At 70.5% G+C, this 55,073-nt stretch carries 58 protein-coding genes (1 of these 58 cut by a window edge); 33 read left to right on the top strand and 25 right to left on the bottom strand.

Annotated elements, in window-relative coordinates:
* Positions 1-21: 21 nt before the first annotated feature.
* From LWP59_RS39075 to LWP59_RS39095, 5 genes are all read left to right on the top strand, one after another.
* Positions 22-684, top strand: coding sequence for a DUF4097 family beta strand repeat-containing protein (locus LWP59_RS39075; protein WP_144636782.1), 663 nt, complete (start codon positions 22-24; stop codon positions 682-684).
* A 169-nt stretch (positions 685-853) separates the two neighbouring features.
* The gene (dnaK, locus tag LWP59_RS39080; protein ID WP_144636784.1) at positions 854-2,710 is read left to right on the top strand and encodes a molecular chaperone DnaK; all 1,857 of its coding nucleotides are present in this window, start codon (positions 854-856) and stop codon (positions 2,708-2,710) included.
* The gene (gene grpE / locus LWP59_RS39085) at positions 2,707-3,411 is read left to right on the top strand and encodes a nucleotide exchange factor GrpE (RefSeq protein WP_144636786.1); all 705 of its coding nucleotides are present in this window, start codon (positions 2,707-2,709) and stop codon (positions 3,409-3,411) included. Before dnaK ends, grpE begins: the two co-directional genes overlap by 4 nt.
* 30 nt (positions 3,412-3,441) lie before the next feature.
* The gene (gene dnaJ, locus LWP59_RS39090) at positions 3,442-4,623 is read left to right on the top strand and encodes a molecular chaperone DnaJ (RefSeq protein WP_144636787.1); all 1,182 of its coding nucleotides are present in this window, start codon (positions 3,442-3,444) and stop codon (positions 4,621-4,623) included.
* Entirely contained in the window at positions 4,623-5,051 is a 429-nt protein-coding gene (locus LWP59_RS39095) for a heat shock protein transcriptional repressor HspR (RefSeq protein WP_191334794.1), read from the top strand. The genes dnaJ and LWP59_RS39095 overlap by 1 nt, the downstream gene beginning before the upstream one ends.
* Before the next feature lie 32 nt (positions 5,052-5,083).
* On the opposite strand, the gene LWP59_RS39100 is transcribed toward LWP59_RS39095, so the two are convergent.
* Both LWP59_RS39100 and LWP59_RS39105 read right to left on the bottom strand, forming a co-directional pair.
* Positions 5,084-5,782 carry a dienelactone hydrolase family protein gene (locus tag LWP59_RS39100; protein ID WP_191334793.1) on the bottom strand — a complete coding sequence of 233 codons (699 nt, stop codon included), beginning with the start codon at positions 5,780-5,782 and terminating at the stop codon, positions 5,084-5,086.
* 17 nt (positions 5,783-5,799) lie between these two features.
* Positions 5,800-6,972 (bottom strand): globin domain-containing protein, encoded by a 1,173-nt coding sequence (locus tag LWP59_RS39105; RefSeq protein ID WP_186383169.1) that lies wholly within the window; start codon positions 6,970-6,972, stop codon positions 5,800-5,802.
* Positions 6,973-7,306: 334 nt separating this feature from the next.
* On the opposite strand from LWP59_RS39105, the gene LWP59_RS39110 reads away from it, so the two are divergent.
* The 10 genes from LWP59_RS39110 (at position 7,307) to LWP59_RS39155 (ending at position 18,131) form a co-directional block, all read left to right on the top strand.
* Complete coding sequence (locus LWP59_RS39110) at positions 7,307-7,762, top strand: MarR family winged helix-turn-helix transcriptional regulator (RefSeq protein ID WP_144636791.1); 456 nt, start codon at positions 7,307-7,309, stop codon at positions 7,760-7,762.
* 127 nt (positions 7,763-7,889) lie between these two features.
* Entirely contained in the window at positions 7,890-9,878 is a 1,989-nt protein-coding gene (gene efeU / locus LWP59_RS39115) for an iron uptake transporter permease EfeU (protein WP_144636793.1), read from the top strand.
* Positions 9,878-11,068 (top strand): iron uptake transporter deferrochelatase/peroxidase subunit, encoded by a 1,191-nt coding sequence (efeB, locus tag LWP59_RS39120; RefSeq protein ID WP_144636795.1) that lies wholly within the window; start codon positions 9,878-9,880, stop codon positions 11,066-11,068. Before efeU ends, efeB begins: the two co-directional genes overlap by 1 nt.
* A gap of 101 nt (positions 11,069-11,169) precedes the next feature.
* Positions 11,170-13,761: an ATP-dependent chaperone ClpB gene (gene clpB / locus LWP59_RS39125; RefSeq protein WP_144636796.1), complete on the top strand. Its 2,592-nt coding sequence runs from the start codon at positions 11,170-11,172 to the stop codon at positions 13,759-13,761.
* Between the two features lie 127 nt (positions 13,762-13,888).
* Positions 13,889-14,593 carry a type III secretion system chaperone family protein gene (locus tag LWP59_RS39130; protein ID WP_144636798.1) on the top strand — a complete coding sequence of 235 codons (705 nt, stop codon included), beginning with the start codon at positions 13,889-13,891 and terminating at the stop codon, positions 14,591-14,593.
* Positions 14,590-15,354 (top strand): SDR family NAD(P)-dependent oxidoreductase, encoded by a 765-nt coding sequence (locus tag LWP59_RS39135; protein ID WP_144636800.1) that lies wholly within the window; start codon positions 14,590-14,592, stop codon positions 15,352-15,354. Before LWP59_RS39130 ends, LWP59_RS39135 begins: the two co-directional genes overlap by 4 nt.
* 35 nt (positions 15,355-15,389) lie before the next feature.
* The gene (gene pyrE, locus LWP59_RS39140) at positions 15,390-15,953 is read left to right on the top strand and encodes an orotate phosphoribosyltransferase (protein WP_144636802.1); all 564 of its coding nucleotides are present in this window, start codon (positions 15,390-15,392) and stop codon (positions 15,951-15,953) included.
* Positions 15,954-16,080: 127 nt separating this feature from the next.
* Positions 16,081-16,470: a DUF2784 domain-containing protein gene (locus LWP59_RS39145; protein ID WP_186383170.1), complete on the top strand. Its 390-nt coding sequence runs from the start codon at positions 16,081-16,083 to the stop codon at positions 16,468-16,470.
* A 14-nt stretch (positions 16,471-16,484) separates the two neighbouring features.
* Entirely contained in the window at positions 16,485-17,138 is a 654-nt protein-coding gene (locus tag LWP59_RS39150) for a TrmH family RNA methyltransferase (protein ID WP_144636804.1), read from the top strand.
* Positions 17,139-17,147: 9 nt separating this feature from the next.
* The gene (locus tag LWP59_RS39155) at positions 17,148-18,131 is read left to right on the top strand and encodes a glycoside hydrolase family 76 protein (RefSeq protein WP_144636806.1); all 984 of its coding nucleotides are present in this window, start codon (positions 17,148-17,150) and stop codon (positions 18,129-18,131) included.
* Here the strand turns inward: LWP59_RS39155 and LWP59_RS39160 are convergent.
* Positions 18,113-19,129, bottom strand: a complete 1,017-nt coding sequence (locus LWP59_RS39160) for a LacI family DNA-binding transcriptional regulator (RefSeq protein ID WP_144636808.1) — start codon at positions 19,127-19,129, stop codon at positions 18,113-18,115. The two genes, LWP59_RS39155 and LWP59_RS39160, sit on opposite strands and share 19 nt — an antisense overlap.
* A gap of 112 nt (positions 19,130-19,241) precedes the next feature.
* On the opposite strand from LWP59_RS39160, the gene LWP59_RS39165 reads away from it, so the two are divergent.
* From LWP59_RS39165 to LWP59_RS39195, 7 genes are all read left to right on the top strand, one after another.
* Complete coding sequence (locus LWP59_RS39165) at positions 19,242-20,249, top strand: substrate-binding domain-containing protein (RefSeq protein ID WP_144636810.1); 1,008 nt, start codon at positions 19,242-19,244, stop codon at positions 20,247-20,249.
* On the top strand, positions 20,246-21,235 hold the full coding sequence (locus tag LWP59_RS39170) for an ABC transporter permease (protein ID WP_144636812.1): 990 nt from the start codon (positions 20,246-20,248) through the stop codon (positions 21,233-21,235). Before LWP59_RS39165 ends, LWP59_RS39170 begins: the two co-directional genes overlap by 4 nt.
* Before the next feature lie 71 nt (positions 21,236-21,306).
* Positions 21,307-22,116, top strand: a complete 810-nt coding sequence (locus LWP59_RS39175) for an ATP-binding cassette domain-containing protein (protein ID WP_144636814.1) — start codon at positions 21,307-21,309, stop codon at positions 22,114-22,116.
* Positions 22,113-22,946 (top strand): PfkB family carbohydrate kinase, encoded by an 834-nt coding sequence (locus LWP59_RS39180; protein WP_144636816.1) that lies wholly within the window; start codon positions 22,113-22,115, stop codon positions 22,944-22,946. The genes LWP59_RS39175 and LWP59_RS39180 overlap by 4 nt, the downstream gene beginning before the upstream one ends.
* Positions 22,943-23,578, top strand: a complete 636-nt coding sequence (locus LWP59_RS39185) for a nucleoside/nucleotide kinase family protein (protein WP_144636818.1) — start codon at positions 22,943-22,945, stop codon at positions 23,576-23,578. The genes LWP59_RS39180 and LWP59_RS39185 overlap by 4 nt, the downstream gene beginning before the upstream one ends.
* Positions 23,575-24,315, top strand: a complete 741-nt coding sequence (locus LWP59_RS39190; protein WP_144636820.1) for an SDR family oxidoreductase — start codon at positions 23,575-23,577, stop codon at positions 24,313-24,315. The genes LWP59_RS39185 and LWP59_RS39190 overlap by 4 nt, the downstream gene beginning before the upstream one ends.
* A gap of 116 nt (positions 24,316-24,431) precedes the next feature.
* Positions 24,432-24,845: a VOC family protein gene (locus tag LWP59_RS39195; protein ID WP_144636822.1), complete on the top strand. Its 414-nt coding sequence runs from the start codon at positions 24,432-24,434 to the stop codon at positions 24,843-24,845.
* 398 nt (positions 24,846-25,243) lie between these two features.
* Here LWP59_RS39195 and LWP59_RS39200 read toward each other — a convergent pair whose 3' ends face one another.
* From LWP59_RS39200 to LWP59_RS39220, 5 genes are all read right to left on the bottom strand, one after another.
* Positions 25,244-25,453, bottom strand: coding sequence for a hypothetical protein (locus tag LWP59_RS39200; RefSeq protein ID WP_144636824.1), 210 nt, complete (start codon positions 25,451-25,453; stop codon positions 25,244-25,246).
* Positions 25,453-26,145: a DedA family protein gene (locus tag LWP59_RS39205; protein ID WP_144636826.1), complete on the bottom strand. Its 693-nt coding sequence runs from the start codon at positions 26,143-26,145 to the stop codon at positions 25,453-25,455. Before LWP59_RS39205 ends, LWP59_RS39200 begins: the two co-directional genes overlap by 1 nt.
* Positions 26,146-26,260: 115 nt before the next feature.
* A complete protein-coding gene (locus LWP59_RS39210; RefSeq protein ID WP_144636828.1) occupies positions 26,261-27,082 on the bottom strand; it encodes a YceI family protein in 822 nt (273 codons plus the stop codon).
* On the bottom strand, positions 27,079-29,712 hold the full coding sequence (locus LWP59_RS39215; RefSeq protein ID WP_144636830.1) for an MFS transporter: 2,634 nt from the start codon (positions 29,710-29,712) through the stop codon (positions 27,079-27,081). The genes LWP59_RS39210 and LWP59_RS39215 overlap by 4 nt, the downstream gene beginning before the upstream one ends.
* Positions 29,709-30,233, bottom strand: coding sequence for a MarR family winged helix-turn-helix transcriptional regulator (locus LWP59_RS39220; RefSeq protein ID WP_144636832.1), 525 nt, complete (start codon positions 30,231-30,233; stop codon positions 29,709-29,711). Before LWP59_RS39220 ends, LWP59_RS39215 begins: the two co-directional genes overlap by 4 nt.
* Positions 30,234-30,457: 224 nt before the next feature.
* Here LWP59_RS39220 and LWP59_RS39225 point away from each other — a divergent pair, with 224 nt between their 5' ends.
* Both LWP59_RS39225 and LWP59_RS39230 read left to right on the top strand, forming a co-directional pair.
* The gene (locus tag LWP59_RS39225; RefSeq protein WP_144636834.1) at positions 30,458-30,883 is read left to right on the top strand and encodes a PPOX class F420-dependent oxidoreductase; all 426 of its coding nucleotides are present in this window, start codon (positions 30,458-30,460) and stop codon (positions 30,881-30,883) included.
* A gap of 61 nt (positions 30,884-30,944) precedes the next feature.
* Positions 30,945-32,336, top strand: coding sequence for an FAD-binding oxidoreductase (locus LWP59_RS39230; protein ID WP_144636836.1), 1,392 nt, complete (start codon positions 30,945-30,947; stop codon positions 32,334-32,336).
* 21 nt (positions 32,337-32,357) lie between these two features.
* Here the strand turns inward: LWP59_RS39230 and LWP59_RS39235 are convergent, their stop codons facing one another.
* The 4 genes from LWP59_RS39235 to LWP59_RS39250 are packed head-to-tail and all read right to left on the bottom strand — an operon-like array spanning position 32,358 to position 35,217.
* A complete protein-coding gene (locus LWP59_RS39235; RefSeq protein ID WP_144636838.1) occupies positions 32,358-33,056 on the bottom strand; it encodes a DedA family protein in 699 nt (232 codons plus the stop codon).
* Between the two features lie 43 nt (positions 33,057-33,099).
* Entirely contained in the window at positions 33,100-33,414 is a 315-nt protein-coding gene (locus LWP59_RS39240; RefSeq protein WP_144636840.1) for a hypothetical protein, read from the bottom strand.
* A 53-nt stretch (positions 33,415-33,467) separates the two neighbouring features.
* The gene (nagA, locus tag LWP59_RS39245; protein WP_144636936.1) at positions 33,468-34,592 is read right to left on the bottom strand and encodes an N-acetylglucosamine-6-phosphate deacetylase; all 1,125 of its coding nucleotides are present in this window, start codon (positions 34,590-34,592) and stop codon (positions 33,468-33,470) included.
* A gap of 52 nt (positions 34,593-34,644) precedes the next feature.
* The gene (locus LWP59_RS39250) at positions 34,645-35,217 is read right to left on the bottom strand and encodes a SigE family RNA polymerase sigma factor (RefSeq protein ID WP_144636938.1); all 573 of its coding nucleotides are present in this window, start codon (positions 35,215-35,217) and stop codon (positions 34,645-34,647) included.
* 139 nt (positions 35,218-35,356) lie between these two features.
* Between LWP59_RS39250 and LWP59_RS39255 the strand changes: the two genes are divergently transcribed.
* On the top strand, positions 35,357-35,632 hold the full coding sequence (locus LWP59_RS39255) for a YciI family protein (RefSeq protein WP_144636842.1): 276 nt from the start codon (positions 35,357-35,359) through the stop codon (positions 35,630-35,632).
* A gap of 18 nt (positions 35,633-35,650) precedes the next feature.
* On the opposite strand, the gene LWP59_RS39260 is transcribed toward LWP59_RS39255, so the two are convergent.
* Entirely contained in the window at positions 35,651-36,529 is an 879-nt protein-coding gene (locus LWP59_RS39260; protein WP_144636856.1) for an SDR family oxidoreductase, read from the bottom strand.
* Positions 36,530-36,581: 52 nt separating this feature from the next.
* Positions 36,582-37,511 carry an aldo/keto reductase gene (locus tag LWP59_RS39265; RefSeq protein WP_144636858.1) on the bottom strand — a complete coding sequence of 310 codons (930 nt, stop codon included), beginning with the start codon at positions 37,509-37,511 and terminating at the stop codon, positions 36,582-36,584.
* Between the two features lie 53 nt (positions 37,512-37,564).
* Between LWP59_RS39265 and LWP59_RS39270 the strand changes: the two genes are divergently transcribed.
* Positions 37,565-38,392 (top strand): LLM class F420-dependent oxidoreductase, encoded by an 828-nt coding sequence (locus LWP59_RS39270; RefSeq protein ID WP_144636940.1) that lies wholly within the window; start codon positions 37,565-37,567, stop codon positions 38,390-38,392.
* A gap of 65 nt (positions 38,393-38,457) precedes the next feature.
* Complete coding sequence (gene fbaA / locus LWP59_RS39275; RefSeq protein ID WP_144636860.1) at positions 38,458-39,486, top strand: class II fructose-bisphosphate aldolase; 1,029 nt, start codon at positions 38,458-38,460, stop codon at positions 39,484-39,486.
* Here fbaA and LWP59_RS39280 read toward each other — a convergent pair.
* A complete protein-coding gene (locus tag LWP59_RS39280) occupies positions 39,461-40,579 on the bottom strand; it encodes a hypothetical protein (protein ID WP_144636862.1) in 1,119 nt (372 codons plus the stop codon). The two genes, fbaA and LWP59_RS39280, sit on opposite strands and share 26 nt — an antisense overlap.
* A gap of 309 nt (positions 40,580-40,888) precedes the next feature.
* Here LWP59_RS39280 and LWP59_RS39285 point away from each other — a divergent pair, with 309 nt between their 5' ends.
* The gene (locus LWP59_RS39285; RefSeq protein WP_144636864.1) at positions 40,889-41,302 is read left to right on the top strand and encodes a DUF3151 domain-containing protein; all 414 of its coding nucleotides are present in this window, start codon (positions 40,889-40,891) and stop codon (positions 41,300-41,302) included.
* Positions 41,303-41,321: 19 nt separating this feature from the next.
* Here LWP59_RS39285 and LWP59_RS39290 read toward each other — a convergent pair whose 3' ends face one another.
* Entirely contained in the window at positions 41,322-42,545 is a 1,224-nt protein-coding gene (locus tag LWP59_RS39290; RefSeq protein ID WP_144636866.1) for a lipase family protein, read from the bottom strand.
* A 67-nt stretch (positions 42,546-42,612) separates the two neighbouring features.
* Between LWP59_RS39290 and LWP59_RS39295 the strand changes: the two genes are divergently transcribed.
* Positions 42,613-43,263: a TetR/AcrR family transcriptional regulator gene (locus LWP59_RS39295; RefSeq protein ID WP_186383171.1), complete on the top strand. Its 651-nt coding sequence runs from the start codon at positions 42,613-42,615 to the stop codon at positions 43,261-43,263.
* 59 nt (positions 43,264-43,322) lie between these two features.
* Positions 43,323-45,173 (top strand): FAD/NAD(P)-binding protein, encoded by a 1,851-nt coding sequence (locus LWP59_RS39300; RefSeq protein ID WP_144636868.1) that lies wholly within the window; start codon positions 43,323-43,325, stop codon positions 45,171-45,173.
* Here the strand turns inward: LWP59_RS39300 and LWP59_RS39305 are convergent.
* On the bottom strand, positions 45,148-45,786 hold the full coding sequence (locus tag LWP59_RS39305) for an HNH endonuclease family protein (RefSeq protein ID WP_144636870.1): 639 nt from the start codon (positions 45,784-45,786) through the stop codon (positions 45,148-45,150). The two genes, LWP59_RS39300 and LWP59_RS39305, sit on opposite strands and share 26 nt — an antisense overlap.
* A 231-nt stretch (positions 45,787-46,017) precedes the next feature.
* On the opposite strand from LWP59_RS39305, the gene LWP59_RS39310 reads away from it, so the two are divergent.
* Positions 46,018-47,247, top strand: coding sequence for a cytochrome P450 (locus LWP59_RS39310; RefSeq protein ID WP_144636872.1), 1,230 nt, complete (start codon positions 46,018-46,020; stop codon positions 47,245-47,247).
* On the opposite strand, the gene LWP59_RS39315 is transcribed toward LWP59_RS39310, so the two are convergent.
* From LWP59_RS39315 to LWP59_RS39340, 6 genes are all read right to left on the bottom strand, one after another.
* Entirely contained in the window at positions 47,248-48,501 is a 1,254-nt protein-coding gene (locus LWP59_RS39315) for a cytochrome P450 (RefSeq protein WP_144636873.1), read from the bottom strand.
* The gene (locus LWP59_RS39320; protein WP_144636875.1) at positions 48,498-49,106 is read right to left on the bottom strand and encodes a GTP-binding protein; all 609 of its coding nucleotides are present in this window, start codon (positions 49,104-49,106) and stop codon (positions 48,498-48,500) included. Before LWP59_RS39320 ends, LWP59_RS39315 begins: the two co-directional genes overlap by 4 nt.
* A complete protein-coding gene (locus LWP59_RS39325) occupies positions 49,087-49,449 on the bottom strand; it encodes a DUF742 domain-containing protein (RefSeq protein WP_144636877.1) in 363 nt (120 codons plus the stop codon). The genes LWP59_RS39320 and LWP59_RS39325 overlap by 20 nt, the downstream gene beginning before the upstream one ends.
* On the bottom strand, positions 49,446-49,862 hold the full coding sequence (locus LWP59_RS39330) for a roadblock/LC7 domain-containing protein (protein WP_144636879.1): 417 nt from the start codon (positions 49,860-49,862) through the stop codon (positions 49,446-49,448). Before LWP59_RS39330 ends, LWP59_RS39325 begins: the two co-directional genes overlap by 4 nt.
* A 40-nt stretch (positions 49,863-49,902) precedes the next feature.
* Positions 49,903-51,243 (bottom strand): sensor histidine kinase, encoded by a 1,341-nt coding sequence (locus tag LWP59_RS39335; protein WP_144636881.1) that lies wholly within the window; start codon positions 51,241-51,243, stop codon positions 49,903-49,905.
* Positions 51,244-51,399: 156 nt separating this feature from the next.
* Positions 51,400-52,086 (bottom strand): hypothetical protein, encoded by a 687-nt coding sequence (locus tag LWP59_RS39340; protein ID WP_229857372.1) that lies wholly within the window; start codon positions 52,084-52,086, stop codon positions 51,400-51,402.
* 41 nt (positions 52,087-52,127) lie between these two features.
* On the opposite strand from LWP59_RS39340, the gene LWP59_RS39345 reads away from it, so the two are divergent.
* Positions 52,128-53,414 carry an adenylosuccinate synthase gene (locus LWP59_RS39345; RefSeq protein ID WP_144636883.1) on the top strand — a complete coding sequence of 429 codons (1,287 nt, stop codon included), beginning with the start codon at positions 52,128-52,130 and terminating at the stop codon, positions 53,412-53,414.
* Here LWP59_RS39345 and LWP59_RS39350 read toward each other — a convergent pair.
* Positions 53,407-53,901: an OsmC family protein gene (locus LWP59_RS39350; protein WP_144636885.1), complete on the bottom strand. Its 495-nt coding sequence runs from the start codon at positions 53,899-53,901 to the stop codon at positions 53,407-53,409. The two genes, LWP59_RS39345 and LWP59_RS39350, sit on opposite strands and share 8 nt — an antisense overlap.
* Before the next feature lie 125 nt (positions 53,902-54,026).
* Here LWP59_RS39350 and LWP59_RS39355 point away from each other — a divergent pair, with 125 nt between their 5' ends.
* On the top strand, positions 54,027-54,959 hold the full coding sequence (locus LWP59_RS39355) for an LLM class F420-dependent oxidoreductase (RefSeq protein ID WP_144636887.1): 933 nt from the start codon (positions 54,027-54,029) through the stop codon (positions 54,957-54,959).
* Here LWP59_RS39355 and LWP59_RS39360 read toward each other — a convergent pair.
* Positions 54,940-55,073: the final stretch of a Na+/H+ antiporter gene (locus LWP59_RS39360; RefSeq protein WP_144636889.1), read on the bottom strand. Its footprint extends 1,519 nt past the window's final position; the window shows 134 of its 1,653 coding nt (coding positions 1,520-1,653); the start codon falls outside the window, past its right edge — the gene reads right to left on this strand; it ends in the stop codon at positions 54,940-54,942. The two genes, LWP59_RS39355 and LWP59_RS39360, sit on opposite strands and share 20 nt — an antisense overlap.

Here is a 55,073-nt window from a genome sequence, read left to right on the forward strand (position 1 = left end):
AAGCTGACTGGGGAGGACGCAATGGGCAGGACGGCACTCGCGATCGGCGGACTGGTCCTGATCAGCGCGGGGATCGCGATCGGGGTCGGCTGGTGGTGGCCGAGCACGGCCGAGGCGGACCACCAGGTCGCCGGCCCCGTCGCCGGCGTCCGGCTCGACACCGCCTCCGGCGACGTCCGGATCACCGCGCGGGACGTGGGCACGACCTCGATCCACGAGCGCTTCCACTACAACGGCTCCCGGCCCGACGCGGCGTACCGGCTCGACGGCACCCAGCTGGTGCTCGCCGGCTGCGGGCACGACTGCATCGTGGACTACGAGGTCGTCGTCCCGCGCGGCGCGACGGTCAGCGGCAGCTCGAAGTCCGGCGACCTGCTGCTCGAAGGCGTGCTCGGCACGGATGTGACGAGCAACTCGGGCAACGTCCGGGTCGAGGACGCGGCAGGGCCGGTCAGGGCGCACGCGAACTCCGGTGACATCGAGATCGGCCTCGCCAGCCCGCAGGACGTGCACGCCGACGCCAACAGCGGCGACGTCACGCTGACCGTGCCGAGCGACCGCTACCGGGTCCAGGCGCGGACCAACTCGGGCGACCAGGAGATCGACGTCGCGACCGATCCGGCGGGCCCGCACCTGCTCGACCTGGAGGCCAACAGCGGCGATGTGAAGGTCCGCCACGCCTGAGGGAACAATCCCCCGGGACCGCTCGTTGGACTGGCAGAAAGGTTGAGCGCGCCCGGCTCAAGTCTGGTTTGACGAGAGTGGGAAGCACGAGATAGAACTTGAGTGACTCCCGCTCAAGGCGGGCGCGAACACCGCAGCTCAAGCAGCGTATACCAGGAGGAGAACCACCATGGCGCGAGCGGTCGGCATCGACCTCGGCACGACCAACTCGGTCGTCGCCGTCCTTGAGGGCGGCGAGCCGACGGTCATCGCCAACTCCGAAGGCTCCCGGACCACCCCGTCGATCGTCGCCTTCGCCAAGAACGGCGAAGTGCTGACCGGGCAGCCCGCGAAGAACCAGTCCGTGACCAACGTCGACCGCACCATCCGGTCGGTCAAGCGGCACATCGGCACGGACTGGAAGACCGAGATCGACGGCAAGACCTACACGTCGCAGGAGATCAGCGCGCGCGTGCTGATGAAGCTCAAGCGCGACGCGGAGTCCTACCTCGGCGAGGAGATCACGGACGCGGTCATCACCGTTCCGGCGTACTTCGAGGACGCCCAGCGCCAGGCCACCAAGGAGGCCGGCCAGATCGCGGGCCTGAACGTCCTGCGCATCGTCAACGAGCCCACCGCCGCCGCCCTGGCCTACGGCCTGGACAAGGGCGAGAAGGAGCAGACCATCCTGGTCTTCGACCTCGGTGGTGGCACCTTCGACGTCTCGCTGCTGGAGATCGGCGAGGGCGTCGTCGAGGTCCGCGCCACCAGCGGTGACAACCACCTCGGTGGTGACGACTGGGACGAGCGGATCGTCAAGTGGCTCGTCGACAAGTTCAAGGCCTCGCACGGCATCGACCTGACCAAGGACCGGATGGCGTTGCAGCGCATCCGCGAGGCGGCGGAGAAGGCCAAGATCGAGCTGTCCAGCTCGAACAGCGCCAGCATCAACCTGCCGTACATCACCGTGGACGCGGACAAGAACCCGCTGTTCCTGGACGAGACCCTGTCGCGGGCGGAGTTCCAGCGGATCACCGCGGACCTGCTCGACCGCACCAAGGCGCCGTTCAACAACGTCATCCGCGACGCGGGCATCTCGGTCGGCCAGATCGACCACGTGGTGCTCGTCGGCGGTTCCACCCGGATGCCGGCCGTTTCCGACCTGGTCAAGGAGCTGACCGGCGGCAAGGAGCCGAACAAGGGCGTGAACCCGGACGAGGTCGTCGCGGTCGGCGCGGCGCTGCAGGCCGGTGTGCTCAAGGGTGAGGTCAAGGACGTCCTGCTGCTCGACGTGACCCCGCTGTCGCTGGGCATCGAGACCAAGGGCGGGGTGTTCACCAAGCTCATCGAGCGCAACACGACCATCCCGACCAAGCGCTCCGAGATCTTCTCCACGGCGGACGACAACCAGCCGTCGGTGCAGATCCAGGTGTTCCAGGGCGAGCGTGAGATCGCGGCGCACAACAAGAAGCTCGGCATGTTCGAGCTGACCGGGCTGCCCCCGGCCCCGCGTGGCGTGCCGCAGATCGAGGTCACCTTCGACATCGACGCCAACGGCATCGTGCACGTGACCGCGAAGGACCTCGGCACCAACAAGGAGCAGTCGATGACGATCACCGGCGGCTCCGCGCTGCCGAAGGACGACATCGACCGCATGGTCAAGGACGCCGAGGCGCACGCCGAGGAGGACAAGAAGCGCCGCGAGGAGGCGGAGACCCGCAACCAGGCGGAGACGCTGGTCTACCAGACCGAGAAGTTCGTCAAGGACAACGACGACAAGCTGCCCGAGGACATCAAGGGCAAGGTCAAGACCGCGATCGACGAGGCCAACGAGGCGCTCAAGGGCACCGACACCGCGGCGATCTCCGCGGCGATCGAAAAGCTGAACACGGCTTCGCAGGAGCTGGGCACCGCGCTGTACGCGAACGCGCAGCAGGCCGGCGGCGACGCCGGTGCCGCGGGCGCCGAGGGTGCCGAGGGCGGTTCCGCCAAGCCCGAGGACGACGTGGTCGACGCCGAGATCGTGGACGAGGACGAGAAGAAGTGACCGGGAAGCACTCGTACGAGGCCAAGGAACAGGAGCGGGAGGCCGCCGAGCCTGTGGTGGTGAGGGATCGTCGCAAGATCGACCCGGAGACCGGCCAGGTGCGCGAGCAGCCGGCGCCGGCCGCCGAGGAGGCCCCCGAGGGCCCCCCGGGGCCGAGCCTCGGGGAGTCCATTGTGGACGACTCGGTCGGCGTCCAGTCGGACGTCGAGAAGCAGCTCGCCGAGCGCACGGCCGACCTGCAGCGGCTCCAGGCGGAGTACGCCAACTACCGCAAGCGGGTGGACCGCGACCGCGAGGCCGTCGTCGTCGGGGCGAAGGCCTCGGTGGTGAACGACCTGCTGCCGCTGCTCGACGACCTCGAGCGCGCCGAGCAGCACGGCGATCTCACCGGCGCGTTCAAGGCGGTGGCGGACAAGCTCGTCGCGAGCCTGCAGCGGTCCGGTCTCGAGTCGTTCGGCGCGGAGGGCGAGCCCTTCGACCCGAGCGTGCACGAGGCGGTGCAGCACAGCACCTCGCCCGAGGTCGCGGGCCCGACGGTGACCACGGTCCTGCGCCGTGGCTACCGCTTCGGCGACCGCACGCTGCGGGCGGCGCTGGTCGGGGTGACCGACCACGAGCCGGGCGGTGCGCCGCCGGCGGTCGACGCGCCGATCGAGGGCGAACTGCCGGTGGAGCAGCTGTCGGATGAGAACCAGCAGTAACAGGTCCTACGCGAAGGGAGGGGACGTCCGGTGAGTGCACGGGAGTGGATCGGCAAGGACTTCTACCGCGAACTGGGCGTCTCCTCCGAGGCGTCGCAGGACGAGATCAAGAAGGCCTACCGCAAGCTCGCGCGGGAGAACCACCCGGACGCGAACCCTGGCAACGCGGCGGCCGAGCAGAAGTTCAAGGCCGTCTCCGAGGCCTACGGCGTGCTGTCGGACCCGGCCAAGCGCAAGGAGTACGACGAGGCACGACGGCTGTTCGGCGCCGGTGCCGGCCCGGGAACCTTCAACTTCCCCGGTGGCGGCGGTTCGGGTTCGTTCGACATGGGCGACCTGTTCGGCCAGACCGCCGGTGCGGGCAACGCGGGTGGTTTCGGGGGGCTCGGCGACATCCTGGGCGGCCTGTTCGGCCGCCGTGGTGGTGCCGCCGGCGCGACGAGCACCCGCGCGCAGCGGGGCGCGGACGTCGAGACCGACGTCCGGATCGACTTCGCCGAGGCGGTCAAGGGCGCGACCCTGCCGCTGCGGCTGTCGAGCCCGGCCACCTGCAAGACCTGTGGCGGCAACGGCGCCAAGCCCGGCACCAGCCCGCGGACCTGCCCGGTCTGCGCGGGGTCGGGCCTGGTCAGCCGGAGCCAGGGGGCGTTCGCGTTCTCCGAGCCGTGCCGGGAGTGCCGGGGCCGCGGCAAGATCATCGACGACCCGTGCCCCGAATGCGGTGGCGAGGGCATCAGCACCCAGACCAGGACGCTGACCGTGCGGGTGCCCGCGGGGGTCGACGACAACCAGCGGATCCGGCTGGCAGGCCAGGGCGAGCCGGGCCGGGGCACCGCCTCGGCAGGTGACCTCTACGTCCGGGTGCACGTCACGCCGCACCCGGTGTTCGGCCGGTCCGGCAACGACCTGACGATCACGGTCCCGGTCAGCTTCCCGGAGCTGACGCTGGGTGCGACGATCACGGTGCCGACGCTGGAGAGCAAGGTCTCGCTGAAGGTGCCGCCCGGCACGAACAACGGCCGGGTGCTGCGCGTGCGCGGCAAGGGCATCGTCAAACGCGACGGCACCAAGGGTGACCTGCTGGTGACCCTGCAGGTGGCCGTGCCGTCCCGGGTGGACGGGCCGGAGAAGCAGGCGCTCGAAGCGCTCGCGGAGGCGTCGGCGAAGCACGATCCCAGGCCGGAGATCACGGAGATGCTCAAGGAGCGGTGATGGCTTTCGGTGGGTTGCCCCACGGGGCGGACGAGGACACCCCGGTCTTCGTGATCTCGGTGGCCGCGCAGCTGTCCGGACTGCACGCGCAGACCCTGCGCGCCTACGACCGGCAGGGGCTCGTCTCGCCCGGCCGCACCGCGGGCGGCGGGCGGCGGTACTCGATGCGGGACATCGCGTTGCTGCGCGAGGTGCAGCGGCTGTCCCAGGAGTCCGGCGTCAACCTGGCCGGGATCAAGCGGATCATCGAGCTGGAGAACCAGGTCGACGCGCTGCGTTCCCGGATCGGTGAGCTCACCGAGGAGCTGGCCGCCGCGTACGCCGCCGCCGAGCAGGCGGCGGCCGCGGTGCACGCCTCCTACCGGAAGGACCTGGTGCCGATCCGGCACGAGACGTCGCTGGTGGTCTGGAAGCCCAAGCGCAGGTAGCGCGCTGAAGAAGGGGCGGTACCGCCCCTTCTTCAGCGCAGGTGCTGGGCGAAGAACGCGAGCACGCGGCGCCAGGCGTCCTCACTGGACTCGCGGTGGTAGCCCACCCCGGCGTACCGGGCCAGCACGTTCAGCGGCCCGAGGTGGAACTGGTTCGCGAAGCTGTGCCCGGCTTCGGGGTACTCCTTGACGTCGTGCGGGATGCCGCGCTCGGCGAGCTCCTTCTCGAGCTGCGCCGCCGTGCCCTTGAGCGACGGGTCCCGCTTGCCGAAGCTCGCCACCACCGGGCATGCACCGTCCAGAATGGACAGATCCTTCGGCAGCTGCCCGTAGTAGGGCGCGGAAACGTCGAAGCCCTGCGTCGCCGCGACGAGCGCGAAGCCGCCGCCCATGCAGAACCCGACGACGCCGACCTTCCCCGAGCAGTCCGCTCGCTGCGCGAGCAGGCCGCGCGCGGCGGAGATGTCGTCGAAGGCGCGGCCCTGCGCCGTCGCCAGCTCCTTGAACACGGTCTTCACGCAGCGCACGAAACCGCCGCGTGAGTACAGGTCCGGGCACAGCGCGAGGTATCCCGCGGTCGCGAACCGGTCGGTGATGTTGCGTGCGTCCTCGGTCAGGCCCACCGCGTCGTGGACGACCACGACGCCCGGCCACGGCGGCTCGCCGGAGACCTCTTTCTGGGGCTCGGCCAGGTAACCGCGAATCGTTCCGTCCGGCACAGAGATGTCCATGCGGCCAGAGGCTACCGTCAGTCGATGGTGAACGGGTCGTAGCGGATCTGGTCCAGCGCCGTGCCCGCGACGAGCATGCGCGACACCGTCGCCCGGATCATCGCCGGGGAGCCCGACACCAGGACGTCGTGGCCCGGCCAGGCGCCGTGGCGGGTGACGACGTCCGCGAGCGTGCCCTGTTCGCAACCGGCCAGGCCCGGCCCGCCCTCGATCACCGGCGTCACCGTCAGCCAGGGGTTGCAGCTGGCCATCATCCGCAGGCCTTCGAGCGCGTAGAGGTCTTCGCGGGTGCGGCCGCCGTAGAACAGCCGGACCTTCGGGTTCTCGCCCCACTGCGCCAGGTCGTCGAGCATCGCCTGCAGCGGCGCGACACCGGTGCCGCCTGCCACCATCAGCACGTCCCGCCCGGACTCACGGTCGACGTGCAGCCGGCCGAGCGGCGGCCCGAACCGCCACACGTCGCCCTTCTGCGTGTGGCTGACGATCGCGCGCGAGACCCAGCCGCCGTCGACCGCGCGGACGTGGAACTCCAGCGAGCCGTCCTCACGCGGCGCCGTGGCCGGGGACAGGTACCGCCACAGCCGCGGCCGCTGCGGCACCTCGACGCTCAGGTACTGGCCGGCGCGGAACGGGATCGGGGACTCGGGCTCGACCCGCACCATCGCCAGGTCCCAGCTCAGCCGCCGGTGGTCGGCGACGATCGCGGACCAGCTGGCCGGGTTGGTGTCGGAGGCGGCCGCCTCCTGCATCTGCCGGGCGATGATCGTGAACGCCTCGGCCCAGGCGCGCTCGACCTCCGGCGTCCAGTCGGGGCCGAGCTGGGTGCGCATCGCGAACAGCAGCGCGGTGCCGATCGCCTCGTAGTGCTTGGGGATCACGCCGAACTTGCGGTGGTCACGACCGAGCTGGCGCAGGAACGGGACGAGGTCGTCGGGCTGGTCCACCATCTGCACGACGTGCACCAGCGCCCGCACCATCCGGTTGCGCTGCACCTCCATGTTGATCGGGAAGAAGTCGCGCGTGGCCGGGGCGAGGGTGAAGAGCATGCCGTAGAAGAACTGTGTCACTTCCGGTAGATACGGCTCCGCCTTGGTCCAGGAGTCCTGGATGAGCCGCACCATGGCGGTGACGGCTGGCGGCGCCTCCCGGTGGACGGACCGGGGGACGGGACTGACGGGTTCGGCGGTCATCTGTTTCGGGGTGCTCCGGGGTGCGCGTTGATGCTCGGACTCGATTATTCACGAACGCGCAATAGCAGGGCCCCTACGCGCAGAACCAGGCCACAGGGGTCGTCACTGCGTGAAATGATCACGAATATTCCACCCCATTCAGTCAAGCGTAATCCGGAAAGGAGGACGCCATTGGATCGCAGAGTAACGGCTTCTCGGCCTATTGCCTCTATAGTTGCTCCGTCCGGGTGGTTAGTCGGACGACGACCGAGTGGTCCGGCTCACGCGACTGATAGTTGTTTCATGCAACTACTATACGTATAGTTGTATGTGACAACCAATCAGGAGGCGTCCCATGAGTCTGAGCGAGCACGCCGGGATCGAGCTCCTGCGGCAGCTGCGGGTCGCGGGCCAGCTGCAGCATGCCTGGGTCACCTACTCGTGGCAGCGCGGCGAGCCCGGGCTGCACCCCGCCGCCGCGATGCTGCTGAGCGACCTCGCCCTCAACGGCGAGTCCCGCCCGTCCGAGCTGGCCAAGCGCAAGATGGTCGACGTGTCGGTGATCAGCAGGCAGATCGCGCAGCTGGTCGCCTCCGGGCTCGTCGAGCGCAGGCCGGCCCCCGAGGACGGCCGCGCGGCGCTGGTGCGCGTCTCCGAGCAGGGCGAGACCGAGCTCAAGCGCTGGCGCGAGAGCTACCTGGAGCTGGTCCGGACCGCGCTGAGCGACTGGACCGAGGAAGAGGTCGCGGCACTGACGACCCGGCTGGCGTCGATGAACGACGCGATGCGCCGGACCGTCGGGGAGAAGTGAGTGTTTCGTCCATAACACCCGAAATGTGGTGTGATCCGCATGAACAAGGGATGCCTACCCTATTTTTCTGGGCTCCGGCGCGCCTAAAGTAAGGCTAACCAGAGTCCGGAACCTGAGGGAGTAGCACGTGTGGGCCGACGGCGTCCCGAACCTGCTGATCGGGCTGCGTGAAGGGCTCGAAGCAGGGTTGGTGGTGAGCATCCTGCTCGCCGCACTCCGCCGCAGCGACGGCAAGGCTTCCACCTCGCCCATCTGGCTCGGCGTGCTCGCGGCGGTCATGCTCGCCGCCGGGTTCGGCGCCGTGCTCACCTTTTCGCGGTCCGAGCTGTCGACCACCGCGCAGGAGTCGTTCGGCGGGGTGCTCAGCCTCGTCGCCGTCTGCCTCGTCACCGCGATGGTGTTCTGGATGCGCCGGACCGCCCGCAGCCTGTCGGGCGAGCTCTCGGCGAAGGTCAGCGGCGCCGCGGCGATCGGCGCCGGCGCGCTCGCGATGACAGCCTTCCTCGCCGTCGGCCGCGAAGGCCTCGAGACCGCGTTGTTCCTGTGGACGACCGTTCAGGCCGCCGGCGAGTCGACGGCCCCACTGGTCGGCGCGGCACTGGGCATCGCGATCGCCGCGCTGCTGTGCTGGCTGCTCTACCGCAGCGCGATCCGGATCAACCTCGGCAAGTTCTTCTCCCGCACCGCCGTGCTGCTGGTCGTGATCGCCGCCGGGGTGCTCGCCTACGGCCTCGGCGACCTGCAGGACGCCGGTCTGCTGCCGGGCCGCGGCTGGCTCGCCTTCGACCTGTCGGGGTCGATCTCCGTGGACACCTGGTGGGTCACCCTCATCCGCGGCGTCACGAACCTCACGCCCACGATGACCTGGCTGCAGGTCGTCGCCTACCTGGTCTACCTCGCTGTCGTGCTCACGATGTTCTTCGGCCGCAAGTCCGTCGCCGCGCCGGTGCGGACCGAGCGGGTGCGCAAGCCGGTCAAGCGCTGGGTGTGGGTGACCGCCGCCATCGCCGTCCCGCTCGTCGCGGCCGGGGTGTTCGCGCTCGTCGTGCCGTCCTCGCAGGCGAACGCCCGGCAGGTGACGATCACCGCGTCCGCCTGCGCGCCCGACTTCACGGCGCTGACCGCCGGGTCGCAGGAGTTCACCGTGGTCAACAAGTCCGGCCGCAGCGGCGAGATCTACCTCGTCCGTGCCGGCGACGGCGGGGTGATCGGCGAGCTGGAGGGCCTCGGCCCCGGGACCCGGCGGAGCATGCCCGCGGACCTGCCCGCCGGTGAGTACGCCTGGCGCTGCGAGATGTCCGGCGCGCCCGAACAGCTGTCGGCGACCGTCGCCGCGACCGGTGCGGGTGGCGCCGCGCCGCCGGTGGTGCTGCCGGTGTCCGAGCAGGACCTCGACGGCCCGCTGAAGCAGTACCAGGACTACGTCGCGCCGCAGCTGGCCACGCTGGCCGGCCAGGTGGACACCTTGCGCGGCGCGATCGCGGCCGGGAACGTCGACGCCGCCAAGGCGGCCTGGTTGCCCGCGCAGCTGACCTGGGAGCAGGTCGGCGCCGCCTACGGCAGCTTCGGCGACCTCGCCGACGCGATCGACGGCCAGCCGGACGGGCTCCCCGGCGGCGTCGCCGACCAGGACTTCGCGGGTCTGCGGCGGATCGAGTACGGCCTGTGGCACGGGCAGGGCGCGGCCACCCTCGGCCCGATCGCCGACAAGCTGGCGCAGGACGTCGCGGCCCTGCGGCAGCAGCTGCCGACGATCACCGCCGACCCGGCCGACCTGCCGGTCCGCGCGCACGAGATCCTCGAAGACGCCTTGCGCGACAAGCTGACCGGCATGTCCGACCAGGGCGCGGGCTCGGGTTACCAGGAGACACTCGCCGACGTGGCCGGCACCCGGGTCGTGCTCGGCGAGCTGGCCCCGCTGATCGACAAGCGGCGCCCACAGCTCGTCGCCACCGCGAAGACCGAGCTCGACACCCTCGAACAGACGCTGCGGGCGACCACCGGCACGCCCGAGACCGCACCGCTGACCCAGCGCCAGCACGTGAACGCGGCGATCGGCCAGGTGCTGGAAACACTTTCCCTCGTCCCCGACCTTCTCGAGATCAGGCAGAGTTGATGGACATCTCCAGGCGCAGGTTCCTGCAGGGCACGGGTGCGGGAGTCGCGGGCACCGCGCTCGCCGGCGGGCTGGTGGCGGCCGGCGCGTACGCCGACGACCGGTCGAAGGGCACCGAGACCGTCGCGCAGAGCTTCGCGTTCCACGGCGCGAACCAGGCCGGCGTGTTCACCCCGCAGCAGGCGGCCGCCACCTTCGCCGCCTTCGACGTGACCGCCGCCGACCGGGCCGGGCTGGTGGACCTGTTCCGGACGCTGACCGAGCGAGCGCGGTTCCTCACCTCCGGCGGCACCCCGCAGGACCTCGGCGTCGGCTCGCCGCCGTCGGACAACGCGATCCTCGGGCCCGACGTGCCCGCCGACGGACTGACCGTGACGGTGTCAGTCGGCTCGTCGCTGTTCGACGACCGCTACGGCCTCGCCGCGAAGAAGCCCGCGAAGCTCAAGCCGATGCAGACGTTCCCGGACGACTCGCTCGACCCGAAGTGGTGCCACGGCGACCTGATGCTGCAGCTGTGCGCGAACAACGCCGACACCGTGCAGCACGCGCTGCGCGACATCGCCAAGCACACCCGCGGCGGGATGCAGCTGCGCTACCGGATCAACGGCTTCCACTCCCAGCCGCGCCCGTCCGGCACGCCGCGGAACCTGATGGGCTTCAAGGACGGCATCTCCAACCCGCTGGAGACGGACAACCTGATCTGGACCCCGGACGGCGGCTCGTACCAGGTCGTGCGGATCATCCGGATGCTCGTCGAGTTCTGGGACCGGGTGTCGATCACCGAGCAGGAGAACATGTTCGGCCGCAAGCGCGACAGCGGCGCCCCGCTGGACGGCGCGGCCGAGACCGACACCCCGGACTTCGCCGCCGACCCCGAGGGCAAGACGATCCCGCTCGACTCGCACATCCGGCTGGCGAACCCGCGCACGACCGAGTCCGCGCCGAGCCGGCTGCTGCGGCGCGGGTACAACTACGATCTGGGCGTCGACCTCAACGGCAACCTCGACGTGGGACTCGTCTTCTGCTGCTACCAGCAGGACCTGGAGCGGCAGTTCGAGGCGGTGCAGACCCGGCTGGCCGGGGAGCCGCTGGCCGACTACATCCAGCCCTACGGCGGCGGTTACTTCTACGCCCTACCGGGGGTGCGGGACGCGCAGGACTGGTTCGCCAGGAGCTTAACCAGCGTCTAGCCAGACTTGAGCGGAACACACTCAACTTTTCTGACGTTGTGCATAGCGACGGCCGCGGGTGAAGGCTGTCACCAGGACAGACGTTCGACATGGAGTGTGGGATGGACGCTTTCAACCCGACGACGAAGACCCAGCAGGCGATCTCGTCGGCGGCGCAGGCGGCGACCGTGGCGGGCAATCCGAGCATCGCCGCGGCGCACCTGCTGGGCGCACTGCTCGCGCAGGGCGACGGCATCGCCGGGCCGCTGCTGACCGCCGTGGGCGCCGACCCGGCGCAGGTGCGCAAGGAGCTGGAGCCGATCACCAACGGGCTGCCCTCGGCCACCGGCGCGACGGTGTCCACCCCGCAGTTCGACACCAACGCGCTCAAGGCGCTGACGCACGCGCAGAAGCTCGCGACCGAGATGGGAGACGAGTTCGTCTCGACCGAGCACCTGCTGGTCGGCCTCGCCGCGGAGGGCGGCCAGGTCGCCGACCTGCTCAAGCGCCACGGCGCGACGGCCGACGCGCTGCGCGAGGCGTTCGCGAACGTGCGCGGCTCGGCCCGGATCACCAGCCCCGACCCGGAGGGCACCTTCAAGGCGCTGGAGAAGTACGGCTTGGATCTCACAGCCCGAGCCCGATCCGGCGAGCTGGACCCGGTCATCGGGCGCGACACCGAGATCCGCCGCGTGGTGCAGGTGCTGTCGCGGCGCACCAAGAACAACCCCGTGCTGATCGGCGAGCCGGGCGTCGGCAAGACCGCGATCGTGGAGGGCCTCGCCCAGCGCATCGTGGCCGGTGACGTGCCGGAGTCGTTGCGCGGCAAGCGGGTCGTCGCGCTGGACCTCGGTTCGATGGTCGCCGGCGCGAAGTACCGCGGTGAGTTCGAGGAGCGGCTGAAGGCCGTCCTCAAGGAGATCACCGACTCGGCGGGCCAGGTCATCACGTTCATCGACGAGCTGCACACGATCGTCGGCGCCGGTGCCACCGGCGAGGGTGCGATGGACGCGGGCAACATGATCAAGCCGATGCTCGCCCGCGGCGAGCTGCGGATGGTCGGCGCGACCACGCTCGACGAGTACCGCCGGCACATCGAGAAGGACGCCGCGCTGGAGCGGCGCTTCCAGCAGGTGCTGGTCGGCGAGCCGTCGGTCGAGGACACCATCGGCATCCTGCGTGGCCTCAAGGAGCGCTACGAGGTGCACCACGGCGTCCGGATCACCGACGCCGCGCTGGTGTCGGCCGCGACGCTGTCCGACCGCTACATCACCGCCCGCTTCCTGCCGGACAAGGCGATCGACCTGGTCGACGAGGCCGCGTCCCGGCTGCGGATGGAGATCGACTCCCGGCCCGTCGAGATCGACGAGGTGGAGCGTGCCGTGCGGCGGCTGGAGATCGAGGAGATGGCGCTCGAGAAGGAAGAGGACGTCGCCTCGAAGGAGCGCCTCGCCGCGCTGCGCGCCGAACTGGCCGAGAAGCGCGAGGAGCTGTCCGCGCTGACCGCGCGCTGGCAGAACGAGAAGGGCTCGATCGAGAAGGTCCGTGACCTCAAGGAGCAGCTGGAGCAGCTGCGCGGCGAGGCCGACCGGGCCGAGCGCGACGCCGACCTCGGCCGCGCCGCGGAGCTGCGCTACGGCAAGATCCCGGCGCTGGAGAAGGAGCTGGAGGCCGCGCAGGCGACCACGGACGACCGTGCCGAGGTGATGCTCAAGGAGGAGGTCGGCAGCGATGACGTCGCCGACGTCGTCAGCGCCTGGACCGGTATTCCGGCGGGCCGGCTGCTGGAGGGCGAGACCGGCAAGCTGCTCCGGATGGAGGAGGAGCTCGGCAGGCGCGTCGTCGGACAGCAGGAGGCCGTCACGGCGGTATCGGACGCGGTGCGCCGCACCCGTGCGGGTGTCGCGGACCCGGACCGGCCGACCGGCTCGTTCCTGTTCCTCGGCCCGACCGGTGTCGGCAAGACCGAGCTGGCCAAGGGCCTGGCGGAGTTCCTGTTCGACGACGAGCGGGCGATCACCCGGATCGACATGAGCGAGTACTCCGAGAAGCACTCGGTGGCCCGCCTGGTCGGTGCGCCGCCCGGCTACGTCGGCTACGACCAGGGCGGCCAGCTGACCGAGGCCGTCCGGCGCCGGCCGTACTCGGTGGTGCTGCTGGACGAGGTCGAGAAGGCGCATCCCGACGTGTTCGACGTGCTGCTGCAGGTCCTCGACGACGGGCGGCTGACCGACGGCCAGGGCCGCACGGTCGACTTCCGCAACACCATCCTGGTGCTGACGTCGAACCTGGGCTCGCAGGCCATCGCGGACGCCTCGCTCGACGAGCGGCAGCGGCGGGACGCGGTGCTGTCGACGGTGCAGCGGCACTTCAAGCCGGAGTTCCTCAACCGGCTGGACGACATCGTGGTGTTCCACTCGCTCGACACCGAGCAGCTGACCTCCATTGTGGACATCCAGGTCGACCGGCTGGGCAAGCGCCTCGCGCAGCGGCGGCTGACCCTGGACGTCACGCCGGGCGCCCGGGAATGGCTGGCGCTCAACGGGTTCGACCCGATCTACGGCGCTCGTCCGCTCCGCCGGCTGGTGCAGTCGGCGATCGGCGACCAGCTGGCGAAGAAACTGCTGGCCGGCGAGATCCGCGACGGCGACACCATCCGCGTCGACATCCCGGACCTCGAGGCCGGCAGCGCGCTGACGGTGGAACGGGCCTGACGGAAAACGGTTTCACGGGGCCGGGAGGCAGCACGCCGCCCGGCCCCGTCTGCCGTGCACACGAATGGGTCAGTCCGACACGGCCCGCTGACCTTGGCTCGTCAGGTGCGAGCGATACCCTGGGCCGGTGGGTATTCCAGCGTGGGTCTGGTTCGTCATCGCCGCCATCGCACTGGTGGTCGGCCTCGTGCTGCTCGCCGCCGACCGGACCAGAGAAGGGTCCCGCAACCGGGAGCGCATGCGGTGGGCCGACCTGCGCGGATGGCAGTTCGTCGAGGAGGACGAGCGGCTGGCCAAGCAGTGGTCCGGCGGCGCGCTCGGCTACTTCGGCGCGGAGGCGGCGGTCAACGTCGTCGCCGGCTCGACGTTCACCTCCGACGGCCGCCGCCCGGTGTTCGTGTTCGACATCGAGGCCGACGGGCAGATCCCGGCCGTCGTGGTCGCCGTGCGCTGCAACCGCGCGCACCCGGCACTGGTCGAGCTGTGGCTGGCGAGCGTGCCGTTCCAGCGCGCGGACATGCCCGAACTGCTCGGTCCCGTCGGCCAGCGCTACGCGTTCGCCGACGACCCGGAGGCCGCACGCCGCGTGATCACCCAGGAGCTGGTCGACGCCGCGGACGCACTCGGCGGTGACGTCGGCGTCGCCTGGCTGGAGAGCGAGTGGGTGCTGGCCAGCGCGGCGCCGCAGGCAGGCCCGTCGCGGCTCGAGCGGCTGCTGCGCGACCTCGGCGAGATCGCCGACATCGTCGACCCTTTCGATGAGGACACCGGGCCCGGCGGACGGCACTGGCAGCCCCAGACCCCCGGCGCCGCCCAGCAGGGCCCGGCGTGAGCACCGCGCTCGTGACCGGTGCGTCCTCCGGTCTCGGCGCGGCCTTCTCCCGGCAGCTGTCCCGCGAGGGCTACGACCTGGTGCTCGTCGCGCGGGACAAGGCGCGGCTGGAAGCCGTCGCGGCGGAGCTGTCGGAGCGGCACGGCGTCACGGTGACCGTGCTCCCCGCGGACCTCGCCACCACGGACGGCCGCGCGGTCGTCGAGGACAGGCTCGCGAAGGACCCGCCTGCCCTGCTGGTCAACAACGCCGGGCTGGGGCTCGCGGGCGAGCTGTGGACCGCCTCCCCCGAGGACCTGCAGCGCCAGCTCGACGTCAACGTCACCGCCGTGCTGCGGCTGACCCGCGCGGTGCTGCCCGGCATGATCGAACGGGGCTCCGGCGACATCCTCAACGTGTCGAGCGTGGCGGGGTTCTTCTCCGGCCGCGGCTCCACGTACACCGCGAGCAAGAACTGGGTCACGGCCTTCACCGAGGGCATCGCGGCCGCGCTGCCGCCCGGCGTGCGGATGACGGCGCTGTGCCCCGGCTTCGTGCACACCGAGTTCCACCAGCGCGCCGGGCTGGCGAAGGCGGGCCCGAAGGTCTTGTGGCTCAGCGCCGACCGGGTGGTCGCGGACGGGCTGGCCGATCTGCGCAGGGGCAGGATCATCTCGATCCCGAGCCTGCAGTACAAGCTGATCGTGGCGCTCGGCGGGCTCGCCCCGCGCAGCCTGATCAGGCGGATCAGCGGGCTCGTGGCGGGACGCGACCGCACCTGACCGGTTCTGTCGGGGGCGTGTGTAAGACTTCTGTCGTGGCGAAACCGGGGATTGACCAAGACGCGAAACTGGAACTGGCTCGGCTGGTCACGGACCTGTCCGTGGTGCACGGCAAGGTCACGCTCTCCTCGGGCAAGGAAGCCGACTACTACATCGACCTGCGGCGCGCGACGCTGCATCACGCGGCGGCCCCCCTCATCGGCACCCTGTTGCGGCAGCTGACCGCCGACTGGAGCTACGTCGCCGTCGGCGGGCTGACGCTCGGCGCCGACCCGGTCGCCACGGCGATGCTGCACTCCGCCGCGTGTGACGGGATGGTGCTCGACGCGTTCGTGGTCCGCAAAGCGACCAAGCAGCACGGCATGCAGCGGCTGATCGAGGGCATCGAGGTCTCCGGGCAGCGGGTGCTCGCGGTCGACGACACCTCCACCACGGGCGCGAGCGTGCTGACCGCCGTCGAAGCGCTGCGCGAGGCCGGCGCCACGGTGGTCGGCGTCGCGACTGTGGTCGACCGGGACACCGGGGCCCGCGAGGCGATCGAGAAGGAAGGCCTGCCGTACCGGTATCTGCTGACGGCGGACGACCTCGGCCTGGCCTGACCGGGCAACCGTTTCCGCCCTTTTCGGGCGGCCCGGTTGATCAAGCGTCACATCTCCAAGTCGACCTTTCTCAGGGAACCCGGAGTAACCTCAGATGTGAGGGGACCGTGAAAGGGGGAGGTCACAGGTGTCGACGGCAAGAGTACTGGCGGATCTGACCGTCGGTATCCACGTGCTGGCGCTGCTGTACATCGGCCTCGGCGGTTTTCTCGCCTGGCGCTGGCCCAAGAGCATCTTCGTGCACGTCTTCTTCGCGCTCTGGGGCGTGGCGGTCAACGTCTTCCCCATTTCGTGCCCGCTGACCGCGCTCGAGGACTACTTCCGCAGCCTGCAGGGGCTCGGCCCGCTGCCCGGGGGTTTCAACGCCTACTACATCTACGGCACCGTGTTCCCGCGGTCGCTGCTGCCGCTGATCGCGCTGACGGCGCTGGCGGTGCTGGCGTTCTCCTACGTCGGTGCGTGGATCCGCTACCGCAACCGCGATGACGCACCGACGCACCAGGTCCGCCAGGCCTGAGCGAAAATCACCGGGTGGAGCTGGATGAGGCCGGGCCGACCGAGTGGACCGCCCGGGAAGAGGTCGGCGTCGGCCCATGGCCGGGCGAGTGGCCCTCGGACGAGCGGTACGACCCTGAACTGTTGCGAGAAGGCGACCGGCGCAACGTCGTCGACGCGTACCGCTACTGGCGGCGCGAGGCGATCGTCGCGGACGTCGACCGGCGGCGGCATCCCTTCCACGTAGCCATCGAGAACTTCCAGCACGACCACAACATCGGCACGGTGGTGCGCACCGCCAACGCCTTCGCCGCGGCCGCCGTGCACATCGTCGGGCGGCGGCGGTGGAACCGCCGGGGCGCGATGGTGACCGACCGGTACCAGCACCTCGAACACCATCCGGACATCGCGTCGCTGGCGGAGTTCGCGGCCGCGCGCGGGCTGGCTGTGGTCGCGGTGGACAACACACCGGGCGCCCAGCCGGTCGAGACGGTCGCGCTGCCCCGCGAGTGTGTGCTCCTGTTCGGACAGGAGGGGCCGGGGCTCTCGGCCGGGGCGCAGGAGGCCGCGTCGCTCGTCGTGTCCATCGCGCAGTTCGGCACCACCCGCTCGGTCAACGCCGGGGTCGCCGCGGGGATCGTCATGCACACCTGGGTCAGACAACATGCCGATCTGGCCCGGGCTTGGTGAAATGGGGCCATGTACCGGGAGTGGGCCGCCGCGGCGGAGCGGGCGATCGTGACGCGTCACCTGCGCCGGGTCTGGCTGCTGCCGGGCACCATCCTCGGCCGCAGCGGCTGGCCGCCGAGCTCGGACCAGCGGGTGCACTGGCACTGGAACTACTGGTGGCAGGCGCACCTGCTCGACTGCCTGATCGACGCCCAGCGGCGTGACCCGACGCCGGCCCGCGAGGCGACCATCGAACGGTTCCTCGCGTCGATCCGGTTGCGCAACTTCGGCCGGTGGACCAACGACTACTACGACGACATGGCCTGGCTCGGCCTGGCGATGCAGCGCGCGGGGCGCGACGTCGAGGTGATCCTCGCCGAGCTGCGCGGCGCGTGGACGCCGGAAGGCGGCGGGGGGATCTGGTGGCGTCGGAACGACCGGTTCAAGAACGCGCCCTCCAACGGCCCGGCCGCGATCCTGCACGCCCGCGTCGGTGAGCAGGACCGCGCGCGCGAACTGTTCGAATGGATGGACTCGACGCTCGTCGACCCGGACACCGGTCTGGTCTGGGACGGCTTGCGCGTGGACGACGGCGAGCTCGTCAAGGCGATTTACACCTACTGCCAAGGGGTCTTCCTCGGCACCTGCCTCGAACTGTCCGAAGTGGACGCCGCAGTGCGGACGGTGCGCGCGGTCGCCGAGCACTGCGCGCCTGGCGGTGTCCTGCGCGGGCAGGGCGGCGGCGACGGCGGACTGTTCGCCGGCATCCTGGCGCGCTACCTCGCGCTCGCCGCCCAGCGGCTGCCGGCGCCCGAAGGCGAGGTCGCCCGCGACCTCGTGCTCGGCTCCGCGCGGGCGTGCTGGGCAGGCGCGAGCGAGGCGCCCGGCGGCCCGCTGTTCAGCTCGGAGTGGTCGCGGCCAGCGCCGGACGAGGCGTCCCGCGACCTGTCCGTCCAGGTCGGCGCCTGGCTCCTGCTCGAAGCCGCCGCGACCCTTCAGCAGCCGCAGGAGTGACGGTGCATCAGTTTCGGTGCCAGCCGCAGGGTTTCCGGGCGGCGGTCCGGGTCGGCGATCCGGGCGAGCAGCAACCGCACGGCACGGCGGCCGATCTCCTCGGTCGGCTGCGCCATCGTCGTCAGCGGCGGGTCGACGAGATCCGCCCACTCGGCGTCGTCGTAACCGGCGATCGCGAACTCCCGTCCGACGCGCAGGCCGCGGCGCCGCGCCTCGTGCAGCACGCCGACCATCATCACGTCGTTCGCCACGACCAACGCGGTCGGCGGGTCCGACAGCTCCATCAGCCGGTGCAGCGCCGCCGCGCCGCCGTCCTTGGAGGACTGCCCGCTCACGACCAGCTCCGGCGTCCACGACAGGCCGCCGCGGCCGAGCCCCAGCCGGTAGCCGAGCGTGCGCTCCTCGCTGGTGCTCAGCCCGGGCGTGCCGCTGATGAGGCCGATCCGCCGGTGCCCGAGCGAGGCCAGGTGCTCGGTGAGCGCCGAGGTCGACTGGATGTTCTCCGCGCCGACCTGGTCCACGTCGGTCCGGGTGGTCAGCCGGTCGACCAGGACGACCGGCACGCCCAGTGACACCAGTTCGGTGATCACCGCACCGTCCCCGGGCGCGGGAGTCAGCAGCAGTCCGTCCACGCGACGCGAGCGAAGCGTGCGTACGGTGTCCTGCTCGGTGCCGACCGCGTCATGCGTGTCGGCGAGCAGAACCGTGTACCCCGCTGCCGCCGCTTCGCGCTCGACGGCCTGCATCAGCGCCGCGAAGTACGGGTTGGCGAGCAGGGAGATCGCGACGCCGATCGACCGGGTGCCACCGGTGACCAGCGACCGGGCGATCGCGTCGCCGGTGTAGCCCGTCTTCTCGATCGCCTGCAGCACCGCGGTCTTGGTCTCCGGCGCCACCGCGCGCGTCCCGTTCACCACGTGCGAGACCGTCGTGATGGACACCCCGGCCAGTTCAGCGATGTCCCGCTGGGTGGGCCTGGAAGACTTCTGCTGCGGCATCGACGGCTCCCGTTGACTCTTTGCGGCAAGCGTTTGCGCAAACGCTTGCGAGATCAGCATAGAGATCTCTACGGTCCGGGCAGCAAGGTCCCAGCCTCGATGGGGAGGTCCCGTGAGACACCGCAGTCTCCTGTGCCTGCTCGTGGCCGCCACACTGGCGGCGACCAGCGGGTGCACGGTCGAACGACACTGGGGTGGCAGCACCAGTGCCGGTGGCGGCGGCAAGGCCACGATCGGCCTGGTCACCAAGACCAACACGAACCCGTACTTCGTCGAACTGCGCAACGCCGCCGCCGCGGCCGCGCAGGCTCAGGGCGCCGACTTCGTCGCGCTCGCCGGTCAGTTCGACGGCGACAACGACGGCCAGGTCCGCGCGATCGAGAACCTCATGCAGCAGGGCGCGACGACGATCCTGATCACGCCGAACTCCTCCACCGGCGTGCTCGACGCGATCGACCGGGCCCGCAAGGCGGGGGTCATGGTGATCGCGCTCGACACCGCGACCGACCCGGCCAGTGCCGTCGACGCCACCTTCGCCACCGACAACGTCGCCGCCGGCCGTCAGCAGGGCCAGTACGTCAAGGCGGCGCTGGCCGGCGCCACGCCGAAGTTGATCATGATCGACGGAACCGCGGGCAGCACCGTGGACACCTACCGCCACAACGGTTTCCTCGAGGGCATCGGCCTGAAGGACGGCGACCCGGCGATCGTCGGCCGGGAGCCGGCGAACGGCGACCAGAGCACGGCGCAGCAGAAGATGGAGAACCTGCTGCAGCGCTCGAGCGACATCAACGCCGTCTACACGATGAACGAGCCGACGGCCCGCGGCGCCTTCGCCGCGCTGCAGGCCCGGAACCTGCAGGTCGTGATGGGCTCGATCGACGGCGGCTGCCAGGGCGTGGAGAACGTGCGCGACGGGCAGTACGCCGCGACGGTCATGCAGTTCCCGCGCAAGATGGCCGAGGAAGGCGTCGACGCGGCCGTCGCGTACGCGAAGACCGGCAAGAAGCCGAGCGGGTTCATCGACACCGGATCCGTGGTGATCACCGACAAGCCCATGCCCGGGGTGACCAGCCAGAGCACCGAATGGGGCCTGCAGAACTGCTGGGGGACGAAATGACCGCCGTGACTGCACAGGGTAGGCAGCGCGAGAGCCTCGGCGAGTTCTTCCTGCGCGCCCCGGCCGCCGGCCCCGCGCTCGCGCTCGTCCTCGCGATGATCGTGTTCTCGTTGTCCACCAGCAGGTTCCTCGAACTGGACAACCTGTCGCTGATGGTCAACCAGGCGCTGGTGGTCGGCACGCTCGCGCTCGGCCAGACGCTGATCATCCTCACCGCCGGCATCGACCTGTCCAACGCCTCGGCCATGGTGCTGGCCACACTGATCATGGCGAAGCTGTTCGCCGGCGGGATGCCCGGGGTGTTCGCGCTGATCATCGGCGTACTCGTGGCGGTCGGCATCGGGCTCGTGATCGGCTCGCTCGTCACGAAGGTCAAGCTGCCGCCGTTCATCGTGACGCTGGGCTTCTTCACCATGCTGACCGCGGCCGACAAGCTCGTCGCGAGCGGCCAGGCGGTGCCGGTCGCCGAGCACGGCGTACTCACCTGGCTGGGCAGCCAGCGCTACCTGTTCGGCGGCATCCCGGTCACCTACGGGATGACCGTGGCGCTGGTGATGTACCTGGTCGTGTGGTACTCGCTCACCCGCACGGCATGGGGCAAGCACGTCTACGCCGTCGGCGACAACGCCGAAGCCGCGCGGCTGTCCGGGATCAAGGTCAACCGCACGGTGATCTCGGTGTACGTCGTCGCCGGGATGATCTTCGGGATCGCCGCCTGGCAGGCGCTCGGCCGCATCCCCAACGCCGACCCGAACGCGTTCCAGCTGGGCAACCTGCAGTCGATCACCGCGGTCGTGCTCGGCGGCACCTCGCTGTTCGGCGGGCGTGGCTCTGTGCTCGGCACGATGGTCGGCGCGTTGATCGTGACTGTGCTCCAGTCCGGGCTGTCCCAGCTCGGTGTCGACTCGCTCTACCAGGACCTGGCGACCGGCGCCCTGGTCATCGCCGCCGTGACCGTCGACCGTCTCGCACGGAGGAAGTCATGACCGACAATCGCGAAGCCCCTGGCCACCACGGCCGACCGGGTGCGGGCGTCCCGCGAGACACGGAGGCAACGATGACCACGCCCACCCTTTCCGCGCGCGGGCTGGTCAAGCGCTACGGGCAGGTCACCGCGATCGACGGTGCCGACTTCGACCTCTACCCGGGCGAGGTGCTCGCCGTGGTGGGCGACAACGGCGCCGGCAAGTCCAGCGTGATCAAGGCGTTGTCGGGCGCGCTGGTGCCCGACGCGGGCGAGATCCGGGTGGACGGCAAGACCGTGCACTTCCGCACGCCGATCGACGCCCGCCGCTACGGCATCGAAACCGTGTACCAGGACCTGGCGCTGTCCCCGGCGCAGGACATCGCCTCGAACATGTTCCTGGGCCGCGAAATACGGCGCACCGGGCCACTCGGGCTGGTGCGCAAGCTCGACACCGCGAAGATGCGCAGCGAGGCCCAGCGCGTGCTCGACGAGCTGGACATCAAGATCAAGTCGATCACCCAGCCCGTCGAGACGCTTTCCGGTGGACAGCGCCAGGGCGTCGCGGTCGCGCGGGCGGCGGCGTTCGGCACCAAGGCCGTGATCATGGACGAGCCGACCGCGGCGCTCGGCGTGGCCGAGTCGGCGCAGGTGCTCGCGCTGATCAAGCGCATCCGCGAGCGTGGCCTGCCGGTGGTGCTGATCAGCCACAACATGCCGCACGTGTTCGAGATCGCCGACCGGATCCACGTGCACCGGCTCGGCAAGCGGGTCGCGGTGGTGTCACCGAAGACGACGTCGATGAACCAGGTCGTCGGGCTGATCACCGGCGCGCTGGAGCTCGACGACAAGGGCGAGGTGCGCGAGGTGGAGGCGGCTATCCACACGGGCCTGTCGGCATGACGGTCCTTCTCGCCGGGCTTTGCACGATCGACGTGGTGCAGCGGGTGGCCGAGCTGCCCGAGCCCGGCGAGAAGGTGCAGTCGCTGTCGGTGGACGTGGCCGCGGGCGGCCCGGCGACCAACGCGGCGGTGACGGTGGCGGCGCTGGGCGGGCACGCGCGGTTGCTCACGGTGCTGGGCGCGCATCCGCTCGCGGACCTCGCCCGTGCGGACCTTTCCGCGTACGGCGTCGACTTCGTGGACGTAGCACCGTCCTTTGTGGACCCGCCTGCGCTGAGTGCGGTCGCGGTCCGGGATCGCGACGGGGAGCGCACGGTGGTCTCGCGCAACGCGGCGCACAGTCCCACGGTGACAGGTACGCCGTGGGAGGCCGACGAGGTGCGCGCGGTACTGGTCGACGGCCATCATCCTGAGCTCGCGCTGGGCACGGCCCGCTGGGCGCGCTCGCGGGGAGTTCCGGTGGTGCTCGACGCGGGCAGCTGGAAGCCGGTGCTCGACGAGCTGCTGCCGCTGGTGGACATCGCGGCGTGCTCGGCGCATTTCCGCGCGCCCGCGCCGGATCTGCTCGACCGCGGGGTCGCCGCGGTGATCACGACCGCCGGACCGGAGCCGGTGCGCTGGCGGACGGCGACGGAGGCGGGCGAGGTGCCGGTTCCGGCGGCGGACGCGCGGGACACCCTCGGCGCGGGCGACGTCTGGCACGGCGCGCTCGCTTACGGTGTCGGAAGGTTCGAGCTGCCGGAGCTGATCCGGTTCGCCAACGAGGTGGCCGCGCAGCGGGTGCGGCATATCGGCCCACGGGCGTGGGTGCGGGAGATGGGAGTGCGATGACGTCGTTCGACGAGCTGCTGGAGCGCGCGGAGGCGCTGGTGGCGCGGGGTGGGCGGACCCTGCTCGGCATCGTGGGCGCACCCGCGTCGGGCAAGACCACGCTCGCCTGGGGGCTGGCGAACGCACTCGGCAACCGGGCCACGGTGGTCGGCATGGACGGGTTCCACCTCGCGCAGGTGGAGCTGCGGCGGCTGGGCCGGACCGAACGCAAGGGCGCGCCCGACACATTCGACGCGCACGGCTACGTGAACCTGCTGAGCAGGATCAAGGCCGCCCGCGCGACGGTGTACGCGCCCGAGTTCCGCCGGGAGATCGAGGAACCGATCGCGGGCGCGGTGCCCGTGTCGCAGGACGTGCCACTGGTCATCACCGAGGGCAACTACCTGCTGCTGGAGACCGAGCCGTGGCGTGAGGTGCGCGGGCTGCTCGACGAGGCGTGGTTCCTCGCGCCCGACGAGCACGACCGCGTCGAACGGCTCGTCACCCGGCACCGCCGGTACGGCCGGTCGCTGGTCGAGGCGCGGCAGCGGGCGCTGGGCAGCGACCAGCGCAACGCCGACTTGATCGGGCCGAGCGCGGCGCGGGCGGACCTCGTGCTGGAGAACATGCCGCTCGCGAACTTCGCCATATGATCCTCGTCGTGACCGGCGGGAGCCGGGGTATCGGCGCCGCCGTGTGTGCGATGGCGGCGGCTCGCGGGTACGACGTGGTGATCAACTATGCGTCCGACCGGGTGGCAGCCGACAACGTGGCCTGCCGGGTGCGCTCGCTGGGGCGGCAGGCGCTGACGGTGCGCGGTGATGTGGCCGTCGAGGAGGACGTGGCGGCGTTGTTCGACGCCGCGGCCGAGCTCGGACCGCTCGCCGGGATCGTCAACAACGCGGCGACCACCGGCAACACGCCAGGCCGGCTCGACGAGCAGAGCGCGGCGACGGTGAAGCGGGTGACGGACGTGAACCTCGGCGGCGTGTTCCTGTGCTGCCGGGAGGCCGTGCGCCGGATGTCGACGCGCTACGGCGGTTCGGGCGGGGTGATCGTGAACATCTCCTCGACGGCGGCGCGGACGGGTGCTGCTGGGGAATGGGTGCACTATGCGGCGACGAAGGCGGCGGTGGAGACGCTCACGGTCGGGCTGTCGCACGAGGTCGCGCGCGAGGACATCCGGGTGAACGCGGTCGCGCCGGGCTTGGTCGAGACGGGGCTGCACGAGGCGGCGGGGCTGCCGGACCGGCTGGAGCGGGTCGCGCCGACGATCCCGCTGGGGCGCGCGGGACAGCCGGAGGAGGTCGCGGAGGCGGTGCTCTGGCTGTTGTCGCCGGCGTCGTCGTACGTCACGGGCTCGGTGCTCACCGTGGGTGGAGGACGCTGAAGGTTGTCCACAGACTGTGAGTAATTCGCGGAGTTGTCCACAGATTCGCGAGAAAGCGTTTACTCACCGCCGCCGTCGGTAGCCTGGCTTGGGGTACACGAAAGGACGGCTGCCGTATGTCCACGCTGACCGGCGTGCATCACCTGGCGCTCACGGTGACGGACGTGGATCGCAGCGTCCCGTGGTACGAGCGGGTCCTGGATCTGAAGGAGGTCGCCCGCCGCGAGGACGCGGAGACCGGGATCCGGAAGGTGGTGCTGCGCGGGCGGGCCGACTCGTTCTCGGTGGTGCTGGTGCAGCACCCGGACACCGAACGCGGCGACTTCGACGAGCGGCGCACGGGGCTCGACCACGTGGCGTTCACGGTGGAGTCGTACGTGGAGCTGAAGGAGTGGGAGAGCAGGCTCGCGGAGTACGGCGTCACGCACACGACCGCGCGGGCGTCACGCACCCTGCCCGGCTCGGCGGTGGTGGTGTTCCGGGATCCGGACGGGATCCAGCTGGAGGTCTGGGCGGACCCGACGTCTTAGCCAAGTACGCCTAGCCGGACGGCCCCCGGCCGCGCGTCCGGGCGCCGGCCGGCGTGGTCGGGGCGCGGCGCGCGAGGTTCAGGCCGGGTAGGGCGCGCTGAACGGGGGCTTCCGCAGGGGCGCGCCGTGGAGGCCACCGCCCCGGAGGCGGCTCCCGCAGCCCCCGCACGCCTCACGACGCTGATGCTCCGGCGGTGGCGCTCGTAGACCCCCGCACGCCCCCGGGAGTCGCGGAGGTAGCGCTCCGGAGGCGGCTCCCGCAGGGGCGCGTCGCGGAAGTCAGCGCTCCGGCAGCAGCTCACGCAGCTCCCGCACGCCCGCGGGTCGCGGAGGCTAGCGCTCCGGCGGCTCCGGCGGCGGCTCACGCAGCCCCGCACGCCGCGCGGGGGTCGCGGAGGCTAGCGCTCCGGCTGCGGCTCCGGTGGCTCCGGCGGCTGCGGCCATGGCTCCGGCGGCGGCTTCGGCAGGCCCTCGAACTCCGGGCTCTCCCCCGGGTACGGCGTGGGCGTTTCCCGCGGGTACTGGTCCGGCGCGTTCTCCGGCTTCTTGCGGCGCGGGAACGGCGGCTGCTCCCCAGGGCGTTCCGGCGGCTGGTCGGGCCTCGGCATCAGGCGGCCTCGCGTAGTTCGGGCCCCGGGTCGGACCGGCCGGTGTCGTCCACCGGGCGGCGCATCTCCTGCCGGTAGCGCACGATGCCGAACACGGTCCCGCCGATGAAGAACGCCACCGACAGCCACATGACGACCGTCTTCAGCCACGGCAGCGCGTCGAGCAGGCCGGCGCCGTAGTAGCCGAGCAGCACCAGCGTCGGCACCCACAGCAACCCGCCGAGGAAGGTGGCCACCAGGAAGCGCCGGGGATCCATCCGGGCCGCGCCCGCGATCAATGGCGCCAGCGTGCGCACCCACGGGATCCAGCGTGCGGCGACGACGGCGAAGAAGCCCTTGCGATCCAGGAACGCCCGTGCCCGGTCCAGGTTGCCGCGGTTGAGCACGCGCCCGCCCCGGCGGGCGATGAACCTGGTGCCGGTGTGTCTGCCGATGTAGTACCCGACCTGGTTGCCGACCACCGCGACCACCAGCGCGGCCAGCGACAGCAGCCAGGCGTTGGCGTCGGCGCCGTGCGAGGCGAGCACCACCCCGGCGGCGAACAGCAGCGAGTCGCCCGGCAGGAACAGGCCGACGATCAGTGCGCATTCCACGAACACGAAACTGAGCACGATCACCCACACCAGCAGCGGGCCGGCGGTGTCCAGCCAGCTCACACCGAGGCCTTCCGAGGCGGCGTAGACGACACTCACGCCGCGAAGCCTACGGGTCGAACGCGAGGCACAGTCATCCGAAGGGTGGATTTGGGGTATCCGTTACCGAATCCCGGGGCAACCGGACCCACGTCCGGCTGCCCCGGGACCGCTGTCACATGGGCGGCAGCGACTCACCCTGAACCAGCTCGACGTCGATTTCGATCTTCACCGTGGTGCCGACCGCGGCGACCCCGGCGCGCACCATCGCGTTGTAGTTGATCGCGAAGTCGTTCCGGTGCAGCTGGGCCTCGGCGTGGAAAGCGGCACGGACGCCGCCCCACGGGTCGGGACCCCAGCCGCCGTAGGACAGGTCGAGCTCGACCGCCCGCCGCTCGCCGTGCAACGTCAGCTCGCCCAGCAGCGTCCACTTGTCCGCGCTGCGCTGGCGCAGACCGGTGCTCTCGAACGCGATCGTCGGGAAGGCGTCGACGTCCAGGAATTCCGGCGAGCGCAGGTGGTCGTCCCGCATCTTGATGCCGCTGTCGAGGCTCGCCGCCTTGATCTCGGCGTGCACGGTGGACTGCTCGGGGGGCCTGCGGACGGTGATCCGGCCACTGACGTCGCTGAACCGGGCCCGGATGCTGGCGATGCCCAGGTGCCGGGCCGTGGCCACGACCGTCGAGTGCATCGGGTCGATCGTCCACGGCCCCGGCGGTGGCAGCTCGACCGAGCCGGCCGCCGGCTGCAGCGGGATCTCCCCGAGCGAACCGGTGCCGTCCGAGCCGATCTGCGCTGTGCGGGCCACCGGGTTGTACCCGGCCGCGGTGAGCACGGCGGTGTAGACGCCAGGGGGCAGCGGCGAGGTGTCCACCGCCCCCTTCGCGTCGGAGACCGCGCGGGCCACCTGCTGGCCGGTCATGTCGGTCACGGTCAGGACCGTGCCCTCGACCGCCCAGCCCTCGGCCGTCTGGATCTGCGCGTGCAACCCACTCATGCCTGCTCGCCACCGAACTCGTCGATCACCTGCTCGTAACCGAGCCGGACGTCGTGCGTGGCCTCCCCGCCCAGCAGGTTGACCTGGCTCGTGGCCGGGGGGTACCCACTCGCGACCACGGTGTAGTCGCCCTCGGGCAGATCGCTCACCACGTACTTGCCCTCGGCGTCCGTCCTGGCGACCGCCGCCACGTTGCCGTCGGTGTCGAGCACCGTGATGCGGGCGTCGGGGACCACGCGGTCACCGTCCGTGCGGGCGGTGCCGGCGAGCACGACCGCCGACGACAGCTCCAGGTCGTGCCGCAGCACGCCGCTGTCGGGCACGGTCAGCATCTCCGCGACCGGGCGCATCCGCTCGGCACTCGCGACCAGGGTGTACACGCCCGCGCCGACCCCGTGGAAGGTGTACACACCCTCCGCGGTCGTGATCGACGCGCCGGTGACCTCGCCGCGCGAGTCGGTCAGGGTGACCGTCGCGCCGGGGAACGGTGTGCCCCGGCCGGCGACCCGGACGACACCGCTCAGCTCACCCGAGCCGATCAGCGTGAGGTCCAGCCGCGCCGGGCCCTGCCCGACCACCACGCTGGAGGCCTGCGGCTGGTGACCGCCGGCCGACACGATCAGCACGTACGTACCCGCGCCGGGCGCGTTGATGGTGTACCCACCGTCACCGCCCGCGGTGCCCCGCGCGACCTGACGGCCACGCTGGTCGATCAGCGTCAACGCCGCACCGAGCACCGAGGAGCCGTCCTGCCTGCGGATGTGCCCGCTGATCGGCTGGCCGTCGGTGTCGATCGAGCTGCTCATCCCGGCCGTCGCGGTGGCGAACGGCGCGGTCTGCGCGGCGAGCTCGTACCTGCCGTGCCCGTTGGTCTCGCCCGGCGCCGAGTGCCGGCCACCGACGAGCACTGGTTCACGGTCCTGGGCGTCGAGCGCCGCGTTCGCGTCGATCCAGGTGTCCGCCTCCATCGCGGCGGCGGCCGGCGCCTGCGCGGCGCTGTCGTTCAGCAGCGCCTCGCCGCCCTCGACCGGCGCGGCCGGGGCCGCCGCCGGGCCGCCGCTGCTCAGCGGGATCTCCCGCATGAACAACAGCACGATGCAAGCCAGCACCGCGAAGGCGGCGGCGACGTAGAACACGCCGTGCATCGAGTTGGTGAAACCGGTCAGGATCGGGTCCTTGAGCGCCGGCGGCAGGTTCTGCAGCCCGGCGGTGTTCGACTGCAGCTGGGTGAGCTGGCTCGCGTCGAACTGCGGGGGCAGCTTGCCGCCGAAGGCGTCGGCGATCCTGCTCGGCAGCAGGTTGAACAGGATCGTCAGGAACACCGCGACACCCAGCGTGCCGCCCATCTGCCGGAAGAACGTGGCGGACGCGGTCGACACACCCATGTCCTTGCGCGGGCCGGCGTTCTGCGCCGCGATGATCAGCGTCTGCATACAGCCACCGAGGCCGAGGCCGATGACCAGCGCGTACGCCAGCGGCTGCCACAGCGGGCTGTCGAAGTGCACCTGCGCGTAGAGCACCGCGCCGAGCGCGATGACCGCCGTGCCGACGATCGGCAGGAACTTGTAGCGACCCGTCTTGGCGGTGACCCGGCCCGAGATCTGCGACCCGGTCATGATGCCCAGCACCAGCGGCAGCATCAGCAGACCCGCCTCGGTGGGCGAGTAGCCGCGGACGACCTGGAAGTACTGCGGAACCATGGTGATCCCGCCGAACATCGCGATACCCACGATCGTGCCGCCGAGGATGACCACGCTGAAGGTGGAGTTCTTGAACAGCCGCAGCGGGATGAGCGCCGCGTCCTTCATCACGTACTCGACGAAGATGAACAGGACCACGCCGAACGCCGCGACGGCGTAGCAGATCACCGACGTGGTGGAGCCCCAGCCCCACGTGCGCCCCTGTTCGGCGACCAGCAGCAACGGCACGACCGCCACGGCCAGGGCGAGTGCGCCGAACCAGTCGATGCGTTGTGGTTGCCTCCGGTGCGGGATGTTGAGCACCTTGGCGACGACGAACAGCGCGGCGATGCCGATCGGCACGTTGATCAGGAACACCCAGCGCCAGCCGTGCAGCCCGCCCAGGGTGTCGAAGCCGGAGAAGAACCCGCCCAGCACCGGGCCGAGGACGGTCGCCGAACCGAAGACCATCATGAAGTAGCCCTGGTAGCGGACCCGCTCACGCGGCGGCACGATGTCGCCGATGATCGTCATGGCCAGCGACATCAGACCACCGGCGCCCAGCCCCTGGAAGGCGCGGAACGCGGCCAGCTCGTACATCGAGGTGGCGAACGTACAGGCCGCCGAGCCGATGACGAACAGGGCGATCGCGGTCAGGTAGAACGGCTTGCGCCCGTAGATGTCGGAGAGCTTGCCGTACAGCGGCGTCGCGATGGTCGCCGTGATCAGGTACGCCGTGGTGGCCCACGCCTGCTCGCTGAACCCGTTCAGGTCGTTGGCGATCTTGACGATCGCGACGCTGACGATGTTCTGGTCGAGCGCGGCGAGGAACATGCCCAGCAGCAGGCCGCTGAGCACGGTCATGATCTGGCGATGGCTGAGCCGTGGCGGCTCGTACGCGGGCGCGGTTCCCCCTGCCGGTGCCGCGGGTTGTCGGGTGGAACTCGTCATGCGTCAGCCCCCTTTGTCTGAGCCGATCCCTGCTCGGCCACGTGCGGAATGCTTGTCTCGATGCCGGCATTGAGCCGGTCCAAGAGCTCGTTCAAGGTCTGCCGGTCCTCCTCCGGCCAGTCGGCCAGCACTTCGGCCAGCCAGTGGTTGCGTTGTTTGCGGTTCTCCTCGAAGACCCGCAACCCCTCGGCGGTGGGCGCCAGCAGGCAGGCCCGCCCGTCCTCCGGGTCGGCCTGGCGCTCGACCAGGCCGTGCTGGACGAGCGAGCTGCTCTGCCTGCTGATCGTGGAGATCTCGGCGTGCAGCGTCTCGGCCAGCTTGCTGGTGCGCTGCGGCCCGTCGTGGATCAGGTGGAACAGAATCGCGTACGCGGCTCGTTCGATGCCGTCCGGACCCTGCTTCGCCACCTGCGACTTGGCCTTGTTGATCAGGCGTACGAAGCGGACCAGCTGCACCCCGAGCTCGTCCGCGACGTCGAGCTCGGCAGCCGTGAAGGCTGCTTCCTGCGTGGCAGGCGCCATGGTCATCACTCTCTTCACGCGCTTAATTGGCCGTTGCAACTAGTTGCCCTAAGCAAGGATGCACCCGAACTGGTTGGTTGCGCCAGTCAAATAACTCGCCATGTGTCGTAAAACACTTTAGTTGCCCAAGGCAACTGAATTACTCTGGGGTGATCTGTCCGGTTCGCCCCGAGCAGCCACTAAGCATGTCCCCAACGGTAGCGCCGGGGTACGACAATCTCGGTATGACCGATGACGCAGCCCTCTTGAAGCTCCTCGCCGACCGCCCCTACGGGGTCCTGGCGACCATCCGGCGCGACGGACGGCCACAACTCTCCAATGTGACCCATTTCTACGAGGCCGAAACCAACAAGATCCTCGTGTCGATCACCGATGGCCGGGCGAAGACACGAAACCTGCGCCGCGACCCCCGCGCGACCTACCACGTCACGACGCCCGACGGCTGGTCCTACGCCGTCGCGGAGGGCACCGCCGAGCTGTCGGCCGTCGCGCAGGACCCGCACGACCAGGCCGTCGAGGAGCTCATCGACCTCTACCGCAAGGTCGGCGGGGAGCACCCGGACTGGGACGAGTACCGCGCGGCGATGGTCGCCGACCGGCGGCTCGTACTGCGGATACCTGTCGAACGGGTCATCGGATCGGTGCGGTGACGAATTCGGAAAACTTCTTCCGCACTGTGGATAAATCCATCTTAGGTCTTACGATGTGTCTATGGGCAACGACGCACTGCTGACAAAGCTCCGGGAAGCACTCGGGAAGGACGCTGTCCTCACCGACACCGACGTCACTGACAGCTACTCACGCGACATGATGCCCCTCGCTCCGTCCGGACGGCCGCTGGCGGTGGTGCTGCCCTCGGACGTGGAAGGGGTCCAGGCGGTGGTGCGGGCCTGTGCGGAGGCGAACGTCCCGATCGTGCCGCGCGGCGCCGGCAGCGGGCTGTCCGGCGCCGCGAACGCGATCGACGGTTGCGTGATCCTGGTGATGACCAAGTTCGACCAGGTGCTCGAGGTCGACTCCGGCAACCGGCTCGCCGTCGTGCAGCCGGGTGTGGTCAACCTCGACTTCCGCAACACCGTGGAGAAGCACGGCCTGTTCTATCCGCCCGACCCGTCCAGCTACGACTGGTGCACCATCGGTGGCAACCTCTCCACCAACGCCGGTGGCCTGTGCTGCGTGAAGTACGGCGTCACCACCGACTCCGTGCTGGGACTGGAGGTCGTGCTCGCGGACGGCTCACTGCTCAGGACCGGGCGGCGCACGGTGAAGGGCGTCGCCGGGTACGACCTGACGAAGCTGTTCATCGGCAGCGAGGGCACGCTCGGCGTCATCACGCAGGCGACGGTCGCGCTCCGCCCGCTGCCGCAGGCCCCGGCCACGCTGGTCGCCGGGTTCGACCACACCGACAAGGCAGGCGAGGCCGTCGCGCGGGTGGTGCGCGAGGGCCTGGTGCCGTCGCTGATGGAGATCATGGACGCCAGCTCGATCAAGGCGGCCGAGCACTACCTCAACACCGACCTCGGTGCCGGGTCCGACTGCCAGGCGCTGCTGCTGTGCCAGTCGGACTCCGGCGGCGAGGCGGCGCGCCACGACTTGGCCGCGCTCGAGCAGATCTGCACCGACTGCGGGGCCACGATGGCCTACGCGACCGACGACCTGGCCGAGGGCAAGATGCTGCTGCAGGCGCGGCGGGTCGTGCTCACCGCGCTGGAGGAGTACGGCGTCTGGCTGACCGACGACGTGTCGGTGCCGCGCACCCGGATCGCCGAGCTCATCCAGGGCTGCGAGCGGATCGGCCAGGAGGTCGGCCTGCGGATCGCGGTCGTCGGGCACGCCGGCGACGGCAACATGCACCCAACGATCGTCTACGCGCCCGACTCCGAGGACGAGTTCGCCCGCGCCCGCAAGGCGTTCGACGACATCCTCGAGCTGGGGCTGTCGCTGGGCGGCACGGTGACCGGCGAGCACGGCGTCGGGAAGATCAAGCGGGAGTGGCTCGAACGCGAGATCGGCCCGGTGGGCATCCGCGTGCACCGGCAGATCAAGCAGGCGCTGGACCCGGAGAACCTGTTCAACCCCGGGTCGATGTTCTCGATGAGCTGACTACGGCGGTGGTCCCGCGGATCAGCGCTCGATCCGCGGGATCTGCTGCGTGGTCTCCGCGTCGGAGGCGGCGGCGAGCTTCTTCCCGCGGCGGTTGCGGGCGTACTCGACGACCAGCGGCACCACCGAGACCAGCACGATCAGGACGAAGATCGCCTCGATGTTGTTCTTGATGAACGAGATGTTGCCCAGCAGGTGACCCAGCGCGGTGATGCCGGCCGCCCAGAGGATGCCGCCGATGATCGTGTAGGTGAAGTACCTCTTCGCGTCCATCCGGCCGACGCCCGCGATCCAGGTGATGAACGTGCGGACGAACGGCACGAAGCGGGCCAGCACGACCGCCTTCGGCCCGTGCTTCTCCAGGAACGCGTGCGTCTTGTCGACGTACTCCTGTTTGAAGAACTTGGAGTCCGGCCGCTTGAACAGCGCCGGCCCCACCTTGTAGCCGATGAAGTAACCGACCGCGTTGCCCAGCAGCGCCGCGACGCTCACCACCAGGCAGACCAGCCACAGCGGGGTGTGGATCGACCCCTGCGCGACGAACAGCCCGGCAGTGAACAACAGCGAGTCACCTGGTAGTACCGGGAAGATGCTGCTCTCGATGAAGATGACCAGGCACAGCCCGACGATGACGTACGCGCCGAACTGGGTCAGCAGGTACTCCGGGTTGAACCACTTGGGCATCAGGGCCAGTGTGGTCGTGGTCTCGGCGAGGATCACACCGTCAAACGGTACAGGGTGACCCTGTGTCGCTCTTGTGGGCTCAAAGGAGAGTTATCAGGCCGATGACGGCGCCGGTGGCGAGACCGAGGAGCACCGCCAGCAGCAGGATCCAGTGCGCGGGCAGGGACAGCACCGGCCCGTCGGCCTTGACGGCGGGGTGACGGACAGTGGGCGGTTCGAGCGCGGCGCGCTCGCGCTCCAGCGCGTTGCCGTCCGCGCCGGACAGCAGGCCGTACTGGGGCGGGAGGCTGGTCGCGGGCGGCTCGGACGCACGGCCGGCGCCGGGCGGGGCACTCCTCGCCTGCGCGCGCAGCGCCTCGGCCAGCAGGCGCTCCGGGTCCTGAAGCTCGCTCACCCTCTTCAGCTTAGTCGGGACACCGGCCGATTCCAGACGCACGCCGGATCCGGTCAGCTCACCCACTCGCCGCCGCGCAGGACGCGGGACGGACGGAGGTCCTCGTCGAGGATGACGATGTCCGCGGTCAGGCCCGTCTCCAGCGAGCCCGTCCGGTCCTCGATGCCGAGCAGCTCCGCGGGACGGCCGGACGTGGCGCGGACCGCGTCGGGGATGCCCAGGCCGGCGCCGCGCACGAGGTTGCGGAAGGCGACGTCCATGGTCAGCGTGCTGCCGGCGAGCGAGCCGGTGTCCGCCAGCGTCGCGACGCCGTCGCGCACGTCGACCTCCAGACGGCCCAGCTGGTACCGGCCGTCGGCCGCGTCCGTCGCCGACATCGCGTCGGTGATCAGCACTGTGCGGCCACGACCGGCGTAGGTCGCGGCCAGGCGCAGAACGGTCGGGTGGACGTGCACGAGGTCGCAGATCAGCTCGACGGTCACCCGCTCGTCGTCCAGCAGCGCGCCGATCGGGCCGGGTTCGCGGTGGTGCAGCGGGCGCATCCCGTTGAACAGGTGTGTGCCGACGGTGGCGCCCGCGTCGATCGCGGGGCGGATCTGCTCCTCGGTGCCGTCGGTGTGCCCGATCGCCGCGATGACGCCGGACTCGGTGAGCTGCCGGACGGCGCGCACGCCGCCCGCCAGCTCCGGCGCGAGCGTCACCATGCGCACGGCGCCGTGCCCCGCGCGGAGCAGCGCGTCGACGGCGGCGGTGTCGGGCTCGAGCAGCACAGCCGGGTCGTGCGCGCCGCAGCGTGCCTCGGCGATGAACGGGCCTTCGAGGTGGACCCCGGCCAGCTCGCCGTCCTCGACCAGCTCACGCAGCGCGGCCAGCTGGTCGACCAGCGACCGGATCGGCTCGGAGACCAGGCTGGCCAGCATCGTCGTGGTGCCGTGCCGCCGGTGCGCGGTGATCGCGCGCTGCAGCTCCTTGGTCTCCGCACTGGAGAACGAGCCGCCCCCGCCGCCGTGGCAGTGCGTGTCGATGAACCCGGGCACGACGAGCGCCCCGCCCAGCTCGACGTGGTCGCCCGGCGGTGGGGTGCCGGTGCCGATGCCAGAGATCCGCCCGTCGGCGACGGCGAGCCAGCCGTCGTCGACGAGTCCTTCGGGTAGCGCAAGTCGCCCGCCGGTCAGCACGAAGTCCGTCACGCACTCCAGCATATATTGGTCTAAACCATGTCTCGCAATTTCAGGCGCTCATCGCCTTCTGTAGCGATTCAAGAGCGCGGCTCGCGGTCGACTTGACAGTGCCCTTCGAGATGCCGGCCGCCTCGGAGATCTCCGCCTCCGACAGTCCACCGTAGTAGCGCAGCACGAGCACCTCGCGCTGGCGGGGCGGCAGCTTCGACAGCGCGCCGACCACGGCCTGGTGCTCGCTGGAGAGCATCGCGAGGCTCTCGGCGGAGCGGGCGTTGACCGCGTGCGGCGGCACGTACTCCCGTGCGGTCTTGCGGCGGCGCAGCACGCTGCGCGAGCCGTTGACCACGGCCGTCCGCAGGTAGCCGACGGCGGCCTGCGCGTCGCGCAGCCTGCTCCAGTTGCGGTACAGCCCGGTGAACGCCTCCTGCACCACGTCCTCCGCGGTCGCCGGCTCGTCGACCAGCAGGATCGCCAGCCGGACCAGGCGCATGCGGTGGGTGCGGTAGAGATCCTCGAGCGTCAGCGGCGCGACGGGCTTTGCGGGGGCCTGCTCCAGCCCGTCGATCGTGCGCAAATGCCCGAGCGTGCGCTCGACGCTGCGCTCCGCGCTGCCGTCCGGCATGTAGTCCTGCCCGTCCTCGACCCTCGTCCGCGCGTTCCCCACAACTGCTTCCACGCGCGCCCAGAGTATCGGGTTGCCTGGCCACGCCATAGTTGCGAACGGGTAGCGTGCGGGCAGAGATCCGAGCCCGGAGGTACGCATGACCTGGTTCCTGGTGGAGACGCGCTATGTGCCCGAAAAGTACGGCGAGGTACGGCCTCGGCACCGGGAGTACCTGCGTGAGCTGGCCGAGAACGGGACCGTGGCGGTGGCCGGCCCGCTCGGCGACGACAGCGGTGGCGTGATCCTGATGCAGGCCGAGGACGAGTCGGCGCTGGAGAAGATCCTCGACGCCGACCCGTACCACCTCGAAGGCGCGCTCGCGCAGCGCACGGTGCGCGAGTACAAGCCGGTGATGGGCACCTGGGTGAAGTAGGGCGCCCAGCCACCCGTCTCAGCGGATGGCGGCCTTCCCACCGTGCCCCGTGACCGCGGCCTCGCGGGCGCCGCGCGCCTCGATGTCCTCGATCGCGGCCTTGTCCGCGGTCGGCATCCGGGTGCGGGCGCCGAGCTCGACGATCGGCGGCAGGAACGAGCGCAGCAGCTTGAGCGCGAGCACCCAGCGCGGCACGTGGATCGTCCGCGCCCGCTTGAGCACGCCGGCCTCGATGAGGTCGAGCGCGACGTCCAGCGGGTAGGTCTTGCCGAGCAGGCCCGGCATGCCCGCGCGCATCTTGCCGAACACCGGGTGCGCGTCGGCGCTCTCCACCAGGTCGGTGCGGATCCACGTCGGGTGCGCGACGCCGACCTTCACGCCGAGGTGCGCGACCTCGGCGCGGAGGCTGTTGCAGAACGCCTCCACGCCGGCCTTCGCCGCGCAGTAGTTGGCCATGCCCGGCGCGTGCGTGATCGCCGCGAGCGAGGAGATCGCCAGCAGGTAGCCCTTGCGCTCGATCACGTGCGGCAGCGTCACCCGGACCGTGCGCCACACGCCGAGCAGGTCCACCTCGATGACCTTCTCGAAGGCCGCCCGGTCGATGGACCGGACGAACCCCGTGGTCGCGATGCCCGCGTTGGCGATGACGATGTCGATCCCGCCGAAGTGCTCGACCACCCCGGCCGTGGCCTTCTCCAGCGCGTCCCAGTCGGTGACGTCGGCTTCCCAGGCGCGCGCCGAGTCCCCGATCCGCTCGGCGACCTTGCGCTGCTCCTCGGCCTCCAGACCGACGAGAGCCACCTTGGCGCCCTGGGCGGCGAGCCGTTCGGCGAGCCCCGCGCCGATGCCGCGCGCAGCTCCGGTGACGAGCACGACCTTGCCGTTTACGTTGGCCATGCTCGCACCGTACCTCAACCTACCGTGAGTAAGCTACTCCTCAGTAGGCAGTTCACGCGGACGCGTCGTCGAGGCTTGCGACGTCGGCGTCGGTCAGCTGCAGCTCGACCGAGGCCAGCAGGTCGCCCAGCTGTTCGACGTTGCGTGCGCTCGCGATCGGCGCCGCGACGGTGGGACGCGCGGCGAGCCACGCGAGCGCGACCGCCGCCGGGGTCGTCCTGTGCGCGGCCGAGATGTCGTCGAGCGCGTCCAGCACCCGCTCGCCGCGGTGGTCGAGGTACGCGACCGCGGCCTCGTTGCGCGGGCTGCCGCTGTCGGTCTCGCGGGAGCGGTACTTTCCGGTCAGGAAGCCCCTGGCCAGCCCGAAGTAGGGCAATGTGGACAGTCCCTCGCGCTGCACGAGCGGCAGCAGGTCCTGCTCGTAGCCCCGCTCCACCAGGTTGTAGTGCGGCTGCAGCGCGACATAGCGGGCCAGGCCCTCGCGGTCCGAAATGGACAGCGCCTCCGCCAGCCGCTCGGCGGTGTAGTTGGACGCGCCGAGATAGCGCACCTTGCCCGCCCGCACCAGCTCGTCGAACGCGCCGAGGGTCTCCTCGAGCGGGACGTCCGCCACGTCCCGGTGCGCGTAGTACAGGTCGATGTGATCGGTCCGCAGGCGGCGCAACGAGTCCTCGGCCGCTTCGCGGATGTTCTTCGCGGACACGCCCGGCCGCGCGGGCCAGCTGCCGACCTTCGTCGCGATCACGATGTCGTCGCGGCGGCCGCGGCCGGCGAGCCAGTTCCCGATGATGGTCTCGGACTCGCCACCCGAATTGCCCGGAACGCGTGCCATGTAGGAGTCGGCGGTGTCGATGAAGTTGCCGCCCGCCGCGGCGTAGGCGTCCAGAACGGCGAAGGACTGCTGCTCGTCCGCCGTCCAGCCGAACACGTTGCCGCCCAGGTTCAGGCCGTACACGTCCAGGTCGCTGTTCCCGATTTTCATGCTTCTCACGCTAACCCGGAATGAACAGCGCGGCGGTCGCGGTTGTCCGGAACATGGTGAACGCACTCGGGAAACTCGGAATCTGGCGGCACCCCACCCAGGTGAGCGACGAGCTCGCCCAGGAGGTGGAGAAACTCGGTTACGGCGCCATCTGGCTCGGTGGCTCGCCGAGCGCCGAACTCGCCGATGTCGACAGGCTGCTCGACGCGACGGACCACATCGTCGTCGCGACCGGCATCGTCAACATGTGGACCGACGACGCGGCACCGGTGGCCGAGTCCTACCACCGGATCGCGGCCAGGCACCCGGGCCGCTTCCTGCTGGGAGTCGGCATTGGCCACCCCGAAGCGGTGAAGGTCTACCAGAAGCCCTACGACAAGATCGTCGAGTACCTCGACCAGCTCGACGAGGCAGGCGTGCCGGTCGAGGACAGGGCGCTCGCCGCGCTGGGCCCGAAGGTGCTCAAGCTCGCCGCCGAGCGCACCGCGGGCGCGCACCCGTACCTGACCACCCCCGAGCACACCCGCCAGGCCCGCGAGATCCTCGGCGAGGGCAAGCTGCTCGTGCCCGAGCACAAGATCGTGCTCGACACCGACCCGGTGCGGGCCCGCGCGGTCGGCCGCCCCCGCGTGCAGAACCCGTACCTGCACCTGACCAACTACGTCAGCAACCTCAAGCGGCTCGGCTTCACCGACGAGGACCTCGCGAACGGCGGAAGTGACCGCCTCGTCGACGCCCTGGTGCTGCACGGCGACGCCTGCCGGATCGCCGAGGGCATCACCGCCCACCTGGACGCGGGCGCCGACCAGGTCGCCATCCAGGCACTCGACGAGGACCCGCTGCCGACCTACCGGGCTGTGGCGCAGGTCCTGCTCTCATAGTGCTGTCACGGCAGACCTCGTACGATTCGGGCAACAAGGCGAACCACCTGCTAGGAGGACCAACGATGCCCATCGCCACCCCCGAGGTCTATGCCGAGATGCTCGACCGGGCCAAGGGAGGCGAGTTCGCCTACCCGGCCATCAACGTGACCTCGTCGGAGACCCTCAACGCCGCCCTGCGCGGTTTCGCCGATGCCGAGAGCGACGGCATCGTCCAGGTCTCCACCGGCGGCGCGGAGTTCGCGTCCGGCACCCGTGTCAAGGACATGGTGACGGGCGCGACCGCGCTGGCCGAGTTCGCACACGTGGTCGCGAAGAAGTACCCGGTCAACATCGCGCTGCACACCGACCACTGCCCCAAGGACAAGCTGGACAGCTACGTCAACCCGCTGATCGCGATCTCCAAGGAGCGGGTGGACCGGGGCGGGAACCCGCTGTTCCAGTCGCACATGTGGGACGGCTCGGCGATCGACCTCGACGAGAACCTGAAGATCGCGGCGGACCTGCTGGATCGGGCGGCCGCGGCGAAGATCATCCTCGAGGTCGAGATCGGCGTCGTCGGCGGCGAGGAGGACGGCGTCTCGAACGAGATCAACGAGAAGCTGTACACCGCCGAGGGCGACTTCCTCAAGACGGTGGACGCGCTGGGCTCGGGCGAGAAGGGCCGCTACCTGCTGGCCGCGACCTTCGGCAACGTGCACGGCGCGTACAAGCCGGGCGCGGTCAAGCTGCGCCCGGACGTGCTCAAGCGCGGCCAGGAGGTCGCGGCGAAGAAGCTGGGCCTCCCCGACGGCTCGAAGCCGTTCGAGCTGGTGTTCCACGGTGGCTCGGGCTCGCTGCTCGAGGAGATCCACGAGGCCGTGTCGTACGGCGTGGTGAAGATGAACGTCGACACCGACACGCAGTACGCGTTCTCGCGGCCGATCGCGGATCACTTCTTCAAGAACTACGACGGCGTGCTCAAGATCGACGGCGAGGTCGGCAACAAGAAGGTCTACGACCCGCGCAGCTACCTCAAGGCCGCCGAGGGCGGGATGGCCGCGCGCGTCGTGGAGGCCGCCGAGAACCTCAAGTCGGCAGGGACGAAGCTCTGACCCGGAGCCTCGTCGCCGTCACCCACCACACCGCGGTGACGGCGACGAGGACCACCGGCAGCGTCCAGTAGGCGATCGGCGGGGCCGCGCCGAACAGTGACTGCAGCCACAGCACCCCGTAGCCGAACGCGGCGACCAGTACCCCGGTGAGCGCGCCCCGGCGGTACCCCAGGTCCGCCGCCAGCCCGACGAACACCAGGTAGAACGGGATCGTCGAGGCGGGGAAGGTGCCGGCCACCAGCAGCGGCCGGATCACCATCCGGTAGGCGACATATGCGCCGGCCACCGCGGTCGCCGCCCACCCGCGGCCGATCGTGTGCCGGGCGAGCAGCAGCACCAGTGCGGACATCCCGATGCCCCACAGCGGGTACACCCAGTCCGCGATCGGCATCGTGAAGTGCAGGACCGCCGCGCGGTCCACGGGATGGCCGATCTGCTGGGCCGCGAAGCTCAGCAGCGAGGGCTCGGCCTCGGGCGCGCCGCGGTCCCAGGCACGCAGGCCGAGGACGCCGTACTCCTGCTGGCCGTTGGGGAAGAACATGTTCTCCAGGAAGAACGCCCACAGCCCGGCCAGCACGAGGGTCCGCACCCGGCCCGGTTCGGCGAACTTCCGCCAGCCGTCGATGACCCCCGCGAGCATGACCGCGGTGCCGAAGTAGAGCAGCAGGTGGGTCGGGCTCCACGCGGTCAGGTCGAGCCCGTTGACCCGGTGGTTGAGCACGTCGAGCGGGGCCGCGATCAGGAACAGCCCGAGCCCGGTCTGCATGAGCCGCAGCGAGCGGCGGTCGCAGCCGAGGCCGGTGAAGCTGTGGATCGCGACGAGCACGATGACGATCCCGGTGCCGACGGTGTTGATCAGGTGCGGCGGCGCGAAGTCGTCCCGGATGAACTTGAAGTGCCACGACACGTCCCAGGACGAGCCGAGCAGCTTGAAGGCCAACGCGACCAGCCACATCGTGTACGCGAACCGCAGCACCCAGGCCGGAGTCGGCTGCCCGGGCCCGCCGCGCTGCCAGTGCAGCCGGAAGAACAGCCTGGTCTTCGCCACGGGGCTGCCCGGAACGACGAGTTCCCCCTGAACCGCCTTCGTCATGGGCACATCATGGCGGGTCGGTTTGCCGGTCTCGACGGCTATGTCCGAAAATCAGGGTTCACCCTGAGGTGTGACGGACTTGCCCCGGCGGTGGCCCGCCGGGCATCGTGTCGGCCCGTGATGCCGAAACGTATGGTCGCCGCCGTCCTGGTCGCCTGCCTCGTGCTCCTCGGCAGCGGGGTCCTCGCGAGCTTCGTGTTCTGACGGAGAGCGGGAAACGGCTTGTCAGACGTGCGGGCGGCGGCGCGAGCTGCGTGCCCACAGCAAGCGGCTTCGCCGCTCAGGAAGCCTTCAGGCAGGATTGACGCCATGACGCACGCCAACCTGCTGGGTCCCGAGCCGACCCTGCTGCCCGACCGCACCGACGCACAGGCCGCCCTCGACGCCGGGACCGATCCCGCCGAGGTCGCCGCCGAGCACCCGGACTTCAGCGAGGCCTGGGCCGCGCTCGGCGAACGCGCGCTGGAAGCCGACGAGGTGGTGGCCGCCTACGCCTACGCGCGCACCGGCTACCACCGCGGCCTCGATCAGCTGCGCCGCTCCGGGTGGAAGGGCTTCGGCCCGGTGCCCTGGAGCCACCGGCCGAACCAGGGCTTCCTGCGCGCGCTGGCCGTACTGGGCAAGGCCGCCCAGCGCATCGGCGAGACCGAGGAGTACGAGCGCTGCCGCAGCTTCCTCGCCGACTCGGACCCGGCCGCCGCCGAGGCGACCGGACTGAAGTGAACCGTCAGCCTGACCATCGTCAGAAGCCTCCACAGTTGTCGGGGGCGGGGACGCCGTGCAGCCGTCCGTCCAGCCAGGCGAAAGCGTCCGGATAGGCGGCCACGGCGCCACCCACGTGGGTCGGCACGGCGAGGGTGTCGAACTGCACCGTCGCGCCCTCGGCGCACCAGTTCCGCGCCATGGTGCGGCCCTGCTCGAACGGCACGATGTCGTCGAGCGCGCTGTGCGCGACCAGCACCGGCGCCGCCGGCGGGGTCAGCCCGATCTGCTGTTCGGCCACCACGGAGGCGAAGGGCGCTTCGCTCAGGTAAGCCGTGATCGGGCGGCCGTCGGTGGTGAGGTCGGCGGTGCGGGTGAAGGCGTGCTTGAGGATCGCGTCACCGGTGCACTCGTTCTCGACCTCGGCCTGCAGCGCCCTGCCCTTCGCGTTGAGCATGTCCGGGATGTCCAACTGCGGGTAGGCGTAGTTCATGCTCGCCACCGCGAACATCAGGAAGCCCACGGCGTAGTGCCCGTCGAGGTTTGCCGCGACCGCGCCGAGATCCGCGGGAACCGCGCCGGCGTAGGCGCCCTTGAGCTTCAGCTCGGGCGCGTAGCCCGGCTGTAGTTCCGCCGCGGCCGCGGAGGCGCCACCACCCTGGGAGTACCCGGAGATCGCGACCGGCCCGTCGTCGGGCAGGCCCGCTTCGGGAAGGCGCTGGGCGGCGCGGATCGCGTCGAGGACGGCGTAGCCCTCGGCCTTGCGGTTGACGTAGGTGTGCACGCCGGGTGTGCCGAGGCCCTCGTAGTCGGTGATCACGACGGCGTAGCCCCGGCTCAGCAGCCCGGAGATGAAGGGGCCCTCGTACTCACCGCCGGTGGCGAGCGCCTTCGACGGCGCGCACTGGTCGCCGAGGCCCTGGGTGCCGGCCGCGTAGCTGATGATCGGCCGGGCGCCAGGGCCGGTCCACGGCAGCGTCGGGGTCAGCACGGTCCCGGTGACGGCGACCGGGTCGCCGTGCGTGTCGGTGCTGCGGTACATGATCCGCTGGACCTTGGCGGGCGCGGGGAGCAGCTTGGTCGGGTCGAGGAAGAACTGCGACGCCTGGTGTCGGATGATGTCGCCCGCAGCACCCGCCGGCAGGGGCGACGGCGGATCGTAGAAGTCGGCGGCACCGGCCGGTGCCGCGCCGACAGTCAGCGAGACGAGGCCGATGACCGTGGTGAGAACTGCCAGAAATCTCCGGCGGGTGGTCAGACGCATGCTCGCTCCCCGATGAGCTAATTTCCGACAGGGTTGTCGAAAAAAGGATCAAGGTGAGGTGGCTAATATGTCAATGCCCCGAAAGCGTGGTCCGGGGCGGCCGCGGAAGGCGCCCGCCGAGGAGCAGCGGGTCCTCGTGCTGTCCGCGGCGCGACAGGTCTTCGCCACCCATGGCGTCCAGGGCGCGACGATCGAGCAGATCGCGCGGCAGGCCGGGCTGACCCGGCAGACGGTCTACGAGTTGTTCGGCGACAAGGGCGAGCTGTTCGAGCGGACCGTCGCGGACACCGAGGAGCTCGCCTTCGCGACCATCGCCGAGCGCGGCTCCGGCGACGCCGACCTCGACCTGAAGTCCTGGGCGTACAAGAACTACGCCTCCATGTTCGCGTTCGTCGCCGAGCATCCCGACGCGCTGCCGGTGCTGCAGGAGGCCGAGCGCGCGGGCAACCCCGCCATGACGCGGCTGCGTTCGCGGCTCGCCGAGGTCTACACCGCCGCGAGCCGGGAACGCTGGGCGGCGTTCGGCATCGAGCCGGGGCGCGCGGACACCGCGTTGGTCACGATGTACTTCGCGATGACCGAGGCGCTGGTCAACCTGTCCTGGCCCGGCGCGGCGCCCGACCGGGACGCCCTGATCACGCTGCTCACGGAGTTCACCGTCGGCGGCGTCATGCGGCTCTACAGCCACGCCCCGGAGGTCCTGGACCGGATGCGCTGAGCGCGTCCACATCGCGGACCCGGCGGCGCGCCCCCGGAATTCGCCGTAGCTTCGGGCTCATGGCGCCTTGTCAGCTCGCGATCGTCGGCGCGGGGCCGCGCGGGGTCGGCGTGCTGGAGCGGATCTCCGCGAACGCCGCCGAACTGCTCGGCGAGGACGGTCTCGTGGTGCACCTGATCGACCCGTTTCCGCCCGGCCCTGGCCGGATCTGGCGGTACGAGCAGTCGCCGCTGCTGCGGATGAACTCGATGACCGAGGACGTCACGATGTTCACCGACGACAGCGTCCGGATCGCGGGGCCGGTGCGGCCAGGGCCGTCGCTGTCGGAGTGGGTCGAGCTGCTGCGCTCCGGCGAGCTGCGGCATGAGGTCGCCGAGGACCTGCACGACGAGCTCGACGAGCTGGCGAACACGTCGTTTCCCACGCGGCGACTGCAAAGCGCGTACCTGGCGTGGGTGTACCGGCTGGTGCTGGACGAGCTGCCCGCCGGGATCGAGGTCGTCGAGCACCGGACGCGGGCCACGCGCATAGAGGAAGGCCGGGTATGGCTAGAAACCGGTGAGGCCGTGCCTGCCGACCTGGTGCTGCTGACGGTCGGGCACCTCGACGCGGAGCCCGACGCGGCCGCCGCCGGGCTGGTCGAGTTCGCCGAGCGGCACGGGCTTTCCTACTACCCCGCCGGCTACACGGCGGACATCGACTACGACGCCGTCCCGCCCGGGGAGCACGTCCTGGTGCGCGGGTTCGGGCTCGCGTTCGTCGACCTGATGCTCCTGCTCACCGAGGGCCGCGGCGGCCGGTTCACCGAGCAGGACGGCGGCGGGCTGGTCTACCACCCGAGCGGGCGCGAGCCGGTGCTGCACGTCGGTTCCCGTCGCGGCGTGCCGTACCACGCGAAGCCGGGCTACCGGCTGCAGGGCGAACCGTTGCGGCTGCCCAGATTCTTCGACCACGAGGCGATCGAAGGCCTCGGCGAAGGGCTGTGTTTCTTGAGCGACGTGTGGCCGCTCGTCGCGAAGGAGGTCGCCTGGGGCTACTACAGCGAGCTGTTCACCGGGCATCCGGACCGGGTCCGGCTCGGCTTTGCCGAGTTCGACTCGCGCTTCGCCGAACTCCCTTGGGACAGCGAGGAAATGCGCCTGCTGGTCGAGCGCGCGGTGCCCGCGGAGGAGGACCGGCTGGACCTCAACCGGATCGACCGGCCCCTGGCGGGCGAACGGTTCGACGACGCCGAGGAGTTCGGCAAGTACCTGCGCGAGTACGTCGAGGCCGATCTCGCCCGGCGCGCGGACCCCGCCTTCAGCGCGGATCTCGGCGGCTTCATGGCATTGCTGTCGGTGGTCCACCAGCTGCCCCTGCTCGCCGACTCCGGAAAGCTCGAACCGGCCTCACAGGTGTCCGATGTGGACGGATGGTTCCACGGGTTCTTCAGCTTCTACGCCAGCGGCCCGCCGCCGCGGCGGCTGGAGGAGCTGCTCGCACTGGAGCAGGCGGGGCTGGTTTCCTTCGCCGGTGCGGAAATGCGGGTGACCGCCGAGCGCGGGCGGTTCGTGGTGAGCAGCTCCAGCTTCCCCGGGGATGTCGAGGCACGGACGCTGATCGAGGCACGGCTGCCGAACGCGAGTGTCGGCCTCGCGTCCGACGCCCTGATCCGGTCGCTGCGGGATTCCGGACAGCTGACCGAGGAGCTCGTCCTCGGCCTGCCCTCCGGACGCATCCACACGAGGCTTTCCGACGGTCGCCTGCTCAAGGCCGACGGCACGCCGCACGAACGATGGTTCTCGCTCGGACCGCACACGAGTGCCCGGTCCGCGGCGGCGTTCACCCGGCCCCGGATCAACGCCCTGCCACTGCGTCAGAACGACGCCGTGGCCCGCGAGATCCTCAGCATCGGCCGAGCATGTCGGTGAGCGCGGACTTCTCGGCGGAGTTGACCGACAGCTTCCAGGTGTACTTCACCTTGATCCACATCTCGGCGTAGGTGCACCAGTAGCTCGTCAGCGGCGGCTTCCAGGTGTCGGGCGAGGCATCGCCCTTCGACTGGTTCACGTTGTCGGTGACGGCGATCAGCTGCGGGTCGCTCAGGTCGTTGGCGTACGCCTGCCGCTGCGCGGTGGTCCACGAAGAGGCGCCGGTGCGCCACGCGTCCGCGAGCGGCACGACGTGGTCGATGTCGACGTCGGACGCGGCGGTCCAGGTCGCGCCGTCGTACGGGCTGTACCAGCTGCCCGAGGTCGGGTAGCAGTCCGAGCCGGTGGCGACGCCGGTACCGTCGCGCTTGAGCACGACTTCCCGGGTGTCACAGCTGTTGCCCTGGTCGATCCAGTGCGGGAACTTGTCGCGGGAGTAACCGTCCTGGCTGCCGTCGGCCTTGACGGTCAGCGCGGCGAGCTCGGTGTGGGCGGTGGACTCGGTGGGAATGCCGGGCGGTGTCGCGAGCGCGCTGCCGGTGAACCCGGCGGTGACGGCCACTGACGCGACGACAACGGTGAGTGTGCGGCGGAGGGAGCGGGAACCAGGCATGCGGGGAGCGTGACCCACGAAAGTGGCCACGACAATACTTGTGGGTGATTTACCGACGTCCGTAGGGTTTACGGCCCGTAATCGAAAGCGCTTTCCTTCGAATGGACCAGTAGGTGCGCAGTGAGTGATGACCGGCTGAGCCAACAGTTTGGAGTTCGCCTCGACCTGTCAGACGAATGGAGTGCCGTCGCTAGCCTGGAAATTCCATCCAGAGTAGATCGAGGGAGCGTCATGCCCACGGCTGACGGAGCACCTGACATCCTGTCCGCGGAGTTCGCCGAAAATCCCTACGCCGCTTATCGGATCATGCTGGACAAGCAGCCGCTGATCTGGCATGAGCCGACCCAGAGCTACCTCGTCTCGCGTTACGAGGACGTTGCCCGCGCCTTCAAGGAACCGGCGTTCACCACCGACAACTACGACTGGCAGCTGGAACCCGTGCACGGCCGGACGATTCTGCAGATGAGCGGGCGTGAGCACTCGGTGCGCCGGGCGCTGGTGGCACCCGCGTTCCGCGGCAGCGAGCTCGAGCAGAAGTTCCTGCCGGTCATCGAACGCAACGCGCGCGAGCTGATCGACTCCTTCCGCGACCGCGGTTCGGTCGACCTGGTCGCCGACTTCGCACAGCACTTCCCGATCAACGTCATCGTGGACATGCTCGGCCTCGACCGCGCCGAGCACGCGCGGTTCCAGCGCTGGTACACCTCGATCATCGCGTTCCTCGGCAACCTCAGCCAGGATCCGGACGTCGCCGCCGACGGCCTGCGCACGCGCGAAGAGCTGGCCGAGTACCTGATCCCGGTCATCCGTGAGCGCCGGCAGCACCTCGGCGAGGACCTGCTCTCGACGCTGTGCGCGGCCGAGGTCGACGGCACCTCGATGAGCGACGAGGACATCAAGGCGTTCTGCAGCCTGCTGCTCGCGGCAGGCGGGGAGACGACGGACAAGGCGATCGCGAGCGTGTTCAAGAACCTGCTCGAGCATCCCGAGCAGCTCGAAGCCGTCCGCGCCGACCGGAGCCTGATCCCTCGCGCGTTCGCGGAAACCCTGCGCTACACCCCGCCGGTGCACATGATCATGCGCCAGCCCGCCGAGGACATCGAGCTGAGCACGGGCACCGTGCCCAAGGGCAGCACCGTCACCTGCCTGATCGGCGCCGCGAACCGCGACCCCCGCCGGTTCGCGAAGCCCGACGAGTTCGACGTCTTCCGCACCGACCTGCCAACGGAAACCGCTTTCTCGGCGGCGGCCAGCCACCTGTCCTTCGCGCTGGGACGGCATTTCTGCGTGGGCGCGCTGCTGGCCAAGACCGAGATCGAGGTCGGCATGGACCAGCTGCTCGACGCGATGCCCGACGCCCGCCTCGCCGACGGCACGCCGCCGGTCGAGCAGGGCCTGTTCACCCGGGGGCCGGCGGCGCTGCCGATCACCTTCACCCCGAGGATTCCCGCGCCCGCCTGATCACCAGGGCCGGGCCGCCGCGGACATGCCCGCCTGCGCCGCGACGTAGGTGGGCGTGAACCTCACCGGCAGCCGCTCCAGGCCGCGCATCCACACCGAGGGGTGCCACAGCAGCTCCTCCACGGGCACCGCGAGCTCCAGGTCCGGCAACCGGTCGAGCAGCACCTCGACGGTGGTCTTGGCGATCACCTCGGCGACCTCGGGCGCGGGGTACGGGCAGCCGTGCTCCCCGTGCCCGAACGACATGTGCGCCTGGTTGCCGGCCGAGCCCGCGTCGGAGTCCGGGCGCACCAGCGGATCGGAGTTGGCCGCGGCGAGCCCGAGCACCAGCAGGTCCCCGGCGCGGACCCGCTGGCCGCCGAGCTGGGTGTCGCGGGTGGCGAAGCGGCCGATGAAGTTCTGGGTCGGGGTGTCCTGCCACAGCACCTCGTTGAGCGCCTGCCCGACGCTGCCGCGCCCGCCCGACAGCGTCATCGCGAACCGGGCATCGGTGAGCATCAGGCGGATCGTGTTGCCGATCCAGTTCGCCGTCGGCTGCTGCGCGGCCGCGGTCACCACCAGCAGGTCCAGCACGATCTCCTCGTCGGAGAGGTTCGCCGGGTGCTGGATGAGCAGGGACGGGATGTCCGGGCCCGGCTGCTCGTGCTTCTGCGCGAGCAGCCGCTGCATCGCCGCCTGCACCCGCAGGTGCGCCGGGATCGCGTCCGGGCCGACGTCGAGCGAGATCGCGATGTCGCGCACCAGTTCCGGCACCTCGTGCGGCGGCAGGCCGTACATGTACGCGATCACCAGCAGCGGCATGCGGATCGCGTACTGCGCGACGAGGTCGGCCTCGCCGGTGCCGGCGAAGGAGTCGATGAGCCCGTCCGCGAGTCGCTCGCACTGCGCGCGCAGCTCGAACTGGTCGACGGCGCCGAGCGCGTCGCCGATCGCACCCGCGCGGCGGCGGTGCTCGGGCCCTTCGGTGAACATCACCGACGGGTTGTGCGCCACGTAGGGCAGCAGCGGCCAGTCGTCCGGGATCCGCTCCCACATGTTCCACCGGCGGGTGTCCCGCGCGAACAGTTGCGAGTCGTCGGACACCTGGTGGATCTCGCGGTAGCCGGAGACGAACCAGGCCGGGATGTCCCCGTCGAGCAGGACCGGGGCGACGGGTCCGTAGTCGCGGCGGATCGTTTCGTACAGCGCGGCCGGGTCCTGCTGGAAGCGCGGCCCGTACAACCGCAGCGGGGCGGGGTTGGGTGTTTCGCTCATGATGCGGTCTTCCGTGCGGAGGAGAGGGCGTAGAGGTGGTTGACGAGCGCGATCAGCACCTGCTTCGCGGACTCGCGGTCACGCGCGTCGCAGTCGATCAGCGGGACGTGCTCGGACAGGGTGAGCGCCTCGCGCACCGCGCCGAGGTCGTGCCGCGGTGGCTCGAAGTTGTTGCGCGCCACGATGAAGGGCGTGCCGTGGTGTTCCAGCCGGTCGATCGCGTACCAGGAGTCGGCCAGCCGCCGGGCGTCCACGAGCACGACCGCGCCGAGCGTGCCCGCGAACAGCCGGTCCCAGAGGAACCAGAAGCGTTCCTGGCCCGGCGCGCCGAACAGGTACAGCACCATCTGCTCGTTCAGGCTGATCCGGCCGAAGTCGAACGCGACGGTCGTGGTGGTCTTGCCGTAGGCGCCGGCGTTGGCGTCGATGCCGAGGCCGGCCTGGGTCATCGTCTCCTCGGTGCTCAGCGGCCGGATCTCGCTGACCGAGCGGACCATCGTCGTCTTGCCGACCCCGAAGCCGCCGACGACGACGATCTTGAGTCCGTCCGTCGCGGTACTGCGCAGCGGGGTGCGCACCGGCTGATCAGAGATTTTGGAGTCCAACGAGCACCTTCTTCAGGAAATCGGCGTCGGGCAGTTCGGCGCCCGGCCGGGACGCGGCGGACGGGTGACGCGCGGAGACCGCGCCACCGGCCAGCAGATCGGCCAGCAGGATCTTCACCACGCTCACCGGCAACGAGAGCTCCGAGGAGAGTTCCACGACCGCGGTCGGGAATCGACAAATATGAAGGATTTTCACGTACTCGGACTGCATGCCCGGCACCGGGTCGGCCTCGCTCACGATCAGCGTGACGAGATCCAGATCCGCCTCCGCAGCCCGGCTGCGCCCGCCGGTCACGGTGTAGAGGCGATCCGGGTCCTCGTCGTTGACCGCCCGCGAGATCATGCGGGATGGCTGGGCTGGAACTGACGGGGCGGCGAGGTCAGGAAGGTCCCGATCTGCTCGACGAGCTCGTCCATGTTGTGCCCGATGAGCCCGACGTCGGCGTCGTCGGCGGCGAGCACCGCCAGGTGCGCGCCCTCCCCGGCCTCCACGATGAACAGCAGTCCGCCGTGGAACTCGGTCATCGACTGCCGCACACCGCCGCTGCCGTCGCCGAACTCCACGGAGGCGCCGTGCGCCAGGGACTGCACGCCGGCGGCGATGGCCGCCAGCTGGTCGGCCTTGTCCACCGACAGACGATGGGTGTGACAGAGCTTGAGCCCGTCCTTCGACAGCACCAGGGCGTGCGTCGCGCCCGGGGTGTTGTCCACCAGGTTCTCCAGTAGCCACTCGAGGCTGGGGTCTGCTGAGTTCATCGACGTTCCGGGGCGGCGACCCCGCACTCCAATCTCTGTGTCACTCGGTGTCGTCGGACGGCACGCCGCCCTCGGCGTTCTTGGCCCGGCCCTGCCGGAAGGCGCCGAACCGGGCGCCGGCGTCGGTCCTGGGACGGGTCGACTGGACGGGAGGCGCGCTCGCCGCCCGCGCCATCGCACTGAGCGTCTGCCCGCGTGGCCGCTTGGGCAGCGTCGTCGGCTCGCTCTCCAGCACCGCGGTCGCGGCCTCGGTCTGCAGGGCCGGGCGTGCCGCGGGCACGCTGATCGTCTGCTTCGGCGCGGGGACCACCGGGCGCTGGCGCGGCTGGGTGATCAGCTGGTTCGGGATCCGCAGGACCACGCCGGTGCCGCCGCGCGAGGACGGGCGGAAGAAGACCTGCAGCTGGTGCTTGCGGGCCAGGCAGCCGACGACGGCGAGGCCGAGGCGGGTGCCCGAGAGCTGGGTGAGGTCCAGCGGCTCGGTCGAGGAGATCGCGGCCTTCGCGCGTTCGAGCGCCTGCGGCTTCATGCCGAGACCGCCGTCCTCGATGGTGACCACCACGCCGTTGTGCAGTTCCTCGACGTAGACGTGCACCTCTTCCGAGGGGGCGGAGAACTTCGTCGCGTTGTCCATCAGCTCGGCCAGCGCGTGCATGACGTCCTCGGCCGCGTAGCCGACGACCGCCGAGGTGCAGGTCGAGTGGACCTGCACGCGCTGATAGGCGCCGATCCGGCCCATCGCGCCGCGCAGGATGCTCTCCATCACGATCGGCTTGGTCCAGCGGCGGCCGGACCGGGCGCCGGTCAGCACCGCGATGCTGTCGGCGAGGCGGCCGGTCTGCGCCGTGCTGTGGTCGATCTTCAGCAGGTCGCCGAGGACGTCCTCGGCGTAGCGGTTCTCCATCTCGCGCAGGTCGGCGAGCATGCTCGTGGCCAGGGCCTGCACGCGGCCGGCGGCGTTGCCGCAGGCGGCCATCGCCGCGGCCCGGCGGCGCTCCCCGATGCTGATCTCCCGGGTCAGCGTGCGCAGCAGGCGCTGGTGCGTCTCGTGGCTCGGCTTCGGCAGCTGCGCGAACACCGTCTCCGCCGACGAGCCGTCCCGCAGCCGCTCCACCGCGGCGGGCAGGATGTGGTCGACGAGGTACCCGAGCTCGTTGTTGATCACCGTGACGTGCTGCCGGGCGAACCGGAGCCGCTCGTGCCACCGCGCGAGCAGCGCCGCGACCACGGCGAGCACGACGACCAGGACGCCACCGGCCGTGCCGACGAGCGCACGGCCGTCGGCGGGCGCCGCGAGCGTCACCCACGTCCAGCCGCCACCCGCGATCAGCAGGGTGAGCACCAGCGCGAGCGCCGGACGAGCGGAGTTCGGTACCGACATAGATCAGGTTCCTCGAGTGGAAGTTGAGCCGGAACTGGGCGGACGACCCTGGGCCGCTGACGAGTCCCGGAGAGTAGTCCCCGAGGAGCTGATGTGGCTAGGAAAACACCGGGAAATTGCAGAGCGAAAACTTCTGCTCGACGGTAGGTGACGAACTCACATTTCCGCGAGCCCGCGAACCAGCCGTAGGTCCTCGGTGTGGCGGTACCAGGTCCAGCGCGTGATCGCGCGCGGGAACGGCACTCCGTCGCTGGTCGGACGGGTCGGGATGCAGCCGAGCTGGAACGCGCGCCCCGAGAGGGTCACCGGCCGTTTGAAGACCAGGCCCTTCACCACGCGGACGGTCAACCCTGATCCACCTTCACTATCGGGTGAAACTTCGACGGAGCGCGCGGTGCCACGCAATGCGAGATCGTCGTCACAGTAAGCGACCCCTCGGATGGCGCCGAATGTGCCTCTCCCCACTAATACGCCGCCGTTGTCGTCCCGCAGGAGTGGTACCGGGTCGACCTCGCCCTGGATCGCGAGCGCCAGCGCACGCACCGGATCGGTCGGCAGCCCCCACAGCGCGGCGACCTCCGATGCCGGGTCCGCGGGCACGTAACCGACCCGGGTCGATGCGAGCTTTTCCTTACGCAGCAAGCGAAGCACGACCGCAGCGAGGTCCGCGTCGGTACCCGCGACGATGAGCGGATCGGCGTCGAGGAGGTCGTCAACCTCGGCCTTGCCGGGGCGCTCGCCGACCCGGTGCACGGTCAGCCCGTCCACCTCCGGCACTGCCGGCGCCGACGCTCCGCAAACCAGTACCCGTCCCCGCACGTCGCGGCCCTCCGTTACGCTCATGCACCGGCTTTCAAATTCTCGCCGAATACCTGGAGTGTCACATGCCGGCCATCGTGCTGATCGGTGCCCAATGGGGCGACGAAGGCAAGGGCAAGGCCACCGATCTGCTCGGCGACCGTGTCCAGTGGGTCGTCCGCTACCAGGGCGGAAACAACGCCGGGCACACGGTCGTGCTGCCGAACGGTGAGAACTTCGCCCTGCACCTGATCCCTTCCGGCATCCTGACCCCGGGGGTGACCAACGTGATCGGCAACGGTGTCGTCGTCGACCCGGGGGTGCTCCTCGACGAGCTCGACGGCCTGGAGAAGCGCGGCGTCGACACCGGCAGGCTGCTCATCTCCGCCGACGCGCATTTGATCATGCCGTACCACGTGGCGATCGATAAGGTCACCGAGCGCTACCTCGGGAGCCGCAAGATCGGCACCACCGGCCGCGGGATCGGGCCGTGCTACCAGGACAAGGTGGCGCGCGTCGGGGTCCGCGTGCAGGACCTGCTGGACGAGAAGATCTTCCGCCAGAAGGTCGAGGCGGCGCTCGAGTTCAAGAACCAGGTGCTGGTCAAGGTCTACAACCGCAAGGCGCTGGAGCCCGAGCAGGTGGCCGACGAGGTGCTCGCGGCGGGCGAGAAGTTCGCGCACCGCATCGCCGACACCCGGCTGCAGCTGAACAAGGCGCTCGAGCGCGGCGAGACGGTGCTGCTGGAGGGGTCCCAGGGCACGCTGCTCGACGTCGACCACGGCACTTACCCGTTCGTGACCTCGTCGAACCCGACGTCGGGCGGGGCGAGTGCCGGTTCGGGCATCGGGCCGGGCCGGATCACCACGGTGCTCGGCATCCTCAAGGCGTACACGACGCGGGTCGGCTCGGGCCCGTTCCCGAGCGAGCTGAACGACGAGATGGGCGAGCGCCTGCGCAAGCAGGGCGGCGAGTTCGGCGTCACCACGGGCCGCTCGCGGCGCACGGGCTGGTTCGACGCGGTGATCGCCCGGTACGCGGCGCGCGTCAACGGCATCACCGACTACTTCCTGACGAAGCTCGACGTGCTGTCCGGGCTGGAGACGGTGCCGATCTGCGTCGGGTACGAGGTGGACGGGTTCCGCACCGAGGACATGCCGATGACCCAGACCGACGTGCACCACGCCGTGCCGGTCTACGAGGAGCTGCCCGGCTGGTGGGAGGACCTGTCGGAGTGCCGCTCGTTCGACGAGCTGCCCGCGAACGCCCGCGCGTACGTCGAGCGACTGGAAGAGCTCTCGGGCGCCCGCATCTCGGCGATCGGCGTCGGCCCGGGCCGCGACCAGACGATCGTCCGGCACGAGTTCATTTGAGCGTGGTCCGCGCCGGGGTCGGGTTGCGGAACAGGTCCAGCACCGGGCAGTGCTCGTCGACCTGGTTCTTGAGCTCCTCGTAGCGGTCCCGGCCTGCCGGTCCGGTCAGCTCGACCGTGACCCGGACGTCCGTGAAGCCGGGCCTGGTGCCGGAGAAGCCGAAGAAGCCGTGCAGGTCCAGGTCGCCGTCCACAGTGACCCGCACGCCTTCGAGCGGGATGCCGAGCTTCGCCGCCCAGAACTGGTACGTGATCACCTGGCAGGAGCCGAGCGCGGCGAGAGCGTACTCGACGGGGTTGGCCGCGGTGTCGGTGCCACCGAGGGCCTGCGGCTCGTCGACGGAGAAGGCGTGGTCGCGCACCCGGACCTGCACCTCGGTCGCCGTGCCGGGGACCAGGGCGTTGGCCACGCTGAACGAGACCGCGGCGTTGGCGGGATCGGCTTCGGCGGCCTGGCGGGTGCCTTCGATGACGTCGGTCAGGGACATCCGGTTCTCCTCACTCGGGATGCGGAAACGGGACCTTCACCATGTCCGCCGCGGGCACCGGGAAGCCAGCGTTCCCAAGTGGTGGGAGCGGAAATCCCCGCGCCGTCCGGGTGGTTGGTTCCGGCATGACGATCGGGGTTTCCCTCATCACGCCCGAAGCGGACAACTACGTCGACGCGACCGTGGCGATCGCGCGGGACGCGGCGAAGGCGGGGGTGCGCTCCGCCTGGTTCGGCCAACGGCTGGACTACGACGCGGCGGCCCTCGCCGGGATCGTGGGGCGCGAGGTGCCGGAACTGCACGTCGGCACGTCCGCGATCCCCGTCTTCGGGCGGCATCCGGTGCTCGTGTCCTCGCAGGCCCAGACCACCCAGGCCGCCACGCACGGGCGCTTCCACCTCGGGCTCGCGCTCGGCGCGCGGTTCATCGTCGAGCAGACCTTCGGCATCCCGTTCACCCGGCCGATCGCGGTGCTACGCGAGTTCCTCACCGCGCTGCGGCCGCTGCTGGAGACCGGGCGGGCCGACTTCCACGGTGAGCTGCTGACCGCCGCGCCCAGGCTGTCCGTCACCGTGCCGGGAGCCGAGCCGGCGGTGCCGGTGCTGGTCGCCGCGATGGGGCCGCAGGCGCTGCGTGTCACCGGCGAGCTGGCCGACGGCACGCTGCCCTACCTCGTGACGCCGAAGACCCTCGGCGAGCACATCGTCCCCGCGATCACCGCCGCGGCCGAACGCGCCGGCCGCCCGGCCCCGCGGATCGTCGCGTTCGTGGCCGGGGTGGCCACCTCCGACGTCGAGGGCGCTCGCGCGAAAGCCTTGCGGCAGATGGCTTTCTACGACCAGGTGCCGTCGTACCAGCGGGTCGTCGGCCTCGCCGGGGCGACGAATGCGGGCGAGCTCGCGGCGATCGGCGACGAGGAGCACATCGCGGCCGAGGTACGCCGGTTCTTCGACGCGGGGGCCACGGAGGTGGTGTTCACGCAGACCGACCTCAACGGCCGCGAGGACCAGCGGCGCACCTTCGAGGTGCTCGGCGCGCTCAGCCGAGCCGGGACATGAGGGTGTTCGACAGGGCCAGCTCCTCCAGGTCCAGCTCGCGCAGCACCTTGCGCAGCACCTCGTCGTCGAGGTCGCCGGCCTCGCGACAGGCCAGCACCGCCTCCCGTTGTGCCA

The organism is Amycolatopsis acidiphila (assembly GCF_021391495.1).
In the GTDB taxonomy this organism is placed as follows: Bacteria; Actinomycetota; Actinomycetes; order Mycobacteriales; family Pseudonocardiaceae; genus Amycolatopsis_E; species Amycolatopsis_E acidiphila.

Coding starts and splice junctions, on each gene's coding strand:
- LWP59_RS39075 (WP_144636782.1), top strand. CDS start 22: ATGGGCAGGACGGCACTCGCGATCGGCGGACTGGTCCTGATCAGCGCG.
- dnaK (WP_144636784.1), top strand. CDS start 854: ATGGCGCGAGCGGTCGGCATCGACCTCGGCACGACCAACTCGGTCGTC.
- LWP59_RS39095 (WP_191334794.1), top strand. CDS start 4,623: ATGGCTTTCGGTGGGTTGCCCCACGGGGCGGACGAGGACACCCCGGTC.
- LWP59_RS39100 (WP_191334793.1), bottom strand. CDS start 5,782: ATGGACATCTCTGTGCCGGACGGAACGATTCGCGGTTACCTGGCCGAG.
- LWP59_RS39105 (WP_186383169.1), bottom strand. CDS start 6,972: ATGACCGCCGAACCCGTCAGTCCCGTCCCCCGGTCCGTCCACCGGGAG.
- LWP59_RS39110 (WP_144636791.1), top strand. CDS start 7,307: ATGAGTCTGAGCGAGCACGCCGGGATCGAGCTCCTGCGGCAGCTGCGG.
- efeB (WP_144636795.1), top strand. CDS start 9,878: ATGGACATCTCCAGGCGCAGGTTCCTGCAGGGCACGGGTGCGGGAGTC.
- clpB (WP_144636796.1), top strand. CDS start 11,170: ATGGACGCTTTCAACCCGACGACGAAGACCCAGCAGGCGATCTCGTCG.
- LWP59_RS39155 (WP_144636806.1), top strand. CDS start 17,148: ATGTACCGGGAGTGGGCCGCCGCGGCGGAGCGGGCGATCGTGACGCGT.
- LWP59_RS39160 (WP_144636808.1), bottom strand. CDS start 19,129: ATGCCGCAGCAGAAGTCTTCCAGGCCCACCCAGCGGGACATCGCTGAA.
- LWP59_RS39170 (WP_144636812.1), top strand. CDS start 20,246: ATGACCGCCGTGACTGCACAGGGTAGGCAGCGCGAGAGCCTCGGCGAG.
- LWP59_RS39175 (WP_144636814.1), top strand. CDS start 21,307: ATGACCACGCCCACCCTTTCCGCGCGCGGGCTGGTCAAGCGCTACGGG.
- LWP59_RS39180 (WP_144636816.1), top strand. CDS start 22,113: ATGACGGTCCTTCTCGCCGGGCTTTGCACGATCGACGTGGTGCAGCGG.
- LWP59_RS39185 (WP_144636818.1), top strand. CDS start 22,943: ATGACGTCGTTCGACGAGCTGCTGGAGCGCGCGGAGGCGCTGGTGGCG.
- LWP59_RS39190 (WP_144636820.1), top strand. CDS start 23,575: ATGATCCTCGTCGTGACCGGCGGGAGCCGGGGTATCGGCGCCGCCGTG.
- LWP59_RS39195 (WP_144636822.1), top strand. CDS start 24,432: ATGTCCACGCTGACCGGCGTGCATCACCTGGCGCTCACGGTGACGGAC.
- LWP59_RS39200 (WP_144636824.1), bottom strand. CDS start 25,453: ATGCCGAGGCCCGACCAGCCGCCGGAACGCCCTGGGGAGCAGCCGCCG.
- LWP59_RS39210 (WP_144636828.1), bottom strand. CDS start 27,082: ATGAGTGGGTTGCACGCGCAGATCCAGACGGCCGAGGGCTGGGCGGTC.
- LWP59_RS39215 (WP_144636830.1), bottom strand. CDS start 29,712: ATGACGAGTTCCACCCGACAACCCGCGGCACCGGCAGGGGGAACCGCG.
- LWP59_RS39220 (WP_144636832.1), bottom strand. CDS start 30,233: ATGGCGCCTGCCACGCAGGAAGCAGCCTTCACGGCTGCCGAGCTCGAC.
- LWP59_RS39225 (WP_144636834.1), top strand. CDS start 30,458: ATGACCGATGACGCAGCCCTCTTGAAGCTCCTCGCCGACCGCCCCTAC.
- LWP59_RS39230 (WP_144636836.1), top strand. CDS start 30,945: ATGGGCAACGACGCACTGCTGACAAAGCTCCGGGAAGCACTCGGGAAG.
- LWP59_RS39250 (WP_144636938.1), bottom strand. CDS start 35,217: ATGCCGGACGGCAGCGCGGAGCGCAGCGTCGAGCGCACGCTCGGGCAT.
- LWP59_RS39255 (WP_144636842.1), top strand. CDS start 35,357: ATGACCTGGTTCCTGGTGGAGACGCGCTATGTGCCCGAAAAGTACGGC.
- LWP59_RS39260 (WP_144636856.1), bottom strand. CDS start 36,529: ATGGCCAACGTAAACGGCAAGGTCGTGCTCGTCACCGGAGCTGCGCGC.
- LWP59_RS39265 (WP_144636858.1), bottom strand. CDS start 37,511: ATGAAAATCGGGAACAGCGACCTGGACGTGTACGGCCTGAACCTGGGC.
- LWP59_RS39270 (WP_144636940.1), top strand. CDS start 37,565: ATGGTGAACGCACTCGGGAAACTCGGAATCTGGCGGCACCCCACCCAG.
- fbaA (WP_144636860.1), top strand. CDS start 38,458: ATGCCCATCGCCACCCCCGAGGTCTATGCCGAGATGCTCGACCGGGCC.
- LWP59_RS39280 (WP_144636862.1), bottom strand. CDS start 40,579: ATGACGAAGGCGGTTCAGGGGGAACTCGTCGTTCCGGGCAGCCCCGTG.
- LWP59_RS39285 (WP_144636864.1), top strand. CDS start 40,889: ATGACGCACGCCAACCTGCTGGGTCCCGAGCCGACCCTGCTGCCCGAC.
- LWP59_RS39290 (WP_144636866.1), bottom strand. CDS start 42,545: ATGCGTCTGACCACCCGCCGGAGATTTCTGGCAGTTCTCACCACGGTC.
- LWP59_RS39295 (WP_186383171.1), top strand. CDS start 42,613: ATGTCAATGCCCCGAAAGCGTGGTCCGGGGCGGCCGCGGAAGGCGCCC.
- LWP59_RS39300 (WP_144636868.1), top strand. CDS start 43,323: ATGGCGCCTTGTCAGCTCGCGATCGTCGGCGCGGGGCCGCGCGGGGTC.
- LWP59_RS39305 (WP_144636870.1), bottom strand. CDS start 45,786: ATGCCTGGTTCCCGCTCCCTCCGCCGCACACTCACCGTTGTCGTCGCG.
- LWP59_RS39310 (WP_144636872.1), top strand. CDS start 46,018: ATGCCCACGGCTGACGGAGCACCTGACATCCTGTCCGCGGAGTTCGCC.
- LWP59_RS39315 (WP_144636873.1), bottom strand. CDS start 48,501: ATGAGCGAAACACCCAACCCCGCCCCGCTGCGGTTGTACGGGCCGCGC.
- LWP59_RS39325 (WP_144636877.1), bottom strand. CDS start 49,449: ATGATCTCGCGGGCGGTCAACGACGAGGACCCGGATCGCCTCTACACC.
- LWP59_RS39330 (WP_144636879.1), bottom strand. CDS start 49,862: ATGAACTCAGCAGACCCCAGCCTCGAGTGGCTACTGGAGAACCTGGTG.
- LWP59_RS39335 (WP_144636881.1), bottom strand. CDS start 51,243: ATGTCGGTACCGAACTCCGCTCGTCCGGCGCTCGCGCTGGTGCTCACC.
- LWP59_RS39340 (WP_229857372.1), bottom strand. CDS start 52,086: ATGAGCGTAACGGAGGGCCGCGACGTGCGGGGACGGGTACTGGTTTGC.
- LWP59_RS39345 (WP_144636883.1), top strand. CDS start 52,128: ATGCCGGCCATCGTGCTGATCGGTGCCCAATGGGGCGACGAAGGCAAG.
- LWP59_RS39350 (WP_144636885.1), bottom strand. CDS start 53,901: ATGTCCCTGACCGACGTCATCGAAGGCACCCGCCAGGCCGCCGAAGCC.
- LWP59_RS39355 (WP_144636887.1), top strand. CDS start 54,027: ATGACGATCGGGGTTTCCCTCATCACGCCCGAAGCGGACAACTACGTC.